Annotated in this window: 49 protein-coding genes and 3 pseudogenes (1 of these 52 cut by a window edge); 37 read left to right on the top strand and 15 right to left on the bottom strand. The window is 75.4% G+C overall.

All coding sequences use genetic code 11. From position 1 onward, the window contains the following. A protein-coding gene (locus NFX44_RS12200) for a uracil-xanthine permease family protein (RefSeq protein ID WP_262283628.1) crosses the window boundary here: on the top strand, positions 1-132 show its end. The gene continues 1,206 nt to the left of window position 1, outside the view; only the last 132 of its 1,338 coding nucleotides appear in the window; its start codon lies beyond the left edge, outside the window; the stop codon is at positions 130-132. A 182-nt stretch (positions 133-314) separates the two neighbouring features. On the opposite strand, the gene NFX44_RS12195 is transcribed toward NFX44_RS12200, so the two are convergent. Together NFX44_RS12195 and NFX44_RS12190 are read right to left on the bottom strand one after the other, a co-directional pair. After that, positions 315-2,804, bottom strand: a complete 2,490-nt coding sequence (locus tag NFX44_RS12195) for a DNA topoisomerase (ATP-hydrolyzing) subunit A (protein ID WP_262283627.1) — start codon at positions 2,802-2,804, stop codon at positions 315-317. 31 nt (positions 2,805-2,835) lie between these two features. After that, positions 2,836-4,893, bottom strand: a complete 2,058-nt coding sequence (locus NFX44_RS12190; RefSeq protein ID WP_262283626.1) for a type IIA DNA topoisomerase subunit B — start codon at positions 4,891-4,893, stop codon at positions 2,836-2,838. 325 nt (positions 4,894-5,218) lie between these two features. Here NFX44_RS12190 and NFX44_RS12185 point away from each other — a divergent pair, with 325 nt between their 5' ends. Then, a complete protein-coding gene (locus tag NFX44_RS12185; RefSeq protein ID WP_262283625.1) occupies positions 5,219-6,475 on the top strand; it encodes a hypothetical protein in 1,257 nt (418 codons plus the stop codon). A gap of 51 nt (positions 6,476-6,526) precedes the next feature. On the opposite strand, the gene NFX44_RS12180 is transcribed toward NFX44_RS12185, so the two are convergent. Together NFX44_RS12180 and NFX44_RS12175 are read right to left on the bottom strand one after the other, a co-directional pair. Then, on the bottom strand, positions 6,527-7,159 hold the full coding sequence (locus tag NFX44_RS12180) for a class I SAM-dependent methyltransferase (RefSeq protein WP_262283624.1): 633 nt from the start codon (positions 7,157-7,159) through the stop codon (positions 6,527-6,529). Beyond that, the gene (locus NFX44_RS12175) at positions 7,159-7,596 is read right to left on the bottom strand and encodes an Rrf2 family transcriptional regulator (protein WP_262283623.1); all 438 of its coding nucleotides are present in this window, start codon (positions 7,594-7,596) and stop codon (positions 7,159-7,161) included. The genes NFX44_RS12180 and NFX44_RS12175 overlap by 1 nt, the downstream gene beginning before the upstream one ends. A gap of 161 nt (positions 7,597-7,757) precedes the next feature. Between NFX44_RS12175 and NFX44_RS12170 the strand changes: the two genes are divergently transcribed. Further along, the gene (locus NFX44_RS12170; RefSeq protein WP_262283622.1) at positions 7,758-8,966 is read left to right on the top strand and encodes a globin domain-containing protein; all 1,209 of its coding nucleotides are present in this window, start codon (positions 7,758-7,760) and stop codon (positions 8,964-8,966) included. A gap of 47 nt (positions 8,967-9,013) precedes the next feature. Here NFX44_RS12170 and NFX44_RS12165 read toward each other — a convergent pair whose 3' ends face one another. Beyond that, entirely contained in the window at positions 9,014-9,340 is a 327-nt protein-coding gene (locus tag NFX44_RS12165; RefSeq protein ID WP_262283621.1) for a cupin domain-containing protein, read from the bottom strand. 197 nt (positions 9,341-9,537) lie between these two features. On the opposite strand from NFX44_RS12165, the gene NFX44_RS12160 reads away from it, so the two are divergent. The 11 genes and pseudogenes from NFX44_RS12160 (at position 9,538) to NFX44_RS12110 (ending at position 21,726) form a co-directional block, all read left to right on the top strand. Then, positions 9,538-11,193 carry a carbamoyltransferase C-terminal domain-containing protein gene (locus NFX44_RS12160; protein WP_262283620.1) on the top strand — a complete coding sequence of 552 codons (1,656 nt, stop codon included), beginning with the start codon at positions 9,538-9,540 and terminating at the stop codon, positions 11,191-11,193. Beyond that, positions 11,190-12,224: a glycosyltransferase family 2 protein gene (locus tag NFX44_RS12155; protein ID WP_262283619.1), complete on the top strand. Its 1,035-nt coding sequence runs from the start codon at positions 11,190-11,192 to the stop codon at positions 12,222-12,224. The genes NFX44_RS12160 and NFX44_RS12155 overlap by 4 nt, the downstream gene beginning before the upstream one ends. After that, positions 12,224-13,838 (top strand): annotated as a pseudogene (locus tag NFX44_RS12150) (HAD-IIIA family hydrolase). Before NFX44_RS12155 ends, NFX44_RS12150 begins: the two are co-directional and overlap by 1 nt. 41 nt (positions 13,839-13,879) lie before the next feature. Then, positions 13,880-14,854, top strand: a complete 975-nt coding sequence (locus NFX44_RS12145; RefSeq protein ID WP_262283618.1) for a glycosyltransferase — start codon at positions 13,880-13,882, stop codon at positions 14,852-14,854. After that, a complete protein-coding gene (locus NFX44_RS12140) occupies positions 14,839-16,056 on the top strand; it encodes a glycosyltransferase (RefSeq protein WP_262283617.1) in 1,218 nt (405 codons plus the stop codon). Before NFX44_RS12145 ends, NFX44_RS12140 begins: the two co-directional genes overlap by 16 nt. Beyond that, positions 16,056-16,628 (top strand): annotated as a pseudogene (locus NFX44_RS12135) (SIS domain-containing protein); the annotation flags it as partial. The gene NFX44_RS12140 and the pseudogene NFX44_RS12135, both read left to right, overlap by 1 nt. 308 nt (positions 16,629-16,936) lie before the next feature. Further along, positions 16,937-18,349, top strand: a complete 1,413-nt coding sequence (gene rfaE2 / locus NFX44_RS12130; RefSeq protein ID WP_262283616.1) for a D-glycero-beta-D-manno-heptose 1-phosphate adenylyltransferase — start codon at positions 16,937-16,939, stop codon at positions 18,347-18,349. Between the two features lie 88 nt (positions 18,350-18,437). Then, entirely contained in the window at positions 18,438-19,121 is a 684-nt protein-coding gene (locus tag NFX44_RS12125; protein WP_262283928.1) for an SDR family oxidoreductase, read from the top strand. Beyond that, a complete protein-coding gene (locus NFX44_RS12120; protein ID WP_262283615.1) occupies positions 19,118-20,110 on the top strand; it encodes a glycosyltransferase family 9 protein in 993 nt (330 codons plus the stop codon). The genes NFX44_RS12125 and NFX44_RS12120 overlap by 4 nt, the downstream gene beginning before the upstream one ends. 22 nt (positions 20,111-20,132) lie before the next feature. Beyond that, positions 20,133-20,987 carry an alpha/beta fold hydrolase gene (locus tag NFX44_RS12115; protein WP_262283614.1) on the top strand — a complete coding sequence of 285 codons (855 nt, stop codon included), beginning with the start codon at positions 20,133-20,135 and terminating at the stop codon, positions 20,985-20,987. A 109-nt stretch (positions 20,988-21,096) separates the two neighbouring features. After that, positions 21,097-21,726: a hypothetical protein gene (locus NFX44_RS12110; RefSeq protein ID WP_262283613.1), complete on the top strand. Its 630-nt coding sequence runs from the start codon at positions 21,097-21,099 to the stop codon at positions 21,724-21,726. 51 nt (positions 21,727-21,777) lie between these two features. On the opposite strand, the gene NFX44_RS12105 is transcribed toward NFX44_RS12110, so the two are convergent. Together NFX44_RS12105 and NFX44_RS12100 are read right to left on the bottom strand one after the other, a co-directional pair. Continuing rightward, a complete protein-coding gene (locus tag NFX44_RS12105) occupies positions 21,778-21,984 on the bottom strand; it encodes a GTPase activator (protein WP_262283612.1) in 207 nt (68 codons plus the stop codon). 60 nt (positions 21,985-22,044) lie between these two features. Further along, complete coding sequence (locus NFX44_RS12100; RefSeq protein WP_262283611.1) at positions 22,045-22,935, bottom strand: DUF72 domain-containing protein; 891 nt, start codon at positions 22,933-22,935, stop codon at positions 22,045-22,047. 120 nt (positions 22,936-23,055) lie between these two features. On the opposite strand from NFX44_RS12100, the gene NFX44_RS12095 reads away from it, so the two are divergent. The 3 genes from NFX44_RS12095 (at position 23,056) to NFX44_RS12085 (ending at position 25,280) form a co-directional block, all read left to right on the top strand. Next, positions 23,056-23,562 (top strand): DinB family protein, encoded by a 507-nt coding sequence (locus NFX44_RS12095; protein WP_262283610.1) that lies wholly within the window; start codon positions 23,056-23,058, stop codon positions 23,560-23,562. A 94-nt stretch (positions 23,563-23,656) separates the two neighbouring features. Continuing rightward, complete coding sequence (locus NFX44_RS12090; protein WP_262283609.1) at positions 23,657-24,469, top strand: hypothetical protein; 813 nt, start codon at positions 23,657-23,659, stop codon at positions 24,467-24,469. Between the two features lie 124 nt (positions 24,470-24,593). Further along, positions 24,594-25,280 (top strand): Pr6Pr family membrane protein, encoded by a 687-nt coding sequence (locus NFX44_RS12085; protein ID WP_262283608.1) that lies wholly within the window; start codon positions 24,594-24,596, stop codon positions 25,278-25,280. A gap of 9 nt (positions 25,281-25,289) precedes the next feature. Here the strand turns inward: NFX44_RS12085 and NFX44_RS12080 are convergent, their stop codons facing one another. Both NFX44_RS12080 and NFX44_RS12075 read right to left on the bottom strand, forming a co-directional pair. After that, positions 25,290-27,389, bottom strand: coding sequence for a glycogen debranching N-terminal domain-containing protein (locus NFX44_RS12080; RefSeq protein ID WP_262283607.1), 2,100 nt, complete (start codon positions 27,387-27,389; stop codon positions 25,290-25,292). Then, entirely contained in the window at positions 27,386-27,763 is a 378-nt protein-coding gene (locus tag NFX44_RS12075; RefSeq protein ID WP_262283606.1) for an SCP2 sterol-binding domain-containing protein, read from the bottom strand. The genes NFX44_RS12080 and NFX44_RS12075 overlap by 4 nt, the downstream gene beginning before the upstream one ends. A gap of 157 nt (positions 27,764-27,920) precedes the next feature. Here NFX44_RS12075 and NFX44_RS12070 point away from each other — a divergent pair, with 157 nt between their 5' ends. After that, positions 27,921-28,895 (top strand): glycoside hydrolase family 88 protein, encoded by a 975-nt coding sequence (locus NFX44_RS12070; RefSeq protein ID WP_262283605.1) that lies wholly within the window; start codon positions 27,921-27,923, stop codon positions 28,893-28,895. On the opposite strand, the gene NFX44_RS12065 is transcribed toward NFX44_RS12070, so the two are convergent. Further along, positions 28,879-29,388: a DinB family protein gene (locus NFX44_RS12065; protein WP_262283604.1), complete on the bottom strand. Its 510-nt coding sequence runs from the start codon at positions 29,386-29,388 to the stop codon at positions 28,879-28,881. The genes NFX44_RS12070 and NFX44_RS12065 overlap by 17 nt on opposite strands. An 87-nt stretch (positions 29,389-29,475) precedes the next feature. On the opposite strand from NFX44_RS12065, the gene NFX44_RS12060 reads away from it, so the two are divergent. Further along, entirely contained in the window at positions 29,476-29,991 is a 516-nt protein-coding gene (locus NFX44_RS12060) for a 2'-5' RNA ligase family protein (protein ID WP_262283603.1), read from the top strand. An 11-nt stretch (positions 29,992-30,002) separates the two neighbouring features. Here the strand turns inward: NFX44_RS12060 and NFX44_RS12055 are convergent, their stop codons facing one another. Next, positions 30,003-30,461 carry a GNAT family N-acetyltransferase gene (locus NFX44_RS12055; protein ID WP_262283602.1) on the bottom strand — a complete coding sequence of 153 codons (459 nt, stop codon included), beginning with the start codon at positions 30,459-30,461 and terminating at the stop codon, positions 30,003-30,005. Between the two features lie 276 nt (positions 30,462-30,737). On the opposite strand from NFX44_RS12055, the gene NFX44_RS12050 reads away from it, so the two are divergent. The 3 genes from NFX44_RS12050 to NFX44_RS12040 all read left to right on the top strand — a co-directional run bounded on the left by NFX44_RS12050 (position 30,738) and on the right by NFX44_RS12040 (position 34,158). Then, on the top strand, positions 30,738-31,541 hold the full coding sequence (locus tag NFX44_RS12050; protein WP_262283601.1) for an MEDS domain-containing protein: 804 nt from the start codon (positions 30,738-30,740) through the stop codon (positions 31,539-31,541). Continuing rightward, the gene (locus NFX44_RS12045; RefSeq protein ID WP_262283600.1) at positions 31,538-32,500 is read left to right on the top strand and encodes a sensor histidine kinase; all 963 of its coding nucleotides are present in this window, start codon (positions 31,538-31,540) and stop codon (positions 32,498-32,500) included. The genes NFX44_RS12050 and NFX44_RS12045 overlap by 4 nt, the downstream gene beginning before the upstream one ends. Positions 32,501-32,634: 134 nt before the next feature. Continuing rightward, positions 32,635-34,158, top strand: a complete 1,524-nt coding sequence (locus NFX44_RS12040; RefSeq protein ID WP_262283599.1) for a hypothetical protein — start codon at positions 32,635-32,637, stop codon at positions 34,156-34,158. Between the two features lie 19 nt (positions 34,159-34,177). Here NFX44_RS12040 and NFX44_RS12035 read toward each other — a convergent pair whose 3' ends face one another. Further along, positions 34,178-37,342: a BTAD domain-containing putative transcriptional regulator gene (locus NFX44_RS12035; RefSeq protein WP_262283598.1), complete on the bottom strand. Its 3,165-nt coding sequence runs from the start codon at positions 37,340-37,342 to the stop codon at positions 34,178-34,180. A 131-nt stretch (positions 37,343-37,473) separates the two neighbouring features. Here NFX44_RS12035 and NFX44_RS12030 point away from each other — a divergent pair, with 131 nt between their 5' ends. The 9 genes from NFX44_RS12030 to NFX44_RS11990 all read left to right on the top strand — a co-directional run bounded on the left by NFX44_RS12030 (position 37,474) and on the right by NFX44_RS11990 (position 48,986). Then, positions 37,474-38,343, top strand: a complete 870-nt coding sequence (locus NFX44_RS12030) for an alpha/beta fold hydrolase (protein ID WP_262283597.1) — start codon at positions 37,474-37,476, stop codon at positions 38,341-38,343. 102 nt (positions 38,344-38,445) lie between these two features. Continuing rightward, positions 38,446-38,802 (top strand): hypothetical protein, encoded by a 357-nt coding sequence (locus NFX44_RS12025; RefSeq protein WP_262283596.1) that lies wholly within the window; start codon positions 38,446-38,448, stop codon positions 38,800-38,802. Positions 38,803-38,845: 43 nt separating this feature from the next. Beyond that, positions 38,846-39,802 (top strand): prolyl aminopeptidase, encoded by a 957-nt coding sequence (pip, locus tag NFX44_RS12020; protein ID WP_262283595.1) that lies wholly within the window; start codon positions 38,846-38,848, stop codon positions 39,800-39,802. Between the two features lie 76 nt (positions 39,803-39,878). Continuing rightward, positions 39,879-40,712, top strand: a complete 834-nt coding sequence (locus NFX44_RS12015) for a metallophosphoesterase (RefSeq protein ID WP_262283594.1) — start codon at positions 39,879-39,881, stop codon at positions 40,710-40,712. Beyond that, a complete protein-coding gene (locus tag NFX44_RS12010; protein ID WP_262283593.1) occupies positions 40,709-41,374 on the top strand; it encodes a 4'-phosphopantetheinyl transferase in 666 nt (221 codons plus the stop codon). Before NFX44_RS12015 ends, NFX44_RS12010 begins: the two co-directional genes overlap by 4 nt. 127 nt (positions 41,375-41,501) lie before the next feature. Continuing rightward, positions 41,502-43,763, top strand: a complete 2,262-nt coding sequence (locus NFX44_RS12005; RefSeq protein WP_262283592.1) for a catalase — start codon at positions 41,502-41,504, stop codon at positions 43,761-43,763. Between the two features lie 113 nt (positions 43,764-43,876). Then, the gene (locus tag NFX44_RS12000) at positions 43,877-44,977 is read left to right on the top strand and encodes a major royal jelly family protein (protein ID WP_262283591.1); all 1,101 of its coding nucleotides are present in this window, start codon (positions 43,877-43,879) and stop codon (positions 44,975-44,977) included. A 91-nt stretch (positions 44,978-45,068) separates the two neighbouring features. Then, on the top strand, positions 45,069-47,447 hold the full coding sequence (locus NFX44_RS11995; protein ID WP_262283590.1) for a discoidin domain-containing protein: 2,379 nt from the start codon (positions 45,069-45,071) through the stop codon (positions 47,445-47,447). A gap of 159 nt (positions 47,448-47,606) precedes the next feature. Continuing rightward, on the top strand, positions 47,607-48,986 hold the full coding sequence (locus tag NFX44_RS11990) for a glycosyl hydrolase family 18 protein (RefSeq protein WP_262283589.1): 1,380 nt from the start codon (positions 47,607-47,609) through the stop codon (positions 48,984-48,986). Positions 48,987-49,035: 49 nt separating this feature from the next. Here NFX44_RS11990 and NFX44_RS11985 read toward each other — a convergent pair whose 3' ends face one another. After that, a complete protein-coding gene (locus NFX44_RS11985; protein ID WP_262283588.1) occupies positions 49,036-50,013 on the bottom strand; it encodes a DUF2804 domain-containing protein in 978 nt (325 codons plus the stop codon). A gap of 132 nt (positions 50,014-50,145) precedes the next feature. Between NFX44_RS11985 and NFX44_RS11980 the strand changes: the two genes are divergently transcribed. Next, on the top strand, positions 50,146-50,715 hold the full coding sequence (locus tag NFX44_RS11980) for a snapalysin family zinc-dependent metalloprotease (RefSeq protein WP_262283587.1): 570 nt from the start codon (positions 50,146-50,148) through the stop codon (positions 50,713-50,715). A 123-nt stretch (positions 50,716-50,838) separates the two neighbouring features. Here the strand turns inward: NFX44_RS11980 and NFX44_RS11975 are convergent, their stop codons facing one another. Beyond that, positions 50,839-51,594 carry a peptidylprolyl isomerase gene (locus NFX44_RS11975; protein ID WP_262283586.1) on the bottom strand — a complete coding sequence of 252 codons (756 nt, stop codon included), beginning with the start codon at positions 51,592-51,594 and terminating at the stop codon, positions 50,839-50,841. 185 nt (positions 51,595-51,779) lie between these two features. Here NFX44_RS11975 and NFX44_RS11970 point away from each other — a divergent pair, with 185 nt between their 5' ends. After that, positions 51,780-52,103 (top strand): STAS domain-containing protein, encoded by a 324-nt coding sequence (locus tag NFX44_RS11970; protein WP_262283585.1) that lies wholly within the window; start codon positions 51,780-51,782, stop codon positions 52,101-52,103. A gap of 34 nt (positions 52,104-52,137) precedes the next feature. Here the strand turns inward: NFX44_RS11970 and NFX44_RS11965 are convergent, their stop codons facing one another. Next, on the bottom strand, positions 52,138-53,721 hold the full coding sequence (locus NFX44_RS11965; RefSeq protein WP_262283584.1) for a PP2C family protein-serine/threonine phosphatase: 1,584 nt from the start codon (positions 53,719-53,721) through the stop codon (positions 52,138-52,140). Between the two features lie 347 nt (positions 53,722-54,068). Between NFX44_RS11965 and NFX44_RS11960 the strand changes: the two genes are divergently transcribed. The 4 genes and pseudogenes from NFX44_RS11960 to NFX44_RS11945 all read left to right on the top strand — a co-directional run bounded on the left by NFX44_RS11960 (position 54,069) and on the right by NFX44_RS11945 (position 56,859). Continuing rightward, positions 54,069-55,250, top strand: a complete 1,182-nt coding sequence (locus tag NFX44_RS11960) for an erythromycin esterase family protein (protein ID WP_262283927.1) — start codon at positions 54,069-54,071, stop codon at positions 55,248-55,250. A gap of 181 nt (positions 55,251-55,431) precedes the next feature. Next, positions 55,432-56,475, top strand: a complete 1,044-nt coding sequence (locus NFX44_RS11955; protein WP_262283583.1) for an ATP-dependent DNA ligase — start codon at positions 55,432-55,434, stop codon at positions 56,473-56,475. 29 nt (positions 56,476-56,504) lie between these two features. Then, positions 56,505-56,615 (top strand): annotated as a pseudogene (locus NFX44_RS11950) (YetF domain-containing protein); the annotation flags it as partial. A gap of 85 nt (positions 56,616-56,700) precedes the next feature. Beyond that, positions 56,701-56,859: a hypothetical protein gene (locus NFX44_RS11945; RefSeq protein ID WP_262283581.1), complete on the top strand. Its 159-nt coding sequence runs from the start codon at positions 56,701-56,703 to the stop codon at positions 56,857-56,859. Positions 56,860-56,899: the final 40 nt, after the last annotated feature.

Below are 56,899 nucleotides of genomic sequence, written 5' to 3'. Positions count from 1 at the left end.
GGCGACCTCTCGTTCAACGGCATCGCCCTGGGCACCGCCGCCGCCCTGGTGATCTACCACGGCATGCGCCTGATCGCCCACCTCCGCGGCACCACCCCGACGACCCGCCAAGGCCCCGAACCCGAACTCTGACCACCCTCCCCGCCCCGCCCCGGCCGCCGGCCCCCGCGCCGTTGATCATGAAGTTGTTGTCACGACACGCCGGGCCCGAGGGCAACAACTTCATGATCAACGCCGGGAGGGGTGGGGTGGGGTGCGCGGGTGGTGTGCGCAGGGGCCCCGCGGCCATGCCGCGGGGCCCCTTCGCGCGACGGTCAGTCGCGGTCGATCTGGTGGCCGACCACCGTGGGGCCGAGCATCACCGCGAAGCCGGAGCCGTCGCGGCGGGGGTCGGCCGGGGGCAGCTCGACCGGGTCGCCGGTGGCGGTGGCCCCTACCGGGCGCGGGCCGATCCAGGCCACGGCCAGGTCCAGCTCACCCTTGAGGAACCGCTGGGCGCGCACACCGCCGGTCGCCCGGCCCTTCGCCGGGTACGCCTTGAACGGCGTCACCTTGACCGTGGCGCCGGTCGAGGTGACCACCATGGGCTCGCCGTGGCCCGGGTCGTCGGTGCGGATCGCGCCGAAGAAGACCACCCGCGCCCCGGCCGGCAGGCTGATGCCGGCCATGCCGCCGCCCTTGATGCCCTGCGGCCGGACCACCGACGCCGCGAAGCGCAGCAGCGACGCCTCCGAGGAGACGAACGCCAGGGTCTCCGCCCCGTTGGTGAGCCAGGTCGCCCCGACCACCTCGTCGCCGTCGCGCAGCGAGATCACCTCGAACTCGTCCGAGCGGACCGGCCACTCGGGCGCGCAGACCTTCACCACGCCGTGCCGGGTGCCGAGCGCCAGGCCGGGCGAGCCCTCGGCGGGCGGGCCGAGCGGGGCCAGCCCGACGACCGTCTCGCCCTGCTCCAGCGGCACCAGCTCGGCGGCGGACATGCCGCCGCGCAACGACACCGTGCCGGACTGCTCGGGCAGCACCGGCAGCGGCAAGACGTCGATCTTGAAGGCCCGCCCGGCGCTGGTCACCAGGAGCACCCGGCCGCGGGCGGTCGAGTGCACCACCGCGCGTACGGCGTCGTGCTTGACCCGGCCGCTGCGCCGGCGCGCCTCGGCGGCCTCCTCCGACTCGGCCGCGGTGCGGGCGACCAGCCCGGTGGCGGAGAGGATGACCTGGCAGGGGTCGTCGGCGACCTCCAGCGGGCCGGCCGGCACGGAGGCCGCCAGGACCTCCTTGAGGTCGCCGTCGACCAGCGTGGTGCGGCGGTCGGCGCCGAACTGCTTGACCACGGCGCCGAGCTCGTCGGAGACCAGCTTCCGCAGCACCTTCGGGTCGTCCAGGATCTTCGACAGCTCGGCGATCTCGCCGCGCAGCTTCTCCTGCTCGGCCTCCAGCTCCAGCCGGTCGTACTTCGTGAGCCGGCGCAGCGGGGTGTCCAGGATGTAGGTGGCCTGGATCTCGGAGAGCTTGAACTTCTGCATGAGGCCGTCCTTGGCGGCCTGGGCGTCGTCGCTGGCCCGGATCAGCTTGACCACCTTGTCGATGTCGAGCAGGGCGATCAGCAGGCCGTCGACCAGGTGCAGCCGCTCCTCGCGCTTGCGCTTGCGGTACGCGCTGCGCCGGGTGACCACCTCGTAGCGGTGGGCGAGGAAGACCTCCAGCAGCTGCTTGAGACCCAGGGTCTGCGGCTGGCCGTCGACCAGGACCAGGTTGTTCACGCCGAAGGACTGCTCCAGCGGGGTGAGCCGCCAGAGGTCGGCCAGCAGCGCCTGCGGGTTGACCCCGACCTTGCACTCGATGACCAGCCGGGTGCCGTTCTCCCGGTCGGTGAGGTCCTTGACGTCGGCGATGCCGGTCAGCCGCTTGGTCTTGTTGACCTCGTTGGTGATGGCGGCGATGACCTTCTCGGCGCCCACCCCGTAGGGCAGTTCGGTGACCGTGATGGCCTGCCGGCCCCGGCTGCCCTCCAGCGGGCCGGTCTGCACCCGGGCCCGCATCCGCACCACGCCGCGCCCGGTCTCGTAGGCCCGGCGCACCTCGTCGAGGCCGAGCAGCAGCCCGCCGGTGGGCAGGTCGGGGCCGGGGACGAACTCCATGAGCTTGTCGAGCGTGGCGTCCGGGTGGTTGATCAGCCAGCGGGCGGCGTGGACGACCTCGGCCAGGTTGTGCGGGATCATGTTGGTGGCCATGCCGACCGCGATCCCGGACGCGCCGTTGACCAGCAGGTTCGGGAAGGCCGCCGGCAGCACGGTGGGCTGGGTCAGCGAGCCGTCGTAGTTGGGCTCGACGTCGACGGTGTCCTCGCCCAGCTCACCGACGAGCAGCATGGCCTCGCGGGACATGCGCGCCTCGGTGTAGCGGGCGGCGGCCGGGCCGTCGTCGGGCGAGCCGAAGTTGCCGTGCCCGTCGATCAGCGGCACGTTCAGCGAGAAGTCCTGGGCGAGCCGGACCATCGCGTCGTAGATCGCCGCGTCGCCGTGCGGGTGGTACTTGCCCATGACGTCGCCGACGATCCGGGCCGACTTCACGTGCCCGCGGTCGGGGCGGTGGCCCTGCTCGTACATGGACCAGAGGATGCGCCGGTGCACCGGCTTGAGCCCGTCCCGGGCGTCGGGCAGGGCCCGCGAGTGGATGACCGAGAAGGCGTATTCCAGGTAGGAGTCCGACACCTCGGTGACCAGCGGGTTGTCGAAGACCCGGGCGCCGGCCTGGTCGAAGGCGGAGAGATCCGCCTTGGCGCGGTCGTCCTTGCGGCGTGCCATGGTTCAGCTTTCCCTTCGAAGAACCCGGTGGTCAGGCGTCGATGGCGTCGCGGTCGACCCGGTCGGCCGAGTCGATGAGCCAGTTGCGGCGGGGCTCGACCTTCTCCCCCATGAGCAGTTCGAGGATCCGCTCGGCGGCCTCGACGTCGTCGAGGGTGATGCGGCGGACCGCCCGGGTGGCCGGGTTCATGGTGGTCTCCCACAGCTCGTCGGCGTCCATCTCACCGAGACCCTTGAACCGCGGGATGGGCGTGACGATCTGCTTGCCGGCCTTCTCCAGCTTGCGGACCGTCGCCTCCATCTCGGCCTGGGTGTAGGTGTAGACGGTCTGCGGGTTGCGCCCCCTCGTGGTGATCTTGTGCAGGGGCGGCATGGCCGCATAGAGCCGGCCCGCCTCGATCAGCGGCCGCATGTAACGGGCGAAGAGCGTGATGAGCAGGGTCCGGATGTGCGCGCCGTCCACGTCCGCGTCGGCCATGATGAGCACCCGGCCGTAGCGCAGCGCCGAGAGGTCGAAGGTGCGCCCCGAGCCGGCTCCCAGCACCTGCACGATCGCCGCGCACTCGGCGTTGTCGAGCACCTGCTGGAGGTTCGCCTTCTGCACGTTGAGGATCTTGCCGCGGATCGGCAGCAGCGCCTGGTATTCCGAGGAGCGGGCCATCCGGCTGGTGCCCAGGGCGCTGTCACCCTCCACGATGAACAGTTCGCTGCGGTCCACCCCGGTGGCCCGGCAGTCGACAAGCTTGGCCGGCATCGACGCGCCCTCCAGGGCGGTCTTGCGCCGAGCGGCGTCCTTCTGCTGCTTCTGGGTGAGCCGGACCCGGGCCGCGTCGACGATCTTCTGGAGCACCGTGCGGGCCTCGGCCTTGGTCCGCCGGTCCTCCAGCCAGGCCTTGAGGTGCGCCTCGACCAGGCCCTGGAGCACCTTGGTGATGCCCGCGGTGGACAGCTCGTCCTTGGTCTGCGAGGTGAACTGCGGCTCGGGGATCCGCACGTGCACCACCGCGGTCATGCCCTCCAGGACGTCGTCCAGGGTGGGCGCATCCTCCTTGGGCTTGAGCAGGCCACGGGTGTTGCGGGCGGCCTCGGCCAGGGTGCGCGCCAGGGCCCGCTCGAAGCCCTTGCGGTGGGTGCCGCCGTGGGCGTTGCGGATCGTGTTGGTGAAGCACTCGACGGTGCGCTCGTAGCCGGTGCCCCAGCGGAACGCCACCTCGATCTCGGCCCGGCGCTGCACGTTGGACTGCATGACGCCGTTGGCGTCGGCGGCGTTCTCCCGGTAGGTCCCCTCGCCGGTGACCAGCAGGGTGCCGGAGACCGGGCGGTCGCCGGCCGGGGCGAGGTAATCCACCATGTCGGTGAGGCCGTTGGGGAAGTGGAAGCTCTCCTCGACGGCCTTCTCGCCGGTCTCGTCGCGCAGCCGGTAGGCCACGCCGGGGACGAGGAAGGCGGTGTTGCGCAGCTTGAGCCGGACCGCCTCGGTGTCCAGTGCCGCGCCGGTCTCGAAGTAGCGCGGGTCGTGCCACCAGCGGATGGAGGTGCCGGTGCGCTGGCCGCGCTTCATGGCGCCGACGACCTGCAACCCGGGGCCGGGCGTGAACGGCGCGTCGGGGCCGTCGCCGTCGAAGATCCCGGGTACGCCGTGCCGGAACGACATCGAGTGGATCTTGCCGCTGCGGCGGACCGTGACGTCGAACCGCCGGGAGAGCGCGTTCACGGCCGAGGCGCCCACGCCGTGCAGGCCGCCGGAGGTCTTGTAGCCGGAGCCGCCGAACTTGCCGCCCGCGTGCAGCCGGGTCAGCACCAGCTCGACGCCCGAGATCCCGGACTTGGCGTGCACGTCGGTCGGGATGCCGCGGCCGTCGTCGTCGACCCGCACCGAGCCGTCGGCGTGCAGGATGACGTCGACCTTCTTGGCGTGACCCGCGACACCCTCGTCGGTCGAGTTGTCGAGGATCTCGTTGACGAGGTGACCCACGCCACGGCTGTCGGTCGAGCCGATGTACATGCCGGGGCGCTTCCGGACGGCGTCGAGGCCCTCCAGGTGCGTCAGGTCGTCGGCCCCGTACAGGGTCTCAGGCTGTGCGGTCAACTGGTCGTACTCCCAGGTCTCGGCGGTGTGGTGCCGTTCACCGTGCGATCCCCCACGTCGATCGCCAGGCGCGGCGCGCCGGAGCGAGCCTAGCCCGGCACTCCGACAGACCCGTGGCACCCGGTGCGGTGCGGCGCGGTCGGCCGGCGCCGCGGAGGCGAGGAGGCGTCCCTGCGAAGCAACGACGTGCCCCGCCGGTGTCTTCCCACCGGGCGCCGCGGGAGCGGACACCGGGACAACCATCCATTGACGTGCGTCACACCTGCGTGATCTGATCGCCTCCTCAGAGGATCTTTCACATTTCGATGTGTGAGGGGGTCGGCCCATGTCCCTGTTCCGTCGTGCCGCGCTCGCGGCGGCGCTGGCCGTGGCCGCGGTGGCGCTGCCGGCCGCCGTGGCGCCCGCCGGGCCCGCCGCGGCCGCCCTGCCCACCGCCGCCGTGGCGCTGGGCGACAGCTTCATCAGCGGCGAGGGCGCCGGGGCGTACGCGCCCGTGGTCGACGTCAACGGGGTGGCCCAGGGCTTCCCCGGCTGGTCGGCGCCGAACAGCAACGCCTACTTCTGCCACCGCTCGCCCAACGCCTCGCTGTTCCAGGCCGACCTGCCGGGCATCGCCGCCCGGTTCAACCTGGCCTGCTCGGGCGGGCAGCCCTACGACATCGCCGCCGCCTCCGCGAGCCGCGCCAAGGGCCGGCAGGTCGGCGCCCAGCTCGACCAGCTCCGGGCGGTGGCGCGCACCCACGACATCGACCTGGTGCTGGTGGGTCTCGGCTCGAACAACAGCTCGTTCACCTTCGGCAGCGTGGCGGAGAAGTGCGCCAACCGGTTCATCGCCGACGCCTGGACCGGCTGGTGGGAGTTCTGGGCGTACCTCGGCGGGCCGGTCGAGCAGGAGCCCTGCACGGACGCCGACCTGGCCACCGCCGCCCAGTTCGCCGCCGCGACCGCGGAGACCACCGCGGCGGTCCGGCAGCTCCTCACCACGCTCGACCAGATCGACGCCGACGGCCAGCACCGGGTGGTGTTCCAGGACTACACGAACCCGCTCCCCGCCGAGCTGGCCTCGGGCTACTGGAGCGAGGACGACCGGGACGACACCCGGGACAAGTTCCGCGCCCTCGGCGCCGAGCGGTACGCGGCCGGCTGCCCGATCCACCGCGGCAGTCTCGCCCCGGGCCAGCGCTTCTCGCAGGGTCTCGGCACCCTGGTCAGCTCGGTCCGGAGCACCCTGGCCGCCGAGTTCCCGCAGGACGACCTGGTCTACCTCAACGTGCAGCGCGCCTTCGACGGCGCCCGGCTCTGCGAGTCGGCGGGCAGCCCCGGCAACGCCCTGGCCACCCCGATCCGGCTCATGGACGGCCCGACCGGCGTCTTCGTGACCAGCCTCTCCGGCTACGACAAGCTCGACATCCAGCGGATCGCGAACGCCTGCGGCACCTACTTCCAGACCTGCCAGGAGTCCTGGCACCCGAGCGCCGCCGGCCACCGGGTGCTCGGCCGCTGCCTGGCCGGCGCCGCCACGACGGGGTCCCGGGCGGTCTCCTGCGTCCGCGCCCCGGACGGCACGATCACGGTGGGCTGACCCGCCACGACCGCGAGGCGTCCCGAGCGGGGGCGCCCCGCGGTGGGTCAGTCAGGGGCGGACGGCCGCGCCGAGCACGTGCGGCGACGCCGGCCCCGGCATCCCGGACGGCGGGAACCGGAACCGGTCCAGCTCGACCACGGTGAAGCCGGCGGCCCGGATCGCCGCCACGGTGTCCCGGGCGGTGTGGCAGCCGGCGCAGCACAGTGGCCAGAGCGTGGCGTCGGCGAAGCGCTGGGCGCGGCGCAGCCCGGGAGTCTCTGCCACGACGTGCTCGTAGAAGCGGAGCTGGCCGTCCGGGCGGAGCACCCGGCGCGCCTCGCGCAGCGCCACCGCCTGGTCCGGCACCGAGCAGAGCACCAGCGACAGCACCACCGCGTCGGCGCTCGCGTCGGCGACCGGCAGCGCCTCGGCCAGGCCGGCGGCCACCGTCACCGGAACGCGGGCGTCGGGCGCGGCGGCCCGGACGAGGGCGCGCAGCCGCCGCTCGGGCTCCACGGCGAGCACTCCGGTCACCGTCGGCGGATAGTGCGGGAGGTTCCGCCCGTTGCCGGCGCCCACCTCGACGACCCGGCCGCTCAGCCCGGCGACCAGGCGGCGCCGGTGCGCGGCGGCACCGGCCCGGTCCATGGCGACGCTGGCGCGGGCGAAGACCCGGGCGAAGATCGGATGCGAGACGGCCATCAGGTGCGAACCGCCGGAACGCCGAGGGTGAGCAGCAGCGGGCCGGCCGCGCCGTCGACCAGGTCGCCGAGGCGTACCCCGTCGAGCACGGCGAGGAAGGCGGCCTGGGCGCGGCGCAGTTCGCCGCGCAGCCGGCAGCCGGCGACCAGCGGGCACGCCGGCTGCTCGCAGTTGACCACCTCGTCGTCGCCCTCGAAGGCCCGCACCACGTGGCCCACGGTCAGCTCCCCGGCGGGCTCGGCGAAGGCCACCCCGCCGGAGCGGCCCCGGATCGTCACCAGCACGCCGAGCCGCTGCAGGCGCTGCACCACCTTGGCCACGTGGCTGCGCGGCAGCGCCAGCTGGGTGGCGAGTTCGTCCACGGTGGTCCGGGCCGGGGACGCGGCGGTCAGCATGGCGATCCGCAGGGCCATGTCGGTCGACCGGTTGAGCTTCACGCCTCGACCCTAGCCAGAGCGCGCCCGCCGCGACACGGGCCGGCCAGCCCGTTCGCGGCCGTGACGCTGGCCACGCGGGTCCCGGGACCTTCGGCCCTGAAGAGGTATCTGCCATTCCTGTTCAGTGGTGATCGACCCGTTCGACACCCGAAGGAGTAGTCGTGCTCTCGGAATCCTCCGCAGCCGTGGTGACGGCGACGCTGCCCGCCGTGCAGGCACACGGCGAGGCGATCACCGGCCGGTTCTACCAGCGGATGTTCGCCGCCCACCCGGAGCTGCTCAACATCTTCAACCGGAGCAACCAGGCCACCGGCACGCAGAAGGCGGCGCTCGCCGACGCCGTGGTCGCGTACGCCGGGCACCTGACCGGGGGCAGCGCGGTGCCCTGGGGGCCGGTCCTGGACCGGATCGCGCACAAGCACGTCTCCCTCGGGATCACCGCCACCCAGTACACGATCGTCGGCCGGCACCTGATGGCCGCGGTGGCCGAGGTGCTCGGCGAGGCGGTCACCCCGGAGGTCGCGGCCGCCTGGGACGAGGTGTACTGGCTGCTGGCCTGCGAGCTGATCGCCCGGGAGGCGCGCCTCTACACCGAGGCCGGGGTGCCGGAGAACGGCTCGGTGTGGCGCGAGTGGCGGGTCACGGCGAAGACCGCGGAGACCCCGGACGTGGTGTCGTTCACGCTGGTCCCGGCCGACGGCGGGCCGGTGCCCGGCTTCACCGCCGGCCGGTACACCTCCGTGGCGGTCGACCTGGACGGCGGCCGCGGCCAGCAGATCCGGCAGTACAGCCTCTCCGGCCGGCCCGGCGCCGACCACTGGCGGATCACCGTGAAGCGGGTACGCGGTACCGCCGGCACGCCCGACGGCATCGTCTCCGGCTTCCTGCACGATCGGGTCGCGGTCGGCGACACGCTCCGGCTCAGCCCGCCGTTCGGCGAGGTCAGCGCGCTCGGCGACGGGCAGCCGCTGCTGCTGGTCAGCGCCGGCATCGGGCTGACCCCGGCCATGTCGGCGCTCGCGCACCTGGCGGCCACCGAGCCCGACCGGCCGGTGACGCTCGTGCACGCCGACCGGACCGGCGCCGCGCACGCGCTGCGTCACGAGCTGCCGGCGCTCCAGGAGCGGCTGCCGAACCTCGCCGTCCACCTCTGGTACGAGGACACCGCCGGCGGCGAACTGGCCGGCGTGAAGGCGGAGATCACCGAGGGTCTCGTCGACCCGGCGCTGGTTCCGCTCGCCCCCGGCGCGTACGTGCACCTGTGCGGGCCGGTGCCGTTCATGGCCCTGGTCCGGGGCGGCCTGCTGCGCCGGGGCGTGCCGGCCGAGCGGATCGCGTACGAGGTGTTCGGGCCGGGCATGCTGCGCTGAGGCTGCCCGACCGCGGGCCGGTCGACCGGCCCGCGGTCGGAGTGCCGTCATCCGCGGGCGACCGTGAGCAGCACCACCGCGTCCTCGTCGGCGTGCAGCGCGTGACGGGCGTCCGGGATGACCAACAGGTCACCCGCCGAACCCGGCCAGGAGCGGCCCTCGACGACCAGGCGGACCCGTCCGCGCAGCACCTGGAGGGTCGCGTCGCCGGGGCTGGCGTGCTCCTCCAGCGCGTGGCCGGCCATCAGCGCGACCAGCGTCTGGCGCAGCCGGGCCGGGCCGCCGAGCAGCGTCCGGGCGCTGCGCCCGCTGCCGGTGGTCCGGGCCAGAGCGAGCTGCTCGTCGGCGAGCAGGGACAGTGCGAACGGGGACACGGGACACCTCCGGATCGGGTGGCGCGGCGCCGGGGAGCCCGGAGCAGACCGCGCCGCTTTGCCCAGCTTCGCCACGTGCCGCCGCCCCGACCAGGGGCTTTGGTCCCGAAATCGGCAGGTCCACAACGGAGATTCGACTTCTCGGAGAAGTCGATGATCTACAGGTTAGGCCCTGATCGCCGGGGTAGGGACCACGCATGCGCGTCCTTGGAATCAACGCCATCTTCCATGACCCGGCGGCCGCCCTGGTGGTCGACGGCCGGGTGGTGGCCGCCGCCGAGGAGGAGCGGTTCAGCCGGCGCAAGCACGGCAAGCGCCCGGTCCCCTTCTCCGCCTGGGAGCTGCCCGAACTGTCCGCCGCGTGGTGCCTGGCCAGCGCCGGGATCGACGTGGACGGCCTCGACGCGGTGGCGTACTCGTTCGACCCCGGCCTCTGCCGGGACGCCGCCGAGCTCGGCCTCAGCGACCCGTGGGACTGGCTGCGGGTCGACTACGCCCGGCGGGCTCCAGAGTTCCTCGCCGCCGCCCTGCCCGGCCTCGACCCGGACAGGGTGCGGTTCGTGCCGCACCACGTCGCGCACGCCGCCTCCGCCGGCCTGGCCGCACCGCCGGCCGGCGACGACACCGCGGTGCTGGTGCTCGACGGTCGCGGCGAGGTGGCCAGCCACCTGGCCGGCGTCTACCGCGACGGCCGGCTGGCACCACTGCACTCCCAGCAGCTCCCCCACTCGCTCGGCCTGCTCTACGAGGACCTCACCCGGCACCTGGGCTTCCTGCACTCCAGCGACGAGTACAAGGTCATGGCGCTGGCCTCCTACGGCCGGCCGAAGCACCTGGGCGTGCTCCGCGACCTGGTCCGGGCCACCGACGACGGCGGCTTCCAGGTCGAGCGGATCGACTGGGCCGGCCTGGCCAAGACGGTCGCCGCCGGCGGCGAGCTGACCGAGGAGCACGCCGACCTGGCCGCCAGCGTCCAGGCGCGGCTGGAGGAGGTCATCCTGGACCTGTCCCGCTGGCTGTACGACGCCTCCGGCGGGGCCCGCACCCTGGCCATGGCCGGCGGTGTGGCGCTGAACTGCGTGGCAAACGCCCGGCTCGCGGCCGAGGGGCCGTACCGGGACGTCTGGGTGCAGCCGGCGGCCGGCGACGCGGGCACCGCGCTCGGCGCGGCGCTGCACGTGGCCGGCGAGCTGGGCGACCGCTCCACGCCGATGGCGGGGGCGGACCTGGGCCGGGGCTGGTCGGACGACGAACTGGAGGCCGAGCTGCGGCGGGCCGCGCTGCCGTACACCCGGCCGGCGTCGATCGCCGCCGAGGCCGCGCGGGTGCTGGCCGACAACGGCATCGTGGCCTGGTACCAGGGGCGCAGCGAGTACGGCCCGCGGGCGCTCGGCCACCGGTCGCTGCTGGCGCACCCCGGCGACCCGGACACCACCCGCCGGATGAACGACGTCAAGGGCCGGGAGCAGTTCCGGCCGATCGCCCCGATGGTCCGCGCGGAACGCTTCGCGGACCTGTTCGACGGGGTCTACCCCAGCCCGTACATGCTGTTCGTGCACCGGGTGAAGCCGGAGTGGCGGGACCGGATCCCGGCGGTCACCCACGTCGACGGGACCGCCCGGGTGCAGACCGTGCACCCGGAGACCGAGCCGCTGGTGGCCGAGCTGCTGGCCGAGTTCGAGCGGCGCACCGGGCTGCCGGTGGTGGTGAACACCTCGCTCAACACCGCCGGGCGGCCCATGGTGGACACCCCGCGCGAGGCCATGGAGCTGTTCGGCTCCGCCCCGGTGGACCTGCTCGCCCTCGGCCCGTTCGCGGTGCACCGCCGCGCCCTGGGCGGTGGTGCCCGGTGATCAGTGTGGTCGTGCCCACGCTGGGGCGGCCGAGCCTGGCCACTCTGCTGGACGCCCTCGCCGGCCAGCTCGACGAGCTGCCCGGGGTCGAGGTGCTGCTGGTCGACGACCGGCGCGACGACACGGGGGAACTGGCGGTGCCGGGGGCGCTGGCCGCGTACACGAAGGTGCTGACCGGGCGCGGCGCGGGCCCGGCGGCCGCCCGCAACCTGGGCTGGCGGGCCGCCCGCGGCGAGTGGGTGGTCTTCCTCGACGACGACGTGGTGCCGGCGCCGGACTGGGCCCGGCGGCTGCGCGCCGACCTCGCGGTGGCCGGCCGGGTCGGCGGCGTGCAGGGCGTGGTGGAGGTGCCGCTGCCCGCACACCGGCGCCCCACCGACTGGGAACGCGGCACCGCCGGCCTGGCCGAGGGGCGGTGGATCACGGCGGACATGGCCTACCGCCGGGGGGCCCTGGCCGCCGTCGGCGGGTTCGACGAACGCTTCCCGCGCGCCTACCGGGAGGACGCGGAGCTGGCCCACCGGGTCCGCCGCGCCGGCTGGGACCTGGCCCGCGGGCGGCGCCGGGTGACCCACCCGGTCCGCCCGGAGAGCCGCTGGGTCAGCCTGCGCACCCAGCGGGGCAACGCCGACGACGCGCTGCTGCGCCGGCTGTACGGCCCGGGCTGGCGGGCCGAGCTCAACCTGCCGCCGGGGCGGCGGCCCCGGCACGTGGCGGTCGCCGCGGCCGGCGCCGTGGCGCTGGCCGCCGCGGCGCTGCGGGCCGCTCCCCTGCGCGGCGTCCGCGCCCGGCGGGCGGTCGGCGTGGCCGGCGGACTCGCCGCGCTGGCCTGGGCGGCCGGCACCGCCGAGTTCACCCGGGCCCGCGTCGCCCCCGGCCCGCGTACCCCCGACGAGGTCGCCACGATGCTGGTGACCAGCGCGCTCATCCCGCCGCTCGCCGTCGTCCATTTTGTCCGGGGCTGGTGGCGCGCCCGCGCCGTCCCCGCCGGGGCGCTGGTCGCCGCGCGCGACCCCGGGGCGGGACGGTGATGTTTAGTTCCTTGTCCCAGGGCAACTGTCCGGCCATGAATCCGTCCGGTCCCGCCCTCTACGACGCGGTGCTGCTCGACCGCGACGGCACGCTGGTCGAGGACGTGCCCTACAACGGCGACCCGGAGAAGGTACGGCCGCTGCCCGGCGCCCGGGCGGCGCTGGACCGGCTGCGGGCGGCCGGGCTCCGGCTGGCCGCGGTGACCAACCAGTCCGGGCTGGCCCGGGGTCACTTCACCGAGCGGGAGATGCACGCCGTGCACGCCCGGATCGAGGAGCTGCTCGGCCCCTTCGACCACTGGGCGATCTGCCCGCACGACGACACCGACGGCTGCGCCTGCCGCAAGCCGGCCCCCGGGCTGGTGCACGAGGCGGCCCGGGCGCTGGGCACCACGCCCCGGCGGTGCGTGGTGGTCGGCGACATCGGCCGCGACATGGCCGCCGCGCTGGCCGCCGGTGCCACCGGGATCCTCGTGCCCACCCCGGTCACCCGCCCCGAGGAGGTCACCGAGGCGCCGGCCGTCGCCCGGGACCTGCCCGGCGCGGTGGCCGAGATCCTGCGCCGGGACCGGGCGGTACGACCGGGTGCGCCGCGCGCCGGGCGGGCCGGCACGGTGCTGGTGGTGCGCAGCGACTCGGCCGGCGACGTGCTGGTCACCGGCCCCGGGATCCGCGCGGTGGCGGCCGGGGCGGAACGGGTGGTGCTGCTCTGCGGGCCACGCGGCCGGGCGGCCGCGGAGCTGCTGCCCGGCGTCGACGAGCTGATCGAGTGGCGGCTGCCCTGGATCGACGGCTCCCCCGGGCCGGTCGAACCCGACGACATGCGCCGGCTCACCGGCCGGCTGGCCGCGGTGGGGGCCGACGAGGCGGTCGTCTTCACCTCGTTCCACCAGTCACCGCTCCCCCTCGCCCTGCTGCTGCGGATGGCCGGCGTCCCCCGGATCAGCGCCATCAGCGACGACTACCCCGGGTCTCTGCTCGACGTCCGGCACCGGGTGCCGGTCGGAGTGCCCGAACCGGAACGGCGCCCTGTCGCTGGCCGCCGCGGCCGGCTTCGCGCTGCCCGCCGATGACGAACCGGGGCTGCGACTCCGCGCCGACCTGCCCACGCCGGCCGTCGACCTGCCCGCCGGCGACTACCTGGTGGTGCACCCCGGCTCGTCGGCGCCCGCCCGGGCCTGCCCGCCCGACCGCTGCGCCCAGATCGTCGCCGCCCTCGCGGCCGACGGGCACCGGGTGCTGGTCACCGGCGGTCCCGGCGAACGGGAGTTGACGGCCCACGTCGCCGCGGCCGGCGGCACCGACCTGGGCGGCGCCACCGACCTGGCCGGGCTCGCCCGGATCCTCGCCGGGGCCCGCTGCCTCGTCGTCGGCAACACCGGACCGGCCCACCTGGCCGCCGCCGTCGGCACCCCGGTGGTCAGCCTCTTCGCCCCGACCGTCCCGTTCGGGCAGTGGGCGCCCTACCGGGTGCCCACCGTCCGGCTCGGCGACGCGGGAGCGGCCTGCCGGGACACCCGGGCGGCCGTCTGCCCGGTCGCCGGACACCCCTGCCTGAACGGCCTCGACCCGGCCCGGGTGGTCGCCGCCGTCCGCCGGCTCGTCCCCGGTTGAACCCACCGCCCGCCCCCGCACCGTCGCCGACGAGGAGAGAGATGAACGTTCTGCTGTGGCACGTGCACGGCTCCTGGACGACGTCCTTCGTGCACGGGAGACACCGGTACCTCGTGCCGGTCACGCCCGACCGCGGCCCGTACGGGCGGGGCCGGGCGCGGACCTACGCCTGGCCGGAGAACGCCGTCGAGGTGACCCCGGAGGAGCTGGGGCGGGCCGACGTCGACCTGGTGCTCCTGCAACGGCCCGAGGAGCTGGACCTGGCCGAACGGTGGCTGGGCCGCCGGCCGGGCCGCGACGTGCCGGCGATCTACGTCGAGCACAACACCCCGAAGGGCGACGTGCCGGACACCCGCCACCCGATGGCCGACCGGGACGACCTGCTGCTCACCCACGTGACCCACTTCAACGAGCTGTTCTGGGACAACGGGGCCACCCGCACCGCCGTCGTCGAGCACGGCATCGTGCCGCCGGCCGTCGAGTGGACCGGCGAGCTGGACCGCCTCGCCGTGGTCACCAACGAGCCGGTCCGCCGCTGGCGGGTCACCGGCACCGACCTGATGCCGCGCTTCGCCGCGGTCGCCCCGCTGGACGTCTTCGGCATGGGCGTGGCCGGGCTGCCCGACCGGCTCGGCCTGCCGGCGGACCGGCTCGCCGTCCACGACGACCCGCCGCAGCACGCCATGCACGCCGAGGTGGCGCGGCGGCGGGCGTACCTGCACCTGTGCCGCTGGACGTCGCTGGGGCTGAGCCTCATCGAGGCCATGACCATCGGCATGCCGGTGGTCGCGCTGGCCACCACCGAGGCCGTGGACGCCGTGCCACCCGACGCGGGGGTGCTCTCCACCCGGGTGGACACGCTCGTCGAGGCGGCCCGCTGGCTGGCCGAGGACCGCGACGCCGCGTACCGGCTCGGGGCGCGGGCGCGCGAGGTGACGAAGGAACGCTTCGGGCTCGACCGGTTCCTCGCCGACTGGGACCGGCTCATGGAGGAGGAGACATGCGCATCGCGATGATTTCGGAGCACGCCAGCCCTCTCGCCGCCCTCGGCGAGGAGGACGCGGGCGGGCAGAACACCCACGTGGCGGAACTCGCGGCCGCGCTCGTCGGCGAGGGGCACGACGTCCGCGTCTACACCCGCCGGGACTCCGCCGCGCTGGCCGAGATGGTGTCCAGTCCGGACGGCTACCAGGTGTGCCACGTGCCGGCCGGCCCGGCGCAGCGGGTGCCGAAGGACGAGCTGCTGCCGTACATGGGTGAGTTCGGCAGCTGGCTGGCGGACTCGTGGCGGCGCGGCAGCTGGATCCCGGACGTGGCGCACGCGCACTTCTGGATGAGCGGCCTGGCCACCGTGCACGCCGGGCGGCGGACCGGGGTGCCGACGGTGCTGACGTACCACGCGCTCGGCACGGTCAAGCGCCGGCACCAGGGCGCGCGGGACACCAGTCCACCAGGGCGGGTCGGCTACGAGCGGGCCATCGGCCGGACCGTGGACCGGGTGATCGTGCAGTGCGCGGACGAGGTCGCCGAGCTGGTCCGGATGGGCGTGCCCCGGTCCCGGATGGCGCTGGTGCCGTCCGGCGTCAACCAGGCCGTGTTCCGCCCCGACGGCCCGGTCGCCCCCCGCGACCCGGCCCGCCCCCGCATCCTCACCGTCGGCCGGATGGTGGAGCGGAAGGGCTTCCTGGACGTGGTCCGGGCGCTGCCCGCGGTGCCGGACGCCGAGTGCGTGGTCGTCGGCGGCCCGCCGGCCGAGCTGCTCCCCGCCGACACGTTCGCCCGGCGGCTGTCCGCGCTGGCCGAGTCGTGCGGTGTGGCCGACCGGGTGAAGCTGGTCGGCGCGGTGCCGCGCGAGGAGATGCCCACCTGGTACCGCTCGGCGGACGTGCTGGTCGCCGCCCCCTGGTACGAGCCGTTCGGGCTCACGCCCCTGGAGGGGATGGCCTGCGGCGTGCCGGTGATCGGCACCAACGTGGGCGGCATCGCGGACAGCGTCGTGGACGGGCTGACCGGCGACCTCGTGCCACCGCGCGACCCCCGCGCGCTCGGCACCGCGCTGCGCCGGCTCCTCACGGACCGGGTCCGCCGTTTCGCGTACGCCACGGCGGCGCTGGACCGGATCCGCAGCCGGTACTCCTGGAAGCGCTGCGCCGAACAGCTCGGCGCGGTCTACGCCGCGCTGACCACGGCGTCCCGGCCGGCGTCGGCGGTGGCGTGATGACCCGGCACGACGCTCTCGACGCCCACCTCTCCGGGCTGGCCGCGGCACTCCTGCCGTACCGGCGGGAGGCCGAGCGGCTGGCGGGCTGGGGCACCGAGCTGGCCTGGACGCTGGCCCGGGGCGGGCGGTTGCTGGTGGCCGGCAACGGCGGCAGCGCCGCCGAGGCCCAGCACCTCACCGCCGAACTCGTCGGCAAACTCCGCGACGACCGCGAACCCCTCTCCGCCATCGCCCTGCACGCCGAAACCTCCGCCCTCACCGCCATCGGCAACGACTACGGCTACGACGAGGTCTTCGCCCGCCAGGTCCGCGCCCACGGCCGACCCGACGACATCCTCCTGCTCATGTCCACCAGCGGCACCAGCACCAACCTCCTCACCGCCGCCCGCGCCGCACACGACACCGGCCTGCGCTGCTGGGCCTTCACCGGCCCCGCCCCCAACCCGCTCGCCGAGGAGTGCCACGACGTGCTCGCCGTGCCGTCCCCGGACAGCCAGGTCGTGCAGGAGCTGCACCTGGTTTCCACGCACCTGCTCTGCGAGTACGTCGACCAGGCCCTGCCGCTGATCCGGCAGCTCCCCACCGCGCCCGTCCCCGCGCCGCGGGCGGGGGCCGTCGCCCGCTGGGCAGCCCCGTCCGGCCCCGCCGGAGGTGACCGGGACGGCGGTGACCGCCACCTGCTCGCCGGGGTCGGATCCGGGCCGCACCTGGGCGTCGGCCGGGCGCTGGACGGGCACGCCCGGGACGGGGCCCGCCGGCACCGTCCGGCCGACGGGCACGGCGTCAACGGGCACAACGGACACTCCGCCGACGGGCACGGCTTCGCCGGGCAGCCGGCCGACGGGCACGGGTCCGCCGGCGCGGGATCGGTGCGGTCGTGACCCGCCCGCTGGTCGTGGTCGGCGACGCGCTGCTGGACTGGGACGTCACCGGCGTGGTCGGCCGGGTCGCCCCGGACGCGCCGGTGCCGGTGCTCGACGAACGGTCCACCGCCGAGCGACCGGGCGGGGCCGGGCTGGCCGCGCTGCTCGCCGCCGCGCAGGAGACCGAGGTGGCGCTGGTGACCGGGCTGGCCGACGACGCCGGCGGGGCCCGGCTGGCGCAGCTGGTGACCGAGGCGGGCGTCGAGCTCTTTCCGGTCCGTCTGCCCGGCGCCACCGCCGAGAAGATCCGGCTCCGGGCCGGCGGGCAGACCCTGCTCCGGCTGGACCGGGGCGGTGACCCCCAGCCGGCGGGCGAGCCGACGGAGGCGGTGCTGGAGCTGCTGTCCCGGGCCCGGGCCATCCTGGTGAGCGACTACGGTCGCGGGCTGGTCCGCCAGCCGACGCTGCGCGCGGCGCTGGCCGACGCCACCGCCCCGGTGGTCTGGGACCCGCACCCGCGCGGCCCCGCCGCGGTGCCCGGGGCCCGGCTGGCCACCCCGAACCTGGCCGAACTGCGGCAGCTCACCGGCGACGCCGGTGCCGGTTCGGCGCTCTCCACCGCCACCCGGGCCGGGCAGGAGCTGCGCCGCCGGTGGCGGGTCGGCGCGGTCGCGGTGACCACGGGACCGGACGGGGCGGTGCTCTGCCACTCCGGCACCGCGCCGCTGGTCGTGCCGCCGCCGTCCACCGTGGCGCACGTCGAGGACACCTGCGGCGCCGGGGACCGGTTCGCCGCCACCGCCGCGCTGGCGCTGGCCGACGGCGCGTCGGTCGCCGAGGCGGTGCAGGCGGCGGTCGGTGCCGCGTCCGCGTACGTGGCGGCCGGCGGGGCGGCCGGCCTGCACCGGGCACCGGAGCAGCCCGAGCACCGGCTCGCCGGCCGCACCGGCGAGGAACTCGTCGCGAAGGTACGCGCCGACGGCGGCACGGTGGTCGCCACCGGCGGCTGCTTCGACATCCTGCACGCCGGTCACCTGGCCACCCTCCAGGCGGCCCGCCGCCTCGGCGACTGCCTGGTGGTCTGCCTCAACTCCGACCGGAGCGTCCGGGGCCTCAAGGGGCCGCAGCGCCCGGTCAACCCGGAACAGGACCGGGCCCGGCTGCTGGCCGCCTTGGACTGCGTCGACGCGGTGGTGGTCTTCGACGAGCCCACCCCGCACCAGGTGCTCGCCCGGCTGCGCCCGGACGTCTGGGTCAAGGGCGGCGACTACGCGGGCGACGGCGCGCCCGAGCTGCCCGAGGCGGAGCTGGTGCGCCGCTGGGGCGGGCGGGTGGTCACCGTGCCCTTCCTGACCGGGCGCTCCACCACCGGCACCATCACGGCCGCGCGCCAGCGCGGTCTCCACCTCGTCAAGGGAGCGGTATGAGCGAGCGTCAACACGCGAATCGTCCACGTAGGGCACCGTCGGCTCAGGGCGCCCCGCAGCGGAGCGGGGTGCCGGCATGAGCAGGGACCTGAACGGACGGGCCGTCCTCGTGACCGGCGGGTCGAGCGGGCTCGGCGCGGCGGTGGTGTCCGCCGTGGCCAAGGCCGGCGGCCGGCCGTACGTGCTGGACCGGCAGGCGCCGGCCGACGGGGTGCCGTGGGTCGAGTGCGACCTGGCCGACACCCGGGCGGCCGAGGCGGCCACCCGGCAGATCGCCGAGCAGGCCGGGGGCCTCGACGGCCTGGTGACCGCCGCCGGCATGGACGTGCCGGGTCGGCTCGCCGACGTCGACGGCGGGACCTGGGACCGGATCGTGACGATCAACCTGCTCGGCACGGCCGCGGTGATCCGGGCCGCGCTGCCGCACCTGGAGCGGGCGCACGGCACCGTGGTGACCGTGGCGTCCACGTTGGGCGTCAAGGCGGTCAGCGACGCGACCGCGTACTGCGCGGCGAAGTTCGGGGTGGTCGGCTTCACCCGGGCGCTCGCCGCCGAGCTGGCCGGCACGGTCGGCGTGACGCTGCTCATCCCCGGCGGGATGCGGACGGCGTTCTTCGACGAGCGGGACGAGCGGTACAAGCCCGGCCCGGACGCGATCCTCAACGACCCGGCGGACACCGCCGAGGCGGTCATGTTCGCCCTGGCCCAGCCGCCCGGCTGTGCCGTACGCGAGCTGGTGGTCTGCGCCGAGCAGGAGTCCTCGTACCCGTGATCCTCGTGCTCCGGGCGCTCGGCGTCGGCGACCTCGCGACCGGGGTGCCGGCGCTGCGCGCGTTGCGTGCCGCGTACCCGGGCAGCGAGCTGGCGCTGGTCGCGCCGCGCTGGCTGACCCCGCTGGTCGAGCTGGTGGGTGGCGTGGACCGGCAGGTCGTGGCGGACGGGCTGGGCCGCCTCGGGTGGTCCGGCCCGCCGCCCGACGTGGCGGTGAACCTGCACGGCCGGGGGCCGCAGTCGCACCGGATGCTGGCCGGGGTCCGGCCGCGGCGGCTGCTGGCCTTCGCCAACGCGGAGGCCGGGTGGCACGACGGTCCGCCGTGGCGGGCCGAGGAGCACGAGGTGGACCGGTGGTGCCGGATGCTGGGCTGGTACGGGATCCGCACCGACCGCGGTGACCTGGCGCTGCGCCGCCCCGGGCCCGGCGGACTGCCGACCGGCGTGACGATCGTGCACCCGGGCGCCAAGGCGGCGCAGCGGCGCTGGCCGCCGGAGTGCTTCGCGGCGGTGGCCCGGGAGCTGGCCGGCCGGGGTCACCGGGTGGTGGTCACCGGCAGTCCCGGCGAGCGGGACCTGGCCGCCGACGTGGCCCGCCGGGCGGGGTTGCCGGCCGACGCGGTGCTGGCCGGCGCGACCGACGTCGGCGAGCTGGCCGCGCTTGTCGCCCACGCCCGCCTCGTGCTCTGCGGGGACACCGGCATCGGTCACCTGGCCACCGCCTACGCCACCCCGTCGGTGCTGCTCTTCGGCCCGGTGCCGCCCGCCGCATGGGGCCCGCCGCCGGACCGGCCGTGGCACGAGGCGCTGTGGGCCGGCCCGATCCCGGCCGGGGACGGCCGGGCCGTGCACCCGGCGCTGGCCGAGCTGGACGTGCCGGCGGTGCTGGCGGCGGTGGACCGGGTGACCGCGGCCGCCCGGTCGCGGTCGGTGGCCGGCCGCCGGGTGCCGGCGCAGGCGGCCGGCCACCCCCTTGCTACCCACCGGTAGCCTCCGGCCGTAGGCTGAGCCGGTGAGCGGGGAGTACACGCAGGAGTTCGTGGACGTCGACGGGGCGCGCATCGGCGTGCAGGTCTACCCGGAGCCGGACGGGCCGCCCGGCGCGCCCGTCGTGCTGATCTGGCCGGCCATGGGCGTCCGCGCCCGCTACTACCGGCCGTTCGCCGCCGCGCTGCGCGACGCCGGCCTGGCCGTCGTCGTGGCCGACCTGCGGGGCACCGGCGAGAGCACGCCGTCCCCCGCCCGCAGCTGCCGGTACGGCTACGCCGAGCTGGCCACCGACGTCGGCGCGGTGCTCGACGCGCTCAAGCCCCGGCTGGACGGCCGGACCCGGCTGCTGCTCGGGCACTCGCTCGGCGGGCAGGTCGCGGTGCTGCACCAGGCGCTGCACGACGCCGACCGGGTGGACGGGCTGGCCCTGGTGGCGGTCGGCATCCCCTGGTGGCGCGGGTACCCGGGGCTGCGCGGCTGGGGTGTGCTCCCGTACACCCAGGGCATCGCCGCGGTGGCCCGGCTGCTCGGCGTGTGGCCCGGCTGGGGGTTCGGCGGCCGGCAGGCGCGCGGGGTGATCCGGGACTGGGCGCACACCGCGCGGACCGGGCGCTTCCCGGTGCTGGACGGGGTCGACGCCGAGGCGGCCGTCCGGCGGGTCCGCACCCCGGTGCTCGCGGTCAGCGTCGACGACGACCAGTACACGCCGCACGAGACGATGGACCACCTCTGTGCCAAGCTCGCCGCCGCCCCGGTGACGAGGCACCGGTACACCGTCGCCGAGGCCGGCGCCCCGCTGGACCACTTCACCTGGGTCCGCGCCGCCGCCCCGCTGGCCGCGCGGGTCGCCGCGTTCGCCGCCGCGCTGCCCCGGTGACCCCGGCCGTCCCGGCGACCGGGCCGACCCCGCCGTGGCCGAAAACGGGTGCGTAGTCGCGCGAAAGGTGGGTAAGCCGCACCGCCCGAACACGGCGGAGGGGGATCAGATGTCCGAACGGCACACCGCGTTGCGCTCGATGCACGACCTGGGCCTGGCGGCCTGGTTTGGCGGCTCACTGATGGGGGCGCTCGGCGTCAACGGCGCGGCGGCGAAGATCGACGACTCGACCCAACGGCTGCCGGTCGCCTCGGCCGGCTGGGCGCGCTGGACTCCGGTCAACGCGGCCGCGATCGGCGCGCACCTGGCCGGCGCGGTCGGCGAGCTGGTGACCGAGAGCCCACGGGTGGCCAGCCAGGCCGGCGTGGCCAGGATGAGCACGCTGAAGACCGCGCTGACCGTGGGCGCGCTGGCGGTGACCGGTTACAGCCGACTGCTCGGCATGCGGCTGCAGAAGGCGGGCGGGCCGCCCGTCGAGGGGGCCACCGAGCCGAGCTACCAGACGCCGGCGAATGTCGCCTCCTCGCAGCGGCAGATGAAGCTGCTCCAGTGGGCCATCCCGGCGATGACCGGCGCCCTCGTGGTGGTGTCCGCGTACATGGGCGAGCAGCAGAAGCCCGGACAGGTGCTGCGGGGTCTGCTCGGCCGGGCCGGCGGGCTGGCGAGCGCCCCGATGGCGATCGGCAAGATGGCCGGGATGGGCGCGAACAAGCGACCGATGGCCATGGCCGGCAGGTGATCCGCGGTTGACCGACGCCCGGGGCGACCGCCCCGGGCGTCGACGCGCCGGTCAGGAACCGGTGCCGTCCTCCTCCCCCGGCCGGCCCAGGGCCGACGGCTCGTTGTCCGGCACGGACGGCTCGGCCACCGGGTGCCCGGTGTCGTCCACCAGGCCCGGGGCCATGCTGCCGCCGTGCGCCTCCTCGGCCTCCCGGGTCGCCCGGGGATCCCGGCCGTCCCGGGTCAGGCCGCCGGGCTCGTCCCGTCGCTCGTCCACGCGTCCCCCTCGCTGTCGGTCCTCGGCACCGCCGGTACCCGGGACGTACCGGCGGAAACCTCAGGCGGGGGTGGTGGCGGGCGTGACGCCGAGCAGTCCGGCCAGCCGGGCGGCGTCCCGCTGGGCCTGGTCGCCGCAGCAGTTGTTCAGCAGCACGTGCAGCTCGGCGCACTGGTCGGCGAGTTCACGCAGCAGCACGGACCAGCGCCGCAGCTCCTCCTCGCCGTAGGCGTAGCGGAACCTCTCCTGCTTGTCGCCGCTCTCCCAGGCGGTGCTGTGCCCGTGGAACCGCACCACGGCCAGGTCGGCGGTGGCCACGAGGATCGGCGGCACCGAGGAGGCGTGCCCCTGGGGCATGTCCACGCAGACGTAGCCGAGCCCGTGCTCGCGCAGGAAGGTCACGGTCTCGACCACGGCGTCCGCGGCGAACCAGGAGGAGTGTCGCAGCTCGACGGTCACCGGCCAGGGCCGGCAGCGCCGCGCCGCGGACAGGATCCGCTGCCGGGCCGCCTCGCCGCGGGCCAGCCAGGGCGGGAACTGGAGCAGCACGGCGCCGAGCCGGTCGGCCGCCGCGAGCGGCGCCAGCGCCGCGTGGAACCGGTCCCACAGCGCGTCGTACGCCCCGGCGGACAGGTCCCGCCAGCGGATCCGGGTCGGGCCGCCGGCCGGGCGCAGGTCCCGGGGCAACGCGTCGACCGGGGTGTGGTGGCCGGTGAAGAGGCGGAACGCCTTGACGTCGAAGGTGAAGCCCGGCGGGGTGGCCGCCGCCCAGCCCGCGGTGGTCTCCGGCGCCGGGATCGCGTAGTAGGACGTGTCCACCTCGACCAGACCGAACCGCTCGGCGTACCAGCCGAGGCGGCCGGCCGGGGTGTTGACCGCACGGGGATACCAGCCCGAGCGGACCAGCATCTGGTCGGCCCAGGAGGACGTGCCCACCTTGATGACACCCATGTAATTCAGTGCACCGCGATCCGGACGAAACGGCAACTCGGGACGGTCCGGTGTGGAACCGGGAAAGTGTCGGTGGCGGGTCGTACGGTGTCCCCGGTCCTCAAGCGAAAGGCGGGCGGCATGAGCGTCTCCGACCAGGTCCTCACCGGCGAGCGGGCCGATCTGCTCGCCGCCCTCCAGCTGCGCCGCGGCTTCCTCCGGCAGACCGTGGCGGGGCTCGACGACGAGCAGGCCGCCCGGCGCAGCACGGCCAGCGAGCTCTGCCTCGGCGGCCTGATCAAGCACGTGACCCTCACCGAGCACCGGTGGATGCGGTTCGCGGTGGGCGGCGCCGAGGCCATGCAGAGCGAGCCCGTCGACTGGGCCGGCCAGTTCCGGATGACCGAGGGCGAGACGCTCGCCGGGCTCCTCGCCGAGTTCGACCGGGTGGCCGTCGAGACGGACGCCTTGGTCGGCACGCTCGACCTCGACGCCGCGCATCCGCTGCCGAGCGCACCCTGGTTCGAGCCGGGCGCCAGCTGGTCGGTGCGCCGGGTGCTGCTGCACCTCATCGCCGAGACCGGGCAGCACGCCGGGCACGCCGACATCATCCGGGAGTCGATCGACGGGACGAAGACCATGGGTTGACCGGCACGCGGTGACCGACATCACCCACCCGAACGGGGCGGGTGGCGGGTTCCGGTGTGACGCCACGGCTGGTGGCGGCGCTGAGGGACACGAGATGAACGAACACCGCATGGACCAGGAGACCGCCGAGCGCCTGCTCGTCGGCACCCTCACCGAAGCTCAGGACGGTCCGCAGGTGCTCGTCGGGTTCCTGGCCGCCGTCCGTGCCGCTCCCCGCCCGCACGAACTCACCGGTGAGGGGGCGGCCCTCCAGGCGTTCCGGGTGGCGCGGGCCGGCGGCGCGGTCCCCGTGGCAGTGTCCCGTCCCCCGCGACGGCTGCACGCCGGGCTGTTCGGCGCCAAGGTCGCCCTGGCCGCCCTGCTCGCCACCGTCACCGGCGGTGTGGCCCTGGCCGCCGTCACCGGCAACCTGCCGGTCCCGCCGGGCAGGGGTGGTGGTGCCTCCCTCACGCCGTCCCCCCACCCGAGCACCGACGGGCGGGCCACGCCGACGGTCGACCCGGGTCGAGCGACCACCCCGGCCGCCCCTCCGACCGGCCGGCCGGGCAGCCCCGCCGCCCTGGCCGGGCTCTGCACCGTCTACCGGGCGAAGAACGACGCGGACCGGGGCCGGGCGCTGGAGGCCCCGCCCTTCGCCGAGCTGGTCGCGGCGGCCGGTGGTCGGGAGAAGGTTCCCGGCTACTGCGACGCGCTGCTCACCGGGCACGGCAAGCCGACCGGTTCCCACGGGACACCGCCGCAGCCGAGCGCCGTCCCCACCACACGGCCCGGCGTCGGACCGACCGCCCGGGTCACCGGCCAGCCGGAGGCCACACCCGGCACCCCGGAGGTCCGGCTCGCGACGACGACCCCTCCGGCCAAGCCGCCGGCGTCGAAGACCGCCTCGGTCCGCCCCTCCCGGCGCTGACCGGCCCGTGGCGGATCCGGGCCGGGCGGGCCGCACCGGCCCGGCCGGCGCCGTTCACCCCGAGCACCGCGCAGCGATCGCGCGGGCCGGTGGTCGACGCCGGACGGGCTGGTAGCGTGCGCCGGTGACTCCGCGGCGCCGCCGACTGGCGATCCCCTTCCGCCTGGCCGTCGTCCTCGGCGTGGTGGCCGGCATCGTGCTCACCGCGCTCGGCCCGGCCACGGTGAGCGGCCTGCTGCCGTACTTCACCATCCAGAGCAACGTGGCGGTCGCCGTCTTCGCCGGGTACGCGGCCTGGCGGGCCTGGCAGGGCCGCCCGGAGCCGCCGCGCGCGCTCAAGGGGGCGGTGACCCTCTACATCACGATCACCGGCACCGTCTACCACCTGGTGCTGGCCAACCCGGCCAGCCCGTTCGCGATGGTCCAGCCGCACCGCGGGCCGGGCGAGTGGTGGGGCAACCAGCTCCTGCACACCGTGGTGCCGCTGCTCGCGATCGCCGACTGGGCACTGTTCGACCGGCGCGGCCGGCTGCGCCCGCGGTACGCCGCGTGGTGGCTGGCGTTCCCGGTCGCGTACCTCGGTTTCGTCCTGGTGCGGGGGCTGGTCGTGCACCGCTACCCGTACCCGTTCCTCGACGTCGGCCGGCTCGGCTACGGGGGCGTGGGGTTCAGCGCGCTCGCCTTCGCCGTCGCGTTCTGGCTGCTCGGGCTCCTCTTCGTCGGCGTGGACCGGGGCCTCGCCGGTCGGGCCCGCGGCGTGCCGCCCGCGCCGGCCGTCGCGCCCGAGGAGACCGCGGCCGGGCCCCGCTGACCGGCGGCGTCACCCGGTCGCCGGCCACCCGGGGCCGCGCCGCTCGCCGTCCGCGCCGCCGACCCGGATCCGACGGCCCGTGGTGCGGTCGCGGCCGTAGGAGTCGGCGCGCCCCCAGCGGCCCGGCACGTCCAGCAGCTCGATCCGGCCGTAGCCCTCGGGGACGTACGGGTTCACCAGCAGGTTGTCCCCACACGGGCGCAGCCCGAGCATGGTGGCGAGCAGCATGAGCAGGCCGCCGGAGGCCCACGACTGGGGGCGGCCGGCCACCGGCAGCTGGACCGGGTACTTGGTGACGCCGCGCGGGTAGCCGGCGATCACCTCCGGCACCGAACCGCCGAGCGTCTCCACCACGGCGAACATGCCGGCGACGACCTGGGCCGCCTCCGCGTCGTACCCGTAGCGCCGCAGGCCCGCCGCGACGAGCGCGTTGTCCGACGGCCAGACCGCACCGAGGTGCCCCCCGAGCGGGTTGTACGGCCGCTGGCCGCTGGCGTAGGTGCGCACCCCCCAACCGGAGAAGAGTTCCGGGCCGCACAGGTGGGCGGCCAGCGCGTCGGCGCGCTCGGGCTCGACGATGCCGCTCCAGAGCAGGTGCCCGAGGTGGGAGGTGAGTGCGTCCACCGGTTCCCCGTCGGGGGTGAGGGCGAGCGCGTAGTAGCCCCGGTGCGGCAGCCAGAAGTCCCGGTGGAACCGCTCGCGCAGCCGCGCGGCCTCGGCCTCCAACCGGTCGGCGTAGGCGGGGTCGCCCCAGAACTCCCGGGCCAGCCGGGCGCCCCGGATCTTCGCGTCGTAGGCGTACCCCTGCAGCTCACAGGTCGCCCGGGGGAACGGCGGCGCGACGGCGTGCCGGTCGACGATGGCCTCCGGCGAGTTGCGCCACGTCTGGTTGGCCACCCCGTTGACCGTGTTGCGCGGCTGGTAGCGCACGTAGCCGTCGCCGCACAGGTCGCCGTACTCGTCGAGCCAGTCCAGCGCCATCCGGGTCGGGTGACGCAGTTGCCGGACCAGGTCGGCGTCGCCGGACCAGCGCTCGTACTCGTCGAGCAGGATCACGAACAGCGGTGTGGTGTCGGCCGCGCCGTAGTAGGGCGCGGTGGGCTGCTCCCCGAAGGCGGCCGATTCGCCGTACCGCAGCTCGGAGAGGATCTTCCCGGGCTCCTCGTCGTGGTGGTCGTCGAGCTGCCCGCCCTGCAGCAGGGCCAGCAGCCGCAGCGTCGCCGGGGTCAGCTCCGGGGTGAACGGCAGCGTCTCCAGACAGGTCAGGATGGCGTCCCGCCCGTACAGCGCCATGGCCCACGGCAGCCCACCCACCGGCACCCGGTCGACGAACGACAGCGGCACGTACCGGAGCGAGGCCAGGTCGGTCAGCGCCTGCCGGTACGCCATGGTCAGCGATTCCCGCTCGGCGACGAGCTGCGGCGCGTGGTCGAACCAGCGGGACAGGTCCTCCCGCATGTCGTGGTGCACGTGCTGCCGGTGGGACTCGAGGCTGGAGCGCAGGTCGCGCCCGCCGGCACCGTGGATGATCATTCCGACGTGCAGGTCGGTGTGCCAGGTTCCGTTCGGAGCGACCCGGATCCGGAAGGTCATGCCCCGCTGGTCGACCTCCACGGGTGCCGTGCTGGAGACGACGGTCTCCCGGGTGAACCGGTCCCGCTGGTGGCGGATCCGCAGCTGACGGTGCTCCGCGTCGGCCACGACCACCGGCCGGCGCGGCGCCGGCCGGAGGATCTCCGAGGTGTCGGCGAAGTCGCTGCCGATCTCCATCCGCACGGTGAACTCGGCGGCCTCGGGGGCGTGGTTCAGCACGGTGAGCCGCTCGTTGAAGCTGTCGTCGATGGACCGGTGCCGGAGCACCGAGACGTCGGCGTCGACGTAGTGGCTGGCGGTGCCGGGAACCAGCACGAACCGGGTCTCGAAGTAGGCCAGCTCGTCCCGGGACAGGGCGTCCAGCCGCTCGCCGTCGACGGTGAGCACCCAGCGGGACAGGAAGCGGGTGTCGAATGAGAACAGGCCGATCGGGGCGTACGGCTCGACCTCCATGTCGCCCTGCGCGTCGCTGAGCGCGAACGCGTTACCGGCGAGGACGCGCACCAGCTTCTTCATCGGGTCCCCACCCCGGCGCAACCCAGCTCGCGGGGATGCCGGGCGTCGGGCGGGCCCGGGAAGAGCCGGCGCAGCGACAGCAGCAGGCGCAGGTCGCCCTGGGCGGTGAGGTCGTTGCGCAGCAACGCCGCGGCCACGTGCAGCCGGCCGGCGGCGATCCGGTCGAACACCTCGCGGTCGGCACGGACCACCAGGTCGGCGTCGTCCGCGAGGCGGGCCACCCGGACCTCCTGGCGGTCGATCGTGACGTACCAGTGTTCGGTCCGCGCGCCTTCCCGCAGGTCCAGCCGGACCGTGCCACCGGTGGTCTCCGGCAGGTCGGGGTGCTGGCCGGCGACGTGCCGGGCCAGGTACTCCGCCGCCGAGGCGCTCATGGGTCCCTCCCCCCTGTCGGTCGTTCACAGCCGGTCGCCGGGCGAGCTCCGCCCGCTCCCGCAGGGTCCCCGCCGGTCGGGTGACCCCAACTCACCCCGTCGGGGTGAGCCCGGCTGGTGCGCCCGGGCGGAGGTCGGGTACTGCGGAGGAATGGGGATGACCGGGGACGCCACGACCGACCGGGTGCTCACCGCGCTGCTGACCATGCAGCGCCAGTCCTGGGAGCAGGGGGTGACCGGGCACGCGCTGCTCGACCTCGGGCTCGGCGAGCTGGCCCTGCTGGTCGCCGACGCCGCGGTGACCCGGCAGCACCCGGACGGGCGGCTCGGCGACGTGTCCGGCGAGGCCGGCGCGGTCAACGGCGCGGCCTGCGGCGAGGCGGTGCACCACGCGGCCACGACCGACGGGGACCCGCGCTACGCCGCCGCGCTGGACGCGCAGCTCGACTGGCTGGTCACCCGGGCGCCCCGGGCCGCCGACGGCACCCTGTTCCACCTGCTCGACAGCCGCCAGGTGTGGGCGGACAGCGTCTACATGGTGGTGCCGCTGCTCGCGCTGGCCGGCCGGACCGACCTGGCCACCGGGCAGCTCGACGGGCACCGCCGCCGGCTGTTCGACCCGCGCACCGGCCTCTACGCGGCCCGCTGGGACGAGGACCGCGGCCAGCTGGTCCAGCCGCACCCGTGGGGCACCGGCAACGGTTGGGTGGTGGCCGGGATCGCCCGGGCGCTGCGCCTCGCGCCGGACTGGCCGGCCGCGTCCCGCGCCGAGCTGGCCGGGCACGCCCGCACGGTGCTGGACGCCTGCCTGGCGTACCGGACCGACGACGGGCTCTTCCCCGACGTGCTCGACGACCCGGGCTCGTTCCGGGAGGCGAACATCGCCCAGCTCCTCGCGTACGCGGCGCTGACCGGGGTGGCCGACGGCTGGCTGCCGCCGTCCTGGCTGGCGACCGGCGCGGATCTGCTGGCCGCCGCCGGGCGGCGGGTCGACCGCCACGGGCGGGTGACCGGGGTCAGCGGCGCACCGGACTTCACCGCGCCGGGCACCTCCCCGGAGGCGCAGGCGTTCCACCTGCTCGGGCACGCCGCGCTGGGCCGCGCCCGGGCGGCGGTCAGCCGCGCCGGATGAGCCCCCGCACGTACGCGGCCTGGCCGGCGTGCTGGACGTCGTCGTCCAGCACGCTCACCAGCCGCACGCCGAGCGTGACGGGCGGGTCCCAGTTCTCGTCGACCACCCGGTCCAGGTCGGCCGGGCGCAGCCCGCGCAGGTACGCCAGGGTCCGGTCGACCACCGCCCGGTGGTAGTCCAGCAGCACTCCGCCGTTCTCCGGCCGCACGCGGGCGACCTGTTCGGGGCCGTACCCGTAGCCGGTGTCGTCCGGGTCGGCGGTCAACCCGCAGCGCCCCGCCCACTCGCCGCCGACCCAGAGCTGCTCCTCCCCCAGCACGTCGCTGACCTGCTGGTCCTGGATCCGGGTGAGATGCCAGACCAGCCAGCCCACCGGGTTCGCCCCGTCGGCCGGGGCCTGTCGCAGCTGTTCCGGGCTCAGCCCGTCCAGCGCCCCCGCCACCAGGTCGGGCAGCCGGCCGTACGCCTCGGTCAGCAGGTCGTTCACGTCCACGCGTCCCACCCTCCTCCGCCGTCGGTGCCACCGGAGGCAGTACCGCCCAGGACGGGCGGCAAACCTCACCCCCTTAGGGTTGATCGCGTGGTCGCGGCGCTGGAGATGTATCTCGACACCGACGCCACCCGGCGGATCCGGGTGCTCTGGGACGCGTTGGAGGCCGAGGGCGTGCAGAGCATGAGGTCGCTGCTGGAGCAGCGGCACCGGCCGCACGTCTCGCTGGCCGTCGCGCCGCGTCTCGACCCGCACCGGGTCGCCGAGGCGCTCGCCGGGATGGTGGTGGCCGCCCCGCTGCGGCTGGAGTTCCAGCACGCCGGGCAGTTCGTCGGGCGGGTGCTCTGGCTCGGGCCGGCCCCCACGCCGGAGCTGCTGGCCCACCACGGCGCGGTGCACGAGCGGCTGACCCGGGCCGGCATCGACCTGGTGGAGCACTACCAGCCGGGCCGGTGGGTGCCGCACTGCACGCTGTCCATGCGGGTGCCGAACGCGCTGATGGCCGCGGCGGTGCGCCGCTGCCTGGAGGTGCTGCCGGTGACCGCCACCGTGGTCGGCGCCGCCGTCACCGACCACGCCCGGGGCATCTCCCATCCCCTCGGCTGACCCGCCGCCGGTCAGCGCGGCCCGAAGTCGACCAGGAAGGTCAGGTAGTCGGGCTGTGGACAGGGGTCGCCGCGGTGGCCGAGCCGCTCGTAGAAGGGCGCGGCCCGCTCCCGGTGGGCCTGCCACTCCAGGTGACGGGCCCGCCCGGCCGCCCACTCCGACACCGCCGCCAGCAGCGCCCGGCCCACGCCGCGCCGGCGCCGGTCCGGACGTACGTGCAGGTCGTGCAGGCGGACCGTGCGGTGCGCGTCGCCGGAACGCAGGTGCGGCCCGTGGTCCTGGGCTGCGGCGTACCCGCTCAGCCCCTCGTCGTCGACGGCGCCGAGCAGCGCCCACCGCGGGTCGGCGAGCAGCAGCAGGAACCGCTCCCGGTGGACCTCGGCGGGCTCGTCCCCGACGCCCATGTCGCGCAGCATCGGCCACAGCCGCGGCCAGTCCGACCCGGCCAGCTCCCGGACGGTGATCTTCACGTCGTCCAGGATGCGGCCGGCACCGGGTCCTGCGCCATCTGCCGCCGCCGGCCATGCCGCGGGGCGGCACAAGCTGGCAACGGATCGGGTCAGGGCCGTCCTGGCCGCCGAGGACGGCGGGTGGACGCCTGCCGTCCCGACACGCGTCGCTGACCCTCCCCGCCGCCCGGCCCCGGCGGGCCGGGGCCGGGCGGCGGCCGAGAGGCGGCCGGGCGCCGGGTGGACCTAGACTGGCCCGGTGAGGGAGGCAGAGTGACCGGCGCGAGCGCGCCGTCGATGACATACGGTCACACCTGCCTGGCCTACGACGACCCGGCGGTCCTCGACGCCCGGGCGGTCGCCCACCTGGCCGCGGGCCTCGCGGCCGGCGAGCAGGTCTGGCTGGTCGCCCCCGGCGACCGCGACTCCCTAACCCGCCGGCTGGACCGTCTCCCCGGTCTCGACGCCGCGTTGGGCCGGCGCGCGCTCCGGCTGCTCTCGGTCGAGGACGCCTACCGCCACGACGAGATCGTCGATCCGGACAAGCAGGTCCGGGCGTACGCGGCGGCCACCGGCGACGCGCTGGCCGCCGGCTACACCGGCCTGCGGGTGGTGGCCGAGGCCACCACGCTGGTCCGCTCCCCCGCCCAGCGGGAGGCCTTCGCCCGGTACGAGCACCTCATCGACCGCTGGATGCGTCACCACCCGATGTCGGCGGTCTGCGCCTACGACCGGCGCGAGCTGAGCGACGCGGCGATCGCCGAGCTGGCCTGCATGCACCCCGAGACGAACGCCGACGTGCTGTTCCGGCTGCACGCCGGTGGCGGCGACGCGATCATCGAGCTGGGCGGCGAGCTGGACCCGTCCAACCACCGGCTCTTCGCCGCCGCGCTGGACCGGGCCGACCCGCGACCGGCGGACGGCCGGCTGGTGCTCGACGCCACCGGGCTGCGCTTCGTCGACCACCGCTGCCTGCTGCACCTGCGCGACCTCGCCCGCCGGCACGACGCCACCGCCGTGCTGCGCACCTCGCGCTCCGCCGCGGCCCGGCTGGTCGAGCTGCTCGACCTGACCGAGGTGCGGGTGGAGGTGGTCCGGTGAGGACGGGCGCCGCGGCCGGCCACGTCGGCTACTACCACGAGGCGATCCTCTACGACTCGGACGAGCACCTGCTCGCCGTGGTGCTGCCGTTCCTGCTCGGCGGGGTCGAGGCCGGCGAGCCGACCGTGGTCGGCTTCGGCGGACGCAACGCGGAGCTGGTCCGGCGCGCCCTCCCCGCCGGCTCCGGGGTCACCTTCCTGCCCGGCGGCGACGTCTACGCCCGCCCCACCCCGGCGATCCGCTCCTACCGGAAGCTGCTGGGCTCGTACGTGGCCGACGGCGCCCGGCAGATCCGGATCGTCGGCGAGCTGCCGCCGGCCGTGCTCGGATCCACCTGGGACTGGTGGGCCCGCTACGAGTCGGCCATCAACCACGCCTACGACGACTTCCCGCTGTGGAGCATGTGCGCGTACGACACACGGAACACGCCGGCGCGGGTGCTGGCGGACGTGGCGCGGACCCACCCCCGGGTGGCGTTGCCGGACGGCAGCCACGTGCCGACCGACGTCTACACCGAACCGGCGCGCTACCTGGCCGAGCACCGCCCGATGCTCCCCGACCCGGTGCAGCGGACGGCACCGGCGGTCCAGCTGGTCGACCCGAGCCCGGCCGAGGCGCGCGACGCGGTCCGCGCCGCCTACCGGGGGCAGCTCCCGGTCGACCACCTCGACGACCTGGTCGTGTCGGTCAGCGAGGTGGTGAGCAACGCGCTGCGGCACGGTGCGCCGCCGGTGCGGATGCGGCTGTGGAGCGCACCGGACCGGATGGTGGTGACCGTGCACGACCGGGGTCCCGGCCCCCGCGACCCCTACGCCGGCCTGCTGCCCGCGGGGAACGGCGCGGCGGGCGGCCTGGGCCTGTGGATCAGCCACCAGTCGTGCAACCACGTGGCGCTGCACCGGGACACCGACGGTTTCACCATCCGCCTGACCGCCGGAAATCCGTACTTCCCGGTCTGAGTCGGATCGCATTCGCGGTCGTGGGCGGGGCGGGGCGGAACCCGCGCGCCGACGGCGGTACCGTTGCGCCTCATCATGCCCTGCGGGGCGGTCATCCGCCGGCCTGGCGCTGGCGAACCGACGGAGGATGGCGCATGTCCAACGGCGAGGAACCGTTCGCACCCCACGACGACGTGTCCGCGCGGCCGAGGTTCGACCAGGCGCTGCGCGGCTACGACAAACGCCAGGTGGACCGGTACGTCGAGCAGATGGACGGCGAGCTGACCGCCGTGACCGCCGACCGGGACCGCGCGTACGCCCAGATGCGGGAGCTGACCGCGCAGGCGCAGCGGGCGCAGACCGAGGCCGCCGAGCTGCGCCAGCGCCCCACGCAGGTGGACCGCGCGTCCTTCCGCGACCTCGGCCCGATGGTCGACCAGATCCTCGACCTGGCCGAGAAGCAGGCCGGGCAGATCACCGAGGCGGCCACGAAGCGCGCCGCCGACCTCCAGGCGCAGGCGGAGAAGGTGCTGGCCACCACCCGGGACGAGGCGGAGCGGGAGCGGCGCGAGCTGGCCGAGGAGCTGTCCACCCGCCGGGCCGAGCAGGACCGGGCGGACGAGGAGCAGCACGCCGCCGCGCAGGCGGAGCTGACCGCGATCCGGGAGCTGACCGAGAAGCTGCGGGCCGAGGGGCAGGCCGCCCACGACCGCGCCCAGCAGGAGGCGCAGCGGCTCGCGGAGCAGAGCGCCCAGCAGGTCGAGCAGGCCCGCTCCGCGTCGGAGGCGCTGGTGAAGGCGGCGCGCACGCAGATCCAGCAGGAGGTGCAGGCCAACCGCAGCAAGGCCCAGCAGGAGCTGGCCCAGTGGCAGGCCACCATGGCCCGGGAGCTGGACGAGCAGCGGGCCGCGGCCGAGCAGGAGCTGGCCGACCGGGCCAGCGCCGCCGAGCGGGACATCGCCGCCCTGGTCGCCGAGGCCCAGCAGTACGCCACCGAGGTCCGCGAGCGGGCCGACGAGGAGAACGCGGCGCACCAGGAGCAGCTCGGTGCGGTGCAGCAGGAGATCCAGCAGCGGCAGGAGACGCTCACCCAGCTCCAGGCCGAGCTGGAGACGGTCGGCCAGCAGCTGGAGCACACCCGCCGGGAGATCGCCACGGTCGAGCAGGAGGGCGCGGCGCTGGAGGAGCAGCTGGTCGCCGTACGCCGGGACCTGACCGCGGAGACCAAGCGCCTGGAGGACGCGCGCCGGGCGGCGGACCTGGCCGAGCAGCACGCGAAGGACACCCGGGCCCGGGTGCAGCGGGAGGCCAAGCGGGTCGCCGACCTGGCCGCCGCGGCGGTGATGGCGGCCGCCGCGGGCGGTGTGGAGACGGCCGAGTACCCGATGGTCGCGCCGCGTCCGGCCGCGACGCCCGCGGAGGCCACCCCGGTGGTGGTGCCCGCACCGGCCCTGGTGGCCGTCCCCGTCGTGCCGGCCGCTCCGGCCGACCCGGAGCCCGGTGAGCCGGCCGACGGCGAGCGGCCCACCGCCGAGCCGTTCCTGGAGCGCGCCTCCCTGGACCGGCCGAGCTTCGACGCGTTCGCGGTGCGCACCCCGGCCCAGCGGTCCGCCCCCGGGGCGGAGGTCACCGGGGAGCCGGCGGCCGGTCCGGAGGGTGGGGTCCCCGCCAACGCCTGACCCGCCCCCGCCGCCGCGCTCAGCCGAGGGCGGCAGCGAGGTCGGCGAGGTGCCGGGCCACCGGCCCCACGGTGAGCACGCCGCTGCCGGCGCCGGCCAGCTCGTCGGCGGCGGGCAGCAGGGCGGCGTGGAGCCGGGCCATGGTGGGGCGGTCGTCGAGGGCGAGGGCGGCCCGGGCGGCGACGCAGAGCCGGGCCTCGCGCAGCAGGTCGTGCGGCGAGGGCGGCAGGGCGCGCAGGGCGGCGGCCGCCTCGTCCCGGCGCCCGGCAGCGAGCAGGGCCAGCGGCCGGACCCACGGCGCGTACGGGCCGGCGTGGGCGGCGTCGGTCAGCGCCGGCCCGGGGTCGTCGCCGGTGGACAACCGCCGGCAGAGCAGGGCGAACGGCAGCAGTCCGGCGGCCATGCCGGGCATCTGCCCGGCGTCGAGCCGCACGGCCGCCGCCCGGTACGCCGCATCGGCCTCGGCGCCGCGTCCCGTGACGGCCAGCCGGAGGGCGGCGTACCAGTCGGTGAAGACGCCGACCAGGGGCAGTTCGTAGCGGGCGGCAAGGCGGTCGGCGGCGGCCGCGTGGGTGTCGGCGGCGGCCAGGTCGGCACGGGCGCAGTGCGCCTGGAGCGCGACGAGGTGCCCGAGCACCTCGAAGGTGACCAGCCCGTGCCGGGCGGCCAGGTCGACCAGGTCGGCGCCGATGCGGGCGCGTTCCGGGGCTCGGCCGGCGCGGTCGAAGGTGTGCATGAACCGGGCGTTGAACGCGAGGGCCAGCAGGGCCGGGTCGTCGACGCGGCGGGCGATCTCCTCCGCCTCGGCCGCCGCCCGCCGGCCCCGGTCGCCGGTGTCGCCGCGCAGTTCCAGGGCCAGGGTGCAGAGCAGCCGGCCGCGCCGGGCCGCCTGGTCGCCGGGGAGCGCGGCGAGGGCGGCTCCGGCCGCGGCGACGATCCGTCGGGACAGTTCCTCGTCGTCGTTGCGGGTCCAGACGGCCGGCACGTCGAACGCGGCCAGCACGTCCGCGGTGAGCCCCGGGTCGGCGAGGCGTTCGACGGTGGCGACCGCCTCGGCCCGCAGCCGGCGGGTCCGGTCGAGGTGGCCGGTGACGGCGAGGGCGCGGCCCCAGCCGATGACCGCGGCGAGCCGCCCGCGTACGTCGTTCCCGCCGGCCCGGTCGTGGGCGGCGACGGCCTGCTGCCAGAGCCGTGCCGCCTCGTGCGGGTGGCAGCGCCGCTCGGCGCGTTCGGCGCCGGCCGTGGCGTACCGGGCGGCCCGGGTCGCGGCGTCCGGGCCGGGAGCGTGTCCGAAGTGGTGGGCCAGGGCGGTGACGTCGTCCGGCCGGAGGCGTTCGAGCACCGCCCCGACGGCGGCGTGCCAGCGGGCCCGGCGCGGCGCCGACAGGTCGGTGTAGAGGGTGTCGCGGACCAGGATGTGGGCGAACCGGGTGCCGTCGGGGGTGAGGAAACCGGCCTGCGCTGCCCGGTCCACGGCGTCCAGCGTGGCCTCCTCGCCGGCCAGCGCGGCCAGCACGTCGGCGTCGAGGTCGCGGCCGAGCACGGCGGCCTGCGCCAGCACCGCCCGGGTCGGCTCGGGCAGCCGCGCCAGGCGGTGGCGGATGACATCCCGCACGCCGGCCGGGACGCGTTCCAGCGCGGCGGCGCCCTCGGCGGCGAGCAGCCGGGCCAGTTCCCGGACGAAGAACGGGTTGCCGCCGCTGCGGCGGTGCAGCACCCGGACGGTGTCGGGGTCCGCCGCGCCGGCCACGGCCCGGACCAGGTCGCCCGTCTCGGCCTCGGTGAGCCCGCCCAGGTAGACGCGGACCGGTTCGGTGGGCGCGAGCCGGGCCAGGGCCCCGGTGAGCGCAGGCGTGATCCCGGTGGCTCGGTAGGTGCCGACCGCCAACACCGGCCCGGTCACCGGCTCGGGGCCGGTGAACAGCGCGGTCAGCAGGTCGAGGGTGTCCTCGTCGGCCCGGTGCAGATCGTCGAGGACGAGCAGCACGGGCCCGCGCCGCGCCGCCGCGCCGACCCGGGCGCCAGCGATCCGGTGCAGCCGGTAGCGGGCCACGGCCGGGTCGCCGCCGTCCGGGAGCGCCGGCCCGGCCGCCGGTCCCCCGGCGTCGGGCAGGGCGGCGGCGAGCTGCGTCCACGGCCAGGCGGCCGGGGCGCCCTCGTATTCGGGGACCCGGCCGACGGCGCGGGTCCAGCCGGCGGCGGCGAGCCGGCCGGCCAGCGCCTCGACGAACGCGGTCTTGCCCGCGCCGGCGTCGCCGGAGACCAGCGCGAGGGCGGGCCGGCCGGCGCCTGCCACCTCCTCGGCCAGTCCCACCAGGCTCGCCAGCTCGGCCTCGCGCCCCACGAACGGGCGCCGCTCCTCCGCCGCTCCCCCGGCCCGCGGCGGGGCGGCGGCCGGGTCGAGGTGCGGGGCCTGGGCGAGGATGTCGGCCTCCAGCCGGCGCAGCCGGGGGCCGGGATCCACCCCCAGCTCCCGGACCAGCACGGCCCGGGCGTCCCGCAGCGCGGCGAGCGCGTCGCCCTGCCGGCCGGCCCGGTAGAGGGCGGTCGCCAGCAGCCGCCAGGTCTCCTCCCGCAGCGGCTGCGCGGCGGCCTGGGCGCGCAGGTCGCCGGCGGCCTCGGCGGCCCGGCCCAGGGCCAGCAGCGCCTCGGCGCGCCGCTCGACGGCGAGCATCCGCAGCTCGTCCAACCGGTCGATCTCCGCCCGTGCCCACGGCTCGGCGGCGAACTCGGCGTAGGCGGGGCCGCGCCAGAGGGCGAGCGCGCCGTCCAGGGCGGCCAGCGCCGGGCCGGCCGGCCCGGCCGCGAGCGACTCCCCCGCCGCACCGACCGCCGCCTCGAACCGCCCCGCGTCGACGGCCTCGGGGGCGGCCGCCAGCGCGTACCCGGGCGGGGCGGTGACCAGCAGCCGGGCCGGCTGCCGTGGGGGCCGGTCGGGCTCCAGGGCCCGGCGCAGGTCGGCCACGAAGGTCCGCACCGCACCGACGGCGCCCTCCGGCGGCTCCGCCCACAGGTCGCCGACGAGGCGGTCGACCGGCACCACGCGGCCCCGGGCGACCAGCAGGCGGGCCAGCACGGCCCGCTGCCGGGGGCCCTTCAGCGCCACCGGGCCCCGATCGCCGGTCGCCACCAGCGGCCCGAGCACCCCGAACGTCATTCCGGGAACGCGCGGCGGGCTGGTCACCCCGCCCACTCTAGGCAGCCCGGTGCGCGCGCACCGGCGGCCCGGCCAGGGCACTCATCCGATGCTGATCGGCCACTGACCGGCGCCGGGCAGGCTCGACGGGACCCGATCACACCCGGAGAGGACCACTCATGATCAACGGATTCGAGTCGCGCCGCGTCACCGTCGCCGACGGCGTGGCGCTGCACGCCGCGGTGGGCGGCAGCGGCCGCCCGGTCGTGCTGCTGCACGGCTTCCCGCAGACCCACCTGATGTGGCGGCACGTCGCCGCGGACCTGGCCGCCGACCACACGGTCATCTGCCCCGACCTGCGGGGGTACGGCGACAGCGACAAGCCCGCCGACACCGACGGCACGGCGTACGCCAAGCGGACCATGGCCGCCGACGTGGTGGCGCTGGCCCGGGCGCTGGGGCACGACCGGTTCGCCCTGGCCGGGCACGACCGGGGCGCCCTGGTGGCGATCCGGGCCGGCCTGGACCACCCCGGGGCGGTCACCCACCTGGCCGCGCTGGACGTGCTGCCCACCCTCGACACCTGGGAGGTGATGCACGGCGTCACCGCTGCGGTCGGGTTCCACCTCTATCTGATGGCCCAGCCGCCGGGGCTGCCCGAGCGGCTGATCGGCGCCGCTCCGGACGAGTTCTTCGGCCACTTCCTCGACCTCTGGGCCGGCGACCCGGACGCGATCCCCGCCGACGTGCGGGCCGCGTACCTGCGGGCCTGCCGGTCGGCGGTGCCCTCGATCGTGGCGGACTACCGGGCCTCGGCCGGCGTCGACATCGCGCACGACGAGGCGGACCGGGCGGCGGGCACCGTGCTGCGGATGCCGGTGACCGTGCTCCAGCAGGACTGGGGCGCGGCGCTCGGCTTCGACGCGGCGGCGCGCTGGCGGGCCTGGGCGCCGGACCTGCGGCACGTGCCGGTGTCGTACGGGCACTTCATGGCCGAGGAGGCCCCGGCCGAGGTGGCGAAGGAGCTGCGCGCGCTGCTGGCCCGCTGAGGCGCCCTTGCCCTCGACCGTGAAAGATGCAAATATTCGGATCACTGTACGTGTGGGGGTTCTCACGTTCGGGGGTTGATCGGCATGCGAAAGGTTTCCTCGATGGCGGCGGCGATCGCGCTGACGCTGGGCTGCACCGGTGTGGCGGTGGTGAGCGCGGCGGGCCCGGCGAGCGCGACGTGCAGCCACGCACACTCCAACATCGACACCAAGTTGGGCACGCTCTTCAACGCCACCAACGTCAACATCCGCTCCGGTCCGCACACGACCTGCGGCTCGCTCGGCTACGGCCAGCTCAGCCACAGCGTCGACTTCCACTGCTACACCAACGGCGACCGGGTCAGCGCCAACGGCCACACCACCTACACCTGGACCTACCTGAGGGACACCACGACCGGGGTGTCCGGCTGGGTCGCCGACGCCCTGCTGGACAACCTCGGCAGCAGCGTCGCCTGCTGACCGTCCCCGCACGGCCCGCCCCGAGGGGGCAGGATGGTCCGGCATGACCGAGCCGCGCCTGTACCCGCCCGTCGAGCCGTACGCCACCCACCGGATCGCCGTCGGTGACGGCCACGAGCTGTACGTGGAGGAGGTGGGGCGGCCGGACGGCGTACCCCTGGTCTTCCTGCACGGCGGGCCGGGCGGCGGCCTGGTGCCGGCGGCACGGCGGTTCTTCGATCCGCTGCGCTACCGCGCCGTGCTGTTCGACCAGCGCGGCGCGGGGCGCAGCACCCCGTTCGGTGAACTGCGGGGCAACACCACCTGGCACCTCGTGGCCGACCTGGAGACGATCCGGGAGCGGCTCGGGATCGACTCCTGGCTGGTGTTCGGCGGGTCGTGGGGCGTCACCCTGGGCCTGGCGTACGCCCAGACCCACCCGGAGCGCGTGACCGGGCTGATCCTGCGCGGGGTGCTGCTGCTGCGGCGCAGCGAGCGGGACTGGTTCTACCAGGGCGGCCTGCGCCACCTCCAGCCGGACGAGTGGGAGCGGTTCGTCGCCCCGATCCCCGCCGCCGAGCGCGACGACGTGCTGGCGGCGTACCACCGGCGGCTGCACGGGCCGGACGAGGCGCAGGCCCGGGCCTGCGCGGTCACCTGGGGGCGCTGGGAGGCGGTCAACTCCTCGCTGCGCCCCGACCCGGGGGTGCTCGCCCACTTCACCGCCGAGGAGCAGGCGCTGCCGATCGCCCGGATCCTCTCCCACTACGCCGTGCACGGCGGGTTCCTCACCGAGTCGCAACTGCTCGACGGCGTGGACCGGATCCGCCACCTCCCCGCCGTGATCATCAACGGCCGCTACGACCTGTGCTGCCCGCCGGTGTCCGCGTACGACCTGTCCCGGCGCTGGCCGGAGGCCGAGTTGCGGATCGTGCCCGACGCCGGCCACTCGGCCGCCGAGCCGGGCATCGCCCGGGAACTGCTCCGCGCCACCGACCACTTCGCCGACCTGCTCACCTGAGCGTCCCGCGTCGGACCTCCGACACCGCCGCGTCCGCGCCTACCGGACGGGCGGCGGCGCTGGCAAGATCGGCCGGGTGACGGGTGCGCTGTTCGCGGTCAGTGACCTTCATGTGTCGTACGCCGAGAACCGCGCGGTCGTGGACGGCCTGCGGCCGGAGTCGCCGGACGACTGGCTGATCGTGGCCGGCGACGTCGGCGAGGTGTTCGCGGACATCGAGCGGACGCTGCGGCAGCTCCGGGACCGGTTCGCCCGGGTGGTCTGGGTGCCCGGCAACCACGAGCTGTGGACCCACCCGGCCGACCCGGTGACCCTGCGCGGCCAGGCCCGCTACGACGCGCTGGTCGCGATGTGCCGCGACCTGGGCGTGCTCACTCCCGAGGACGACTATCCGGTGTGGCACGGTCCGGAGGGGCCGGTCACCGTGGCGCCGCTGTTCCTGCTCTACGACTACTCGTTCCGCGCCCCCGGCACCGACACGAAGGAGGAGTCGCTGCGCGCGGCGTACGCGGCGGGAGTGGTGTGCACCGACGAGATGCTGCTGCACCCCGACCCGCACCCGGACCGGGAGTCCTGGTGCGGGGAGCGGATCGCCGCGACCGAGCGGCGGCTGGCCGCCGTCGACCCGGTGCTGCCGACCGTGCTGGTCAACCACTGGCCGCTGGTCCGCCAGCCCACCGACGTGCTCTGGTACCCGGAGTTCGCCCAGTGGTGCGGCACCGACCGCACCGCCGACTGGCACCTGCGGTACCGCGCCGCCGTGGCGGTCTACGGGCACCTGCACATCCCCCGGACCACCCACTACGACGGGGTCCGCTTCGAGGAGGTCTCGCTGGGCTACCCGCGCGAGTGGGGCCGCCGGGGCGGCGAGCCCCGGCCGATGCGACGGGTCCTCGGCGGCGCCGCGTGATCGAAGGGCTGCTCCCACCGTCGGCGGTCGCCGTCGAGGCGTTCGCCGACATCCCCGGCGAGGTCCCCCACCCCGGCGAGGCGGACCTGCTCGCCCGGGCCGTGGAGGCCCGCCGCCGCGAGTTCGTCACCGCCCGCCGCTGCGCCCGGGAGGCCCTGACCCGCCTCGGGTACGCCCCGGCGCCGATCCGCCCCGGCCCGAAGCGGGAGCCGCGGTGGCCGGCCGGCGTGGTGGGAAGCATCACGCACTGCGACGGTTACCGGGCCGCGGCCGTCGCCCGGCACACCGCGCTGGCCGGGCTCGGCATCGACGCCGAACCGCACGAGCCGCTGCCCGACGGCGTGACCGGGGTGGTCACCACGGCCGGCGAGCCGGCGTCGCTGGCCCGGCTGCGCGCCGCCCACCCGGCCGTGCACTGGGACCGGCTGCTGTTCAGCGCCAAGGAGTCGGTCTACAAGGCGTGGTACCCGCTGACCGGGCGCTGGCTCGGCTTCGAGGACGCCGAGCTGTCCGTCGACCCGGCCGGGGGACGCTTCACGGCCCGGGTGCTCGTCGACGCCACCCGCGTCGACGGCGGCCCGCCGCTGGCCGAGCTGCGCGGCCGGTGGCTGGTCGCCGGCGGGCTGGTGATCACGGCCGTGGCCGTGCCCCGGCAGCCCTGACCGGGTCGCGGCCGCCGGGCCGTGAGCGAACGCTCTCACCTGCCCGAGTGGTCCGAGTTTGCCCACCTGAGGCCAGGGTAGGGCCTTGAGGGCCTGGTCGTTTACCCCGCATGGAGGACAGGTCCTGATGGATTCCAGCAAGCCCGCCAAGGTCGTCAAGGATGTCGTGGAGGCCGCGGCCGGCAAGGTCGCCGACGTCCTGACCCCGGAGGTGCCCGGCGCGCCGGGCAGCGCCCCACCGTCTCTCGAGGAGCCGACGACGCCGCACGGTCCGTTGCCGCCGAAGGAGGAACAGGGCGCCCCGGACACGCGCACCCCGACCGGCGCGGAAACCGGCGTGCCGAAGATCGCCAAGGGACAGCAGGGCGCCTACCTCACCACCGCCAACGGGGCCCGGCTGCGCGACACGGACCACTCGCTCAAGGCCGGTCCGCGCGGCCCGGTGCTGCTCCAGGACCACCACCTGCGCGAGAAGATCACCCACTTCGACCACGAGCGCATCCCGGAGCGGGTCGTGCACGCGCGCGGCGCCGGGGCGCACGGCGTCTTCGTCGGCTACGGCACCGCCGAGGAGGTCACCCGGGCGGCCTTCCTGAAGAAGGGCCGGGAGACCCCGGTCTTCGTCCGCTTCTCCACGGTGCTCGGCTCGCGCGGGTCGGCGGACACGGTCCGCGACACCCGCGGGTTCGCGACCAAGTTCTACACCGACGAGGGCACCTTCGACCTGGTCGGCAACAACATGCCGGTGTTCTTCATCCAGGACGCGATCAAGTTCCCGGACATCATCCACGCCGGCAAGCCGCACCCGGACCGGGAGATCCCGCAGGCGCAGAGCGCCCACGACACCTTCTGGGACTTCGTCTCCCTGCACACCGAGGCGCAGCACCACGCCATGTGGAACATGTCCGACCGCGGCATCCCCCGCTCCTACCGGACCATGGAGGGCTTCGGCGTCCACACGTTCCGGCTGGTCAACGAGGCCGGCACGACGGTGCTGGTCAAGTTCCACTGGAAGCCGAAGCTGGGCGTGCACTCCCTGACCTGGGAGGAGGCGCAGCTGATCAGCGGCATCGACCCGGACTTCCACCGCCGCGACCTCTACGACGCCATCGAGGCCGGCGCGTACCCGGAGTGGGAGCTGGGCATCCAGGTCTTCCCGGACACCCCCGAGGAGACCTTCGCCGGGATCGACCTCCTCGACCCCACGAAGATCGTGCCGGAGGAACTGGCGCCGGTGCAGCCGGTCGGCCGGCTCACCCTCAACCAGACCCCGCGGAACTTCTTCGCCGAGACCGAGCAGGTCGCCTTCCACCTCGGGCACCTGCCGCCGGGCATCGACGTCACCAACGACCCGCTGTTGCAGGGCCGGCTCTTCTCGTACCTCGACACGCAGCTCACCCGGCTGGGCGGGCCGAACTTCACCCAGATCCCGATCAACCGGCCGCACGCCGAGGTCAACGACATGCTCCGGGACGGCTTCCACCAGCACGCGGTGCACGCGGGCGTGGCGCCCTACCGGCCGAACTCGCTGGACGGGGGCAACCCCTTCCCGGCCGGTGACCGCGAGAACGCGTTCGTCGACACGCCGGTCACGGTCGCCGAGGCCCCGAAGGTGCGCGCGGCCCCGGCCTCGTTCGACGACCACTACAGCCAGGTACGGCTGTTCTGGTTGAGCATGTCGCCGGTGGAGAAGGAACACATCATCCGGGCGTACACCTTCGAGCTGGGCAAGTGCTACCACCAGGCGATCAAGGAGCGCCAGCTCCGGTGCCTGGCCAACATCGACCCCGTGCTGTGCGAGCAGGTCGCCACCGGCCTGGGCCTGCCGGCGCCGAAGCCCACCGTGCCGCTGGCCGAGGTGCAGCCGAGCACGGCCCTGTCGCAGGTCGGCCGGGAGTGGCCGGCGGACGGCCGGATGGTCGGCATCGTGGTGGACGCGGACAGCGACCTCGACGGGGTGGGCGAGGTCCGGCGGGCGGTGTTCGCCGCCGGCATGGTGCCGCTGCTGATCGCCGCGCACGGCGGCCTGGTCGGCGACCTGCCGGTGCAGCGCACCTTCGCCACCGGCCGGTCGGTGGAGTTCGACGCGGTCCTGCTGGCCGCGGCGCCGGCGCCCGCACCGGACGCGCTGCCCGCCCGGGACGCCAAGGCCGGCGCGGCCGGCTCCGCCACCGTCGACCCCCGAGTGCTGCTGCTGGTCGAGGAGGCCTGGCGGCACGCCAAGGCGATCGGCGCCTGGGGCGCCGGGGCCGAGGTGCTGCGCCAGGCCGGCGTGGCGGGCACGCCCGGTGTGGTCACCGGCGACTCCGCTGCCGAGGTCTTCGGCACGGTGCAGCAGCTGATGGCGGCGCACCGGGTCTGGGAGCGGTTCCCCGCCTCGGTCTCCTGAGCAGGCGCCGGAGGGGCGGCCCCGGACGGGGCCGCCCCTCCGGCCGTGTGGGCACCGGTGTTTGCGCCCCGGTTCGGCGGGAAGGACGGGGGCCTCACAGTCAGGAGCGGCGGATGAACGGACCCATGGGCGGCGAGCCGGTCGGTGACCTGGAACTCGTGCACACCTTCACCGGGCCGATGCCGACCGGGGTCAGCGTGTCGCACACCGGCCGGGTCTTCGTGAACTTCCCCAAGTGGGGAGACGAGGTGCCGGCGACCGTCGTCGAGCTGCGCGACGGCCGGGAGGCGCCCTTCCCGGACGAGTCCTGGAACAGCCCGTCCGGGGACGACGACGGGCACGCCTTCGTCTCGGTGCAGAGCATCGTGGTGGACCCGGCGGACCGGCTCTGGGTGGTGGACACCGGCAGTCCGATGTTCCAGCCGACGAAGCCGGGCGGGCCGAAGCTGGTGCGGGTCGACCTGGACACCGACACCGTCGGGCAGGTGATCACCTTCCCGACCGACGTGGTGCTGCCCACCACGTACCTCAACGACGTGCGCTTCGACCTGCGCCGGGGTGACGCCGGCCTGGCGTACCTCACCGACTCCTCCGGCTCGGGGCCGAACGGGATCGTCGTGGTGGACCTGGCCACGGGCGCGTCGTGGCGGCGGCTGCACGACCACCCGTCCACGAAGGCGGAGCCGCTGGACTCGTTCCGGCCGGTCGTCGAGGGCCGGCCGTTCCTGGAGCGCCCCGCCGACGGGCCGCCGAAGCCCGTCGCCATGGGCTCGGACGGCATCGCCATCTCCGCCGACGGTTCCCGGCTGTACTACTGCCCGCTCGCCTCGCGCCGCTGGTACAGCGTGGCGACCGACGCGCTCGCCGACCGGGCGCTGCGCGAGGAGCAGGTGGCGGCCACGGTCGTGGACGAGGGCGACAAGGGCGGCGGCTCGGACGGCCTGGAGACCGACGACTCGGGCGCGTTCTACCTGACCTCCTACGAGCACAACGCCGTGCTGCGCCGCCGGGCGGACGGCGAGTTCGAGACCGTGGTGCACGACCCGCGGCTGCTCTGGCCCGACACGATGTCGGTGGCCGCCGACGGCCACCTCTACGTCACCGCCAACCAGCTGCACCGGCAGGCGAACTACCAGGGCGGCACCGACCTGCGGCGCAAGCCGTACGCCCTGTTCCGCGTGCGCATCGACGCCGGACCGGTACGGCTGCGCTGACTTTTCATCGATTTGTTTAAGTATTGCGATCGAGTGTCGCGCACTGCCATGATGACCGTCAATTTCTTCCTTCCCCGAAGGAGCGGTCCGCATGGCGCTCACCCGCCGTACCCTGATCCGGTCCGTGGCGGCGGGGTCCGCCCTCGCCGCGCTCCCCGACCTGGTGCCCACCCTCACCCGGGCCGCCGCCGCGGCCAGTCCTCCCGGCGACGTGGTCGGCAAGGTCTCCGTCGGCTACCAGGGCTGGTTCAGCTGCCCCGGTGACGGCGCGCCGATCGGCGGCTGGTGGCACTGGAGCCGGGACCGGTTCCAGTCCCCCTCCCCGGCCAACACCACGATCGTGTCCTGGCCCGACATGCGGGAGTACGCGCGCGGCTACTCCACCGCCTACCCGAACCTGGGCAACGGCCAGCCCGCCACGCTCTTCTCCTCCTACGACCAGCAGACCGTGGACACCCACTTCCGCTGGATGCAGGAGTACGGCTGCGACACCGCGGCGCTGCAACGGTTCAACCCGTTCGGTGACGAGGGACCGACCCGCGACGCGATGGCGGCGAAGGTCCGCTCCGCCGCCGAGCGGTTCGGCCGCAAGTTCTACGTCATGTACGACGTGACCGGCTGGACGGCGATGCAGTCCCAGCTCAAGGAGGACTGGACGACCCGGATGTCGGCGCACACCGCCTCACCGGCGTACGCCCGGCAGAACGGCCGGCCGGTGGTCTGCGTCTGGGGTTTCGGGTTCAACGACGACGCCCGCCCGTTCACCCCGGCGGCCTGCCTGGACGTCGTGCGGTGGCTCACCGCGCAGGGGTGCTACGTCATCGGCGGCGTGCCCACCTACTGGCGGCAGGGCATCAACGACTCCCGACCCGGCTTCGCCGACGTCTACCACGCCTTCCACATGCTCTCGCCGTGGATGGTCGGGCGCACCGGCACCCTCGACGGGCTGGACTGGTTCCACACCAACGTCAACGTCCCCGACCTGGCCGACTGCGTGGCGCACGGCATCGACTACCAGCCCTGCGTGATGCCCGGCGACCTGTCCGCCGGTCACCGCCGGCACGGCGACTTCTACTGGCGGCACCTCTACAACATGGTGCGGCTCGGCGCGCAGGGCCTCTACGTGTCGATGTTCGACGAGTTCAACGAGGGCAACCAGATCGCCAAGACCAGCGAGACGGCGGCGACGACCCCGGCCGGCGCCGGCACCCGGGCGCTCGACGAGGACGGCACCTTCTGTTCGGCCGACTACTACCTGCGGATAACCGCCGACGGCGGGCGGATGCTCAAGGGCCAGCTCGCGCTGACCGCGGTGCGGCCGACCCCGCCGGTCGCCGGGGGCGGCCAGCCGCCGGGCGGCAACCTGGCCGCCGGCCGGCCGGCGTCGGCGAGCAGCCAGAACGGGCCGTTCGTCGCCGGCAACGCCGTCGATGCCGACCGGGGCAGCTACTGGGAGTCCGGCGGCAGCGCCTTCCCGCAGTGGTGGCAGGTGGACCTGGGCGCCGCCCACCCGGTGGCCCGCCTGGTCCTCGCCGTGCCGCCGGGTTGGGAGGCGCGGACCCAGACGCTGTCGGTGCAGGGCAGCACCGACGGGGTCACCTTCACCACCCTGGCCGCGTCGGCCGGCGTCCGGTTCGACCCGACGTCCGGCAACACCGCCACCGTCACCGTGCCGGCCACCACGGCCCGCCACGTCCGGGTCGCCGTCGCCGGCAACACCGCCTGGCCCGCCGCCCAACTCGCGCAGGTCGAGGTGTACGCGGCCACCGGCACGTCCACCCCGCCGACCGCCCCCGGCAGCCTGGCGGTGACCGGGCGGACCGCCACCAGCGTGTCGCTGGCCTGGACCGCCGCCACCGACGCCGACGGGATCGCCGGCTACCAGGTACGCCAGGGCGAAAGCACGGTCGCCTCGGTCACCGGCACGGCGGCCACGGTCAGCGGGCTCAGCCCGGCCACCACGTACACCTTCACGGTCGTCGCCCGGGACACCACCGGCGCCGTCTCGGCGCCCTCGAACGCGGTCACGGTGACCACCGACCCGGCGGCGCCGACCGACCTGGCCCGGGGCCGGCCGACGACCGAGAGCAGCCACACCCAGAGCTACGGCAGCGGAAACGTCGTCGACGGCAACCCCGACACCTACTGGGAGAGCGCCAACAACGCCTTCCCGCAGTGGGTCCAGGTGGACCTCGGCGCGGCCACCCCGGTCGGGCGGGTGGTGCTCCGGCTCCCGCCGTCGGCGGCCTGGCAGGCGCGGACCCAGACCCTCTCGGTGCTGGGCAGCACGGACGGCGGGGGCTGGAGCAGCCTGGTCGCCGCCGCCGGCCGGGTGTTCGACCCGGCGACCGGCAACCAGGTGACGCTGACCTTCCCGGCCACCCCGGCCCGGTACGTGCAGGTCCGCTTCACCGGCAACACCGGCTGGCCGGCCGGGCAGCTCGCCCAGTTGGAGGTCCACTCCGGCTGAGCCATCGAAAGACATCGTTGACGGCTTAGTTAATACTCTTTAATATTTGGCCTACCTCGAGGAAGACCATCCCCCGTCCGACCCGTACCGCTCGGCCGCGCAGGTCCCGACCAGCGCCGGCCGGGCGGCGCGGGGCCCCCTGCACCGGGAAGGCCCTCGATGTCCGCACCGCGCCTCCGCCGCCGTTCCCCCGTGGCCGCCGGCCTGCTCGCGCTCGCCACCGCCGCCGCGACGCTCGCCCTCACGCCGGCCGCCGCCGAGGCCGTCGTCCTGCCGAACAACTTCAAGAGCGTCGGCTACATGCCGTCCTGGAGCGGCAGCGTCAACAGCATCCAGTACGGCAAGCTCACCCACATCAACTACGCGTTCGCGCTGCCCAACAACGACGGCAGCCTGCGCCCGGTGGAGAACCCCAGCAAGCTCTCCTCGCTGGTGTCGCTCGGGCACGCCAACAACGTCAAGGTGTCGATCGCGATCGGCGGCTGGAACGACGGCAACGACTCCGCGTTCGAGGCGCTCGCCGCGAACTCCGGCGCCCGTGGCGCCTTCGTCACCAACGTGGTCAACTTCGTCAACCAGTACAACCTCGACGGCGTCGACATCGACTGGGAATATCCCGACCCGGGCGCCTCGGCCAGCAACTACACCGCGCTCATGCAGCAGCTCGGCAGCGCCCTGCACAGCCGCGGCAAGCTGCTCACCGCCGCCGTGGTCTCCGAGGGCTACTACGTCGACGGGGTGCCGCCGGCGGTCTTCGGCTCGGTCGACTGGCTGAACATCATGGCGTACGACGGCGGCAGCCCGCACGCCAACTACGACTGGTCGATCAACAGCGTCAACCTGTGGAAGTCGCGCGGCCTGCCGGCCGCCAAGGCGGTGCTCGGCGTGCCCTTCTACAGTCGGCCCGGCTACTACACCTATTCGGCCCTGGTCGGCATGGACCCGGCCAACGCCAACCGGGACTGCACCACGGTGAGCGGCGCCCAGCAGTGCTACAACGGCGTGCCGACCGTGAAGCGCAAGACCCAGTGGGCGCTGGCCAACGCGGGCGGGATGATGAACTGGGAGCTGTCGCAGGACACCACCGGCGCGACCTCGCTGGTCAGCGCGATCTACGACACCGTCATGGGCGGTGGCACGCCGCCGCCGAGCGGGCGGACCGGCCCGATCACCGGCATCGGCGGCAAGTGCGTCGACGTCGCCGCGGCCAGCAGCGCCAACGGCACCGCGGTACAGCTCTACACCTGCAACGGCACGGCCGCGCAGAGCTGGACGGTGGCCGGCGACGGCACCCTCCGGGCGCTGGGCAAGTGCGCCGACGTGACCAGCGGCTCCACCGCCAACGGGGCGAAGGTGCAGCTCTGGGACTGCAACGGCACCGGCGCCCAGGTCTGGCAGGCCCAGTCCAACGGCACCCTGCGCAACCCGCAGTCCAACAAGTGCCTGGACGCCACCGACAACAGCTCCGCCAACGGCACCCGGCTGCAGATCTGGGACTGCTTCGGCGGCGCCAACCAGGTCTGGCGGCTGCCGGCCTGACCGCGACCGTGGCCCCGCCGCGCCGGCCCGGCGCGGCGGGGCTCGGCCGTCACCAGCGGTTGCGGGCCTCCTCCGCCCAGCCGACCAGGCCGTCGAGGTCCACCCGCTCGCCGTCGTCGGTGGCGGCCCATCCGGAGAAGTGCCCGAAGCACTGGTGGGTCTCCCCGGCCACCACGCCGAGGTTGGTGCGCGCGACGCGCTCGTGGAACGGGTGGAACCTCACGTCCACGCGGTCGCCGGTGACGCGCCACGGCCGCAGCCAGTCGGCGCGGTCGTAGCTCCAGGCCAGGTCCGCGCCGATCTTGTGCAGCCGGCCGTCGAGGAACAGGGCGTTCTCCGTCGCGCCGGTCCCGTCGGTCCACCTGCCACCGAGCTGGAGGGCCCGGCCCGGCGCGCACCCGGCGGCCCAGTTCCAGCTCACCGCGTACCGCCACTTGCCGCGACCGTGGTCGAGCACCGCGAACGACTCGGTGTCGACCGGGTACGCCGTGCCGTCCACCCGGAGCGTGCCGCGCACCGGCCGGCCGACGTCCTTGTGCGTGTACTGGAACCGCCGGGTGCTCCACGGCACCACCACGCCCAGCGACTCGTGCCCCGGCGGCAGGGGCACCACCAGGTCCACCTCGACGCCGGGCGCCGTGGCCCGGACGGTGCTGCCGTCGGGGCGCTGGTCGATCTCGACGACCAGGCCACCGCCGCGGGCCCGCACGGCGCCCGCGCCGCTGACCGGTGGAAGCACCGCGCCGCGGGCGAACGGGACGACCGCCTCGGTGGTCCGCTCGATCCCGCTGCGCCGGTCGAGCAGGTAGAGGCTGTGCACGCCCGCGTAGTCCAGCGACGACGCGACGAGTCCCACGATGTGCGTCGGTGTGACGACGCCCCAGTGCTCCCAGCGCTTGGCCCGGCCCCAGCCACGCAGGTTCGCCCGGTGCAGCGGCCGGCGGCTCCAGCCCATCGCCGCCGGGTTCAACCGTCCGTCCGGCCGGCACAGGTCCACCGGCTCGGTGATCTCCCGCTCGTGCGTCATCGACGCAGGCTACCGGCTCCGGCGCGCGGACGGTCTACGGGAGTGATTTCCGTCGATGCTTGATATCGAAGGTAGCCGATATATAGGCTGTGCCGGTCCCCGCTCGACCCCGTCCCACAAGGAGAGTGAGCGATGCGTCTACCCAAGGTCACCCGGTTCCTCGCCACCGTCGCCACCGCGGCGCTGGCGGCGGTGGGCACCGTCACCGTCGACGCGGCGCCGGCCGCCGCAGCCGTCCGCAACGTCTGCTACAACACCAGCCAGGCCGGGCCGTTCGCCAGCTACGCCGTCCAGGCCGCCTCGATCTGGAACAACCGCACCAACAACATCAACATGGCGCAGTGCGGTTCGAACCTGATGATCTACTACACCTACGGCGGCGGCTCGTACGCCCAGCGCACGAGCCTCGGCAACGGCCGCGTCGTCATCGACTACTACCAGGCGCAGCAGTACTCGCCGCTGCGGATCATGACCCACGAGATCGGGCACATCCTCGGCCTGCCCGACAACTACAACGGGAACTGCGCCATCCTGATGTCCGGCGGCAGCGCCGGCACCAGCTGCACCAACCCGTACCCGAGCACCACCGAGGCCGCCCGGGTCGACCAGCTGTTCGGCTTCGCCGCCGCCCGCAACGCGACGACGCCGCAGATCTTCACCGGCAGCTGGCCGGCCCCCGCCACCGCGGGCGCCCAGCGCTGACCGACCGCAACCAGGACGCCCGGCCGGGGCGGCGGACAGCCGCCCCGGCCGGGCGGTCCCGGTTCAGGCGTCCACCGGGGACCCGGCGGGGCGCTGGCGGCACCGCCCCGCCGGGGTTGCGGATCAGCGGCCCCGGGTGGCCTTGCAGATCTCCACCGGCAGGGCCGGCGCACCGTCGACCGGCGCCGGGTCCTCCGGCGTGGCGGCGATCCCGCCGGCCGCGATGCGGTCCAGGGTGGCCAGCCCGGCCGCGTCGATCGAGCCGAAGACGGTGTAGTTGGGGCGCAGCGCCGAGTCGGACTGCACCAGGAAGAACTGGCTGCCGTTGGTGTCCGGGCCGGCGTTGGCCATGGCCAGGGTGCCCCGGGCGTAGAGACGGCGGACCCCGGTCGGGTCGGTCGGCGCCGGCGGCAGGTCCGTCGGCAGCTCGTCGGCGTACCGGTAGCCCGGCCCGCCCTCGCCGGTGCCGGACGGGTCACCGCACTGGAGCACCTTCAGCGTCGGGTACGCGGTGAGCCGGTGGCAGGGCGTCCGGTCGTAGAACCGGTGCCGCGCCAGGTGCAGGAAGCTCTGCACGGTGCACGGGGCCTGCTCGCGGTCGAGGGTCAGCCCGATCGGCCCCTGGTTGGTCCGCAGCGTCACCCGGACGGTGCCCCGGTCCGGCGTGCGGCGGGGGTCCGGCGGCAGCGGCACCGGCCGGGCGGCCGGCTCGTCCGGCGTCGGCGTGTACGCGCACGGGCCCTTCGTGGGCGCCGGCGGGGCGGGCGCCGCGGAGGCGGCGACGCCACCGGTGGCGACCAGCGCGGCGGAGACCACCGCCACCCCGGCGAGACGGGCCAGCAGTGGTGATGCGGCGTGCGGTCGGGTTTCGCTCGACACGTGGGTCCTCCCTGGACTCGTGGTACCAGAAAGAGCGGAGTCTATGGAGGCGGCGACCGGATGTCGATGAGGGTCGACGCCGCGTCGCCGCGGTCGACGCCATCCCCCGGGTTGGCGACCGGCACACCGAAAGGTGACATGATGGCGCCGACCAGGCCGGTGCCGGCGAGAAAGCGTGGCTGCCCATGGCGTCCTTCCAGGCGAGGACCTCCCGCGAGCCGGGACGGACGGTGGTCCGGCTGGCCGGCGAGTGCGACCTGGCCGCCCGGGACCGGCTGACCGGCACGCTGCTGGGCGCCGTGGACGACGCCCCGGTCGTGGTGGTCGACCTGGCCGCGGTGGAGTTCCTCGACTCCACCGGCATCCACGCGCTGGTGACGGCGCACCACCGGGCGCGGGCGGCGGACAGCCGGCTCTACCTGGTCAACGCCACCGGCGCGGTGGCCACCCTGCTGGAGCTGACCGGCGTCGGCGACCTGCTCCGGCATCCCGGCGACGCGACCGGCTGACCGCGGGCGCACCGAGACACCCGCGACGAGGACTTCAGGGCAGCACGCGGACGGCCAGGGTGCAGGTGTCGTCGTCCGGACTGGGCCGGTGCAGGGCGTCGCGCAGCCGGGCGAGGTGTCGCGGCCCCGGCCGGCCCGAGAAATCCGACAGGGCCGCACGCACCGCCGCCACCTGGTCCTCCGGGTTACCGACGCGGCGTTCCGTCAGGCCGTCGGTGTAGAGCAGCAGCACGTCGTCACCGCGCAGCTCGGTGGTGAGCATCGGGTAGCGGGCGGCGGGGTCGGCGCCCAGCAGCATCCCGGCGGGCCGGCCCAGGTCGCCGGTCGTGCCCGCCCGCGACAGCAGCGGCAGCGGATGCCCGGCCCGTGCCCAGGCCAGGCGCCGGGTCGCCGGGTCGAAGACGGCGAGCACCGCGGTGGCGGTGATCTCCAGCTGGCCGCAGAGCCGGTTCATGTGCCCGAGCAGCACCGCCGGGTCGCGGATGCCGATCGACAGCCAGGCGACCAGCGCGAAGCGCAGGTGGGCCATCCCGCTGGCCGCCTCCAGCCCGTGGCCGGCCACGTCACCGACCGCCAGCACGACCGACCCGTCCGGCATCGTCTCGGCGTGGTACCAGTCGCCACCGACCCGCAGCGCGCTCTCCGCGGGCAGGTAGCCGACCAGCACCTCCAGCCCGGCCAGGGCGACCGGCTCGCGGGGCACCGGTTGGATGAGGTTCTGGAGCTGCCCGGCGAGGCGGTGCTCGGCCAGCGCGGTCGTCTCCCGGGTCCGCAGCTGGTCGCGGAGCTGCTCGATGGCGCTCCGCGAGTCCTCCCGCGCGGTCACGTCCTGGACCACCGCGTAGACCTTCACCGGCGCGCCGCCCTCGTCGCGGGCCACGTCGGACAGGATCCGCAGGTGCTTGACGGACCCGCCCGCGCGGAACCGCACGGTGACGTCCGACGCCGCGCCGCTGTCCAGCATCTGCCAGGCGGCCTCGCGCAGACCCTGGTCGGCGGGAAGGAGCGCGGCGCGCTGATCGGCCCGCGACATCGGGCCCAGCGCCGGATCCCGCTCGAAGATGCGGTACATCCCCGGTGACCACTCGGTGCCGCCGGTGACCAGGTCGTACTCCGCCCAGCCCAGGCTGCCCAGCAGCTCGGTGCGGGCCAGCCGGAGCCGGTGCTCGTCCAGCCGCTGCCACCAGACCAGCAGGCCGCCCAGCACCCGGTGCACGCTCACGTCGAAGACCGAGTCGGCCACGACCCCCGCGCCGTGGCCGGCGTAGCGGAAGTCGGGCAGGTGGGCGGGCTCGCCGGTGGCCAGCACCTCCTGGTACGCCTGCCACAGCGGGCCGGCGACCATCCCGGGATACAGCGTGCTCAGCGGCTGGCCCACCCGCCCGGCGCCCCGCCCGTGGACGTCGCGCCCCTGCGCGCTGGCGGCGGCCACCACGAAGTCGACCACCGTGCCGTCCGGTGCCCGTACCGGCAGCAGCCAGGTGCAGCCCGCCGGGATCGTCGCGAGCACCTGCCGGACCGCCGCCACCACGGAGTCGGCGGTCGACGGGGCCGACGGCCCGACGGTCGACAGTGCGGCCGGCTCGGCGGCCACGCGCGGCAGGGTGTCGTCTGCCATGCCGGCAGCCTAGCCAGCTTTCCCGGCGGATCCGAGCCCCGCCGTCGCGGGAGCGCCGGCGCGTCCCGGGGGCCGGCGACGGCGGCTCGGGCGGGCGGGCGGCCGCGTTCCGCTCCTGGCCGCCCTCCGCTCATCGTCGCCCGACCGGGCCCGTCCAGCGTGGGATCGGCGCCCGCCTCCCGCAGGGACGCCGGCGCGCACCCACGGCGGGGCATGGCGCGAGCGGCAACGGGTACGGCGGCGGGATGGGACGCTACGACGACGAGGTGGCCGCGCTGGCGACCCCGCTGACCGGCCCGGGCAGCCTGGACGCGCTGCTGGAGCGGGTCGGCGACGCCCGGGTGGTGATGCTCGGCGAGGCCACCCACGGCACGCACGAGTTCTACACCTGGCGGGCGGCCGTCACCCGCCGGCTCGTCGAGGAGCGGGGGTTCTCGTTCGTCGCCGTCGAGGGCGACTGGCCCGACTGCGACCGGGTGGACCGCAGCGTCCGCTGCCGCCCCGAGGCCCCCGCCGACCCGCGCGCGGCGCTGGCCGCGTTCGAGCGCTGGCCGACCTGGATGTGGGCGAACGAGGAGGTCGCCGACTTCACCCGCTGGCTGCGGGACCACAACGCGCGGGTGGACGAGGCCGAACGGGTGGGCTTCCACGGCCTCGACGTCTACTCGCTCTGGGAGTCGCTCCGGGAGATCCTCACCTGGCTGCGGGAGCACGACCCCGACCAGGTGCCGGCCGCGCTGACCGCGTACCGCTGCTTCGAGCCGTACGACGAGGATCCCCAGCGGTACGCCCTGGCCACCCGCCTGGTCCCGCACCGCTGCGAGGAGGAGGTCGTCGCGCTGCTGGCCGGGCTCCGCGAGCGGGCGGCGGCGGACGGGCCGGATCACTTCGGCGCCTGGCAGAACGCCGAGGTGGCGGCCGGCGCCGAGCGCTACTACCGGGCGATGGTCCGGGGCGGCCGGGAGTCGTGGAACGTCCGCGACCGGCACATGGACGACACCCTCGACCGGCTCCTGGACCACTACGGCCCGGGCGCGCGGGCCGTGGTCTGGGCGCACAACACCCACGTCGGTGACGCCCGGGCCACCGACATGGCCGATGCGGGCGAGGTCAACATCGGCCAGCTGGCCCGGGAACGGTACGGGCCGGAGCAGGTGGTGCTTGTCGGGTTCGGCACCCACTCCGGCACGGTGACGGCCGGCACGGCCTGGGGCGCGCCCATGGAGACGATGACGGTCCCCCCGGCGCGCCGCCACACGCTGGAGGACGCCCTGCACGCCGCCGCCCCGGACCGGGCGCTGCTGGTCTTCCCCCGCGACGGCCGGCCCGACCTGCTGACCCACGAGATCGACCACCGGGCCATCGGCGTGGTCTACCGGTCGGGGCGGGAGAGTCCGGGCAACTACGTGCCCACCGTGCTCGGGGAGCGCTACGACGCCTTCTGCTGGTTCGACACCTCCCGGGCGGTCCGGCCACTGCCCATCCGCCCGGCGCCCGCCGAGGCCGAGACCTGGCCGTCCGGCGTCTGACCGGCCACGACGGGTGGTTTCGGGGGGAGCGTCCCGGGCCACGCCGTCCGGTGGCGCCAGTCCGGGGGCCGGACGTTCGCCCGCCGGCCGCCCGGGTAAGCGCGCCGGAGCCGACCGGGGGCCCGCACCGGCCCCGCGCCCGGTATTCGACCGCCGGGCGGTTCCGCGCGCCGGAGGCCCGATGCTGCGTCCACCGCTCACCCCGATGCTCGCCGCGCCGGTCGCGGAGCTGCCCACCGGCCGGCAGCTGGCGTACGAGCCGAAGTGGGACGGCTGGCGGGCCCTGGGGTTCCGCGACGATGCCGCTGTGCGGCTGCAGTCCCGGGCCGGCCGTGATCTCACCGGCTACTTCCCGGACGTCGCCCGGACGCTGGGGTCGCTGCCCGCCGGCACGGTGCTCGACGGCGAGCTGATCGTGTGGGCGGGGGGCCGCACTGACTTCGCCCTGCTCCAGCGGCGCGTGACCGCCGGGCGTGGGCTGGCCGCGCTGGTCGACCGCCATCCCGCGCACTTCGTGGCCTTCGACCTGCTCGGCGGCCCGGACGGGGAGCCGCTGCTCGACGTCCCGCTGGCCGAGCGGCGCCGGCGGCTGGCGGCGCTGCTCGGCGACGCACCCGCGGGGCTCGTGCTCTGCCCGCAGACCGGCGACCCGGCCGAGGCCCGGGAGTGGCTCCGGACCTGGACCGACGCGGGCGTCGAGGGGATCGTCGTCAAGCGGTGCGACGCCCGGTACGAGCCGGGGCGGCGGGGCTGGCAGAAGGTCCGCGCCCACCACACCGTGGAGACCCTCGTCGGCGGGGTCACCGGCCCGGTGACCGACCCGGACACCCTCCTGATAGGCCGGTGCGACGAGCGGGGCCGGCTGCGCTACCTGGGGCGGACCCACCCGCTGCGCCGGCAGCAGCGCCGCGAGCTGGCCGGGCTGCTCGAGCCGGCCGCCGCGCCGGATCACCCCTGGCCGCAGCCGCTGCCGGGCGGGTGGACCGGCCAGCTCAACCCGGCGCCGCCGCTGCCGTACACGCCGGTGCGCCAGGACCTCGTCGTCGAGGTGGAGGCCGACACGGCGTACGAGCACGGGCGCTGGCGGCACCGGGTCCGGCACCTGCGACCCCGGCTCGACCTGGCCGCCGGCGACCTGCCCCCGCTGACCGACGGTCCGGAGGCGCTGGGCGCCGGCGGGACGGACGGTCCAGCGACGGACCGGCCGGGGAGGCGCACCGCGTGAGCGACGGCCGCATGCTGCGCCGGAACACCCAGCTCCGACAGCAGGGCATCGAGCACCTCACCGACGTCATGGAGGTCCGGATGGAGTCCCAGGGCCAGTTCGGCGTCATTCCTCGCGACGGTCGGCGCGGCCGGGATTGAAGCCGTTTGTTCCCGACCCGCCCGGGAAGCCGACGACGGAGTGGCGCGCGGAGCCGCCCGCGCCAGCCCACGGAGGAGGCTCGACATGGGTGACCGTGACCGATTGCACGAGCTGCGGCAGCAGGCCCACAGCGCGGGCATCGAGGGGAACTCCAAGATGACCGAGCAGCAGTTGCGCGACGCGTTGCGGCGGGTCGGCAAGGGTGAACAGCCGCAGATGGCGAAGCAACAGGCCCGGCGGTGACCGGGCGGGCGGGCGCCGGTACCCGACGGGTGCCGGCGCC

Origin of the sequence: Micromonospora sp. MA102, from assembly GCF_025460765.1 — a bacterium.
Classification (GTDB): domain Bacteria; phylum Actinomycetota; class Actinomycetes; order Mycobacteriales; family Micromonosporaceae; genus Micromonospora; species Micromonospora halotolerans.
The sequence above is the reverse complement of the archived record's forward strand: the minus strand, read 5'-3'. Positions and strand labels throughout refer to the sequence as shown.

Coding starts and splice junctions, on each gene's coding strand:
- NFX44_RS12195 (WP_262283627.1), bottom strand. CDS start 2,804: ATGGCACGCCGCAAGGACGACCGCGCCAAGGCGGATCTCTCCGCCTTC.
- NFX44_RS12185 (WP_262283625.1), top strand. CDS start 5,219: ATGTCCCTGTTCCGTCGTGCCGCGCTCGCGGCGGCGCTGGCCGTGGCC.
- NFX44_RS12180 (WP_262283624.1), bottom strand. CDS start 7,159: ATGGCCGTCTCGCATCCGATCTTCGCCCGGGTCTTCGCCCGCGCCAGC.
- NFX44_RS12160 (WP_262283620.1), top strand. CDS start 9,538: ATGCGCGTCCTTGGAATCAACGCCATCTTCCATGACCCGGCGGCCGCC.
- NFX44_RS12145 (WP_262283618.1), top strand. CDS start 13,880: ATGAACGTTCTGCTGTGGCACGTGCACGGCTCCTGGACGACGTCCTTC.
- NFX44_RS12140 (WP_262283617.1), top strand. CDS start 14,839: ATGCGCATCGCGATGATTTCGGAGCACGCCAGCCCTCTCGCCGCCCTC.
- NFX44_RS12110 (WP_262283613.1), top strand. CDS start 21,097: ATGTCCGAACGGCACACCGCGTTGCGCTCGATGCACGACCTGGGCCTG.
- NFX44_RS12100 (WP_262283611.1), bottom strand. CDS start 22,935: ATGGGTGTCATCAAGGTGGGCACGTCCTCCTGGGCCGACCAGATGCTG.
- NFX44_RS12095 (WP_262283610.1), top strand. CDS start 23,056: ATGAGCGTCTCCGACCAGGTCCTCACCGGCGAGCGGGCCGATCTGCTC.
- NFX44_RS12090 (WP_262283609.1), top strand. CDS start 23,657: ATGAACGAACACCGCATGGACCAGGAGACCGCCGAGCGCCTGCTCGTC.
- NFX44_RS12080 (WP_262283607.1), bottom strand. CDS start 27,389: ATGAAGAAGCTGGTGCGCGTCCTCGCCGGTAACGCGTTCGCGCTCAGC.
- NFX44_RS12075 (WP_262283606.1), bottom strand. CDS start 27,763: ATGAGCGCCTCGGCGGCGGAGTACCTGGCCCGGCACGTCGCCGGCCAG.
- NFX44_RS12070 (WP_262283605.1), top strand. CDS start 27,921: ATGACCGGGGACGCCACGACCGACCGGGTGCTCACCGCGCTGCTGACC.
- NFX44_RS12050 (WP_262283601.1), top strand. CDS start 30,738: ATGACATACGGTCACACCTGCCTGGCCTACGACGACCCGGCGGTCCTC.
- NFX44_RS12040 (WP_262283599.1), top strand. CDS start 32,635: ATGTCCAACGGCGAGGAACCGTTCGCACCCCACGACGACGTGTCCGCG.
- NFX44_RS12030 (WP_262283597.1), top strand. CDS start 37,474: ATGATCAACGGATTCGAGTCGCGCCGCGTCACCGTCGCCGACGGCGTG.
- NFX44_RS12025 (WP_262283596.1), top strand. CDS start 38,446: ATGGCGGCGGCGATCGCGCTGACGCTGGGCTGCACCGGTGTGGCGGTG.
- pip (WP_262283595.1), top strand. CDS start 38,846: ATGACCGAGCCGCGCCTGTACCCGCCCGTCGAGCCGTACGCCACCCAC.
- NFX44_RS12005 (WP_262283592.1), top strand. CDS start 41,502: ATGGATTCCAGCAAGCCCGCCAAGGTCGTCAAGGATGTCGTGGAGGCC.
- NFX44_RS12000 (WP_262283591.1), top strand. CDS start 43,877: ATGAACGGACCCATGGGCGGCGAGCCGGTCGGTGACCTGGAACTCGTG.
- NFX44_RS11995 (WP_262283590.1), top strand. CDS start 45,069: ATGGCGCTCACCCGCCGTACCCTGATCCGGTCCGTGGCGGCGGGGTCC.
- NFX44_RS11990 (WP_262283589.1), top strand. CDS start 47,607: ATGTCCGCACCGCGCCTCCGCCGCCGTTCCCCCGTGGCCGCCGGCCTG.
- NFX44_RS11985 (WP_262283588.1), bottom strand. CDS start 50,013: ATGACGCACGAGCGGGAGATCACCGAGCCGGTGGACCTGTGCCGGCCG.
- NFX44_RS11980 (WP_262283587.1), top strand. CDS start 50,146: ATGCGTCTACCCAAGGTCACCCGGTTCCTCGCCACCGTCGCCACCGCG.
- NFX44_RS11970 (WP_262283585.1), top strand. CDS start 51,780: ATGGCGTCCTTCCAGGCGAGGACCTCCCGCGAGCCGGGACGGACGGTG.
- NFX44_RS11965 (WP_262283584.1), bottom strand. CDS start 53,721: ATGGCAGACGACACCCTGCCGCGCGTGGCCGCCGAGCCGGCCGCACTG.
- NFX44_RS11960 (WP_262283927.1), top strand. CDS start 54,069: ATGCTCGGCGAGGCCACCCACGGCACGCACGAGTTCTACACCTGGCGG.
- NFX44_RS11955 (WP_262283583.1), top strand. CDS start 55,432: ATGCTGCGTCCACCGCTCACCCCGATGCTCGCCGCGCCGGTCGCGGAG.
- NFX44_RS11945 (WP_262283581.1), top strand. CDS start 56,701: ATGGGTGACCGTGACCGATTGCACGAGCTGCGGCAGCAGGCCCACAGC.